The organism is Alkalihalobacterium sp. TH-98 (genome assembly GCF_057473385.1).
Genome location: NZ_JBYCKM010000058.1, coordinates 1 through 57,671 on the forward strand (window position 1 = coordinate 1; position 57,671 = coordinate 57,671).

General features: G+C 36.7%; 53 protein-coding genes, 4 pseudogenes and 1 riboswitch (1 of these 58 running past the window's edge). Of the genes and pseudogenes, 45 read left to right on the forward strand and 12 right to left on the reverse strand.

Annotated elements, in window-relative coordinates; translation table 11 throughout:
- Nucleotides 1-534 precede the first annotated feature (534 nt).
- The 8 genes and pseudogenes from AC2VNP_RS21620 to AC2VNP_RS21655 all read left to right on the forward strand — a co-directional run bounded on the left by AC2VNP_RS21620 (nt 535) and on the right by AC2VNP_RS21655 (nt 10,439).
- Nucleotides 535-1,005 (forward strand): hypothetical protein, encoded by a 471-nt coding sequence (locus AC2VNP_RS21620; protein ID WP_486919428.1) that lies wholly within the window; start codon nt 535-537, stop codon nt 1,003-1,005.
- Between the two features lie 283 nt (nt 1,006-1,288).
- Complete coding sequence (locus tag AC2VNP_RS21625; RefSeq protein WP_486919429.1) at nt 1,289-2,551, forward strand: ATP-binding protein; 1,263 nt, start codon at nt 1,289-1,291, stop codon at nt 2,549-2,551.
- A 457-nt stretch (nt 2,552-3,008) separates the two neighbouring features.
- Complete coding sequence (locus tag AC2VNP_RS21630; protein ID WP_486919564.1) at nt 3,009-3,236, forward strand: hypothetical protein; 228 nt, start codon at nt 3,009-3,011, stop codon at nt 3,234-3,236.
- A 153-nt stretch (nt 3,237-3,389) separates the two neighbouring features.
- Entirely contained in the window at nt 3,390-5,363 is a 1,974-nt protein-coding gene (locus AC2VNP_RS21635) for a putative thiazole-containing bacteriocin maturation protein (RefSeq protein WP_486919430.1), read from the forward strand.
- A complete protein-coding gene (locus AC2VNP_RS21640) occupies nt 5,351-7,291 on the forward strand; it encodes a TOMM precursor leader peptide-binding protein (protein ID WP_486919431.1) in 1,941 nt (646 codons plus the stop codon). Before AC2VNP_RS21635 ends, AC2VNP_RS21640 begins: the two co-directional genes overlap by 13 nt.
- Nucleotides 7,292-7,314: 23 nt before the next feature.
- Nucleotides 7,315-8,898, forward strand: a complete 1,584-nt coding sequence (locus tag AC2VNP_RS21645; RefSeq protein ID WP_486919433.1) for a SagB family peptide dehydrogenase — start codon at nt 7,315-7,317, stop codon at nt 8,896-8,898.
- 184 nt (nt 8,899-9,082) lie between these two features.
- A pseudogene (locus AC2VNP_RS21650) lies at nt 9,083-9,202 on the forward strand (tRNA-dihydrouridine synthase); the annotation flags it as partial.
- A gap of 331 nt (nt 9,203-9,533) precedes the next feature.
- Nucleotides 9,534-10,439, forward strand: a complete 906-nt coding sequence (locus AC2VNP_RS21655) for an oxidoreductase (RefSeq protein WP_486919435.1) — start codon at nt 9,534-9,536, stop codon at nt 10,437-10,439.
- Between the two features lie 137 nt (nt 10,440-10,576).
- Here the strand turns inward: AC2VNP_RS21655 and AC2VNP_RS21660 are convergent, their stop codons facing one another.
- Nucleotides 10,577-12,235, reverse strand: coding sequence for a hypothetical protein (locus tag AC2VNP_RS21660; protein WP_486919436.1), 1,659 nt, complete (start codon nt 12,233-12,235; stop codon nt 10,577-10,579).
- A 583-nt stretch (nt 12,236-12,818) separates the two neighbouring features.
- On the opposite strand from AC2VNP_RS21660, the gene AC2VNP_RS21665 reads away from it, so the two are divergent.
- From AC2VNP_RS21665 to AC2VNP_RS21690, 6 genes and pseudogenes are all read left to right on the forward strand, one after another.
- Nucleotides 12,819-13,274: a hypothetical protein gene (locus AC2VNP_RS21665; RefSeq protein ID WP_486919437.1), complete on the forward strand. Its 456-nt coding sequence runs from the start codon at nt 12,819-12,821 to the stop codon at nt 13,272-13,274.
- A gap of 1,025 nt (nt 13,275-14,299) precedes the next feature.
- On the forward strand, nt 14,300-14,806 hold the full coding sequence (locus tag AC2VNP_RS21670; protein WP_486919438.1) for a GrpB family protein: 507 nt from the start codon (nt 14,300-14,302) through the stop codon (nt 14,804-14,806).
- 273 nt (nt 14,807-15,079) lie between these two features.
- Nucleotides 15,080-15,564: pseudogene (locus AC2VNP_RS21675) on the forward strand (GNAT family N-acetyltransferase).
- A gap of 717 nt (nt 15,565-16,281) precedes the next feature.
- Entirely contained in the window at nt 16,282-16,446 is a 165-nt protein-coding gene (locus tag AC2VNP_RS21680) for a hypothetical protein (RefSeq protein WP_486919440.1), read from the forward strand.
- 34 nt (nt 16,447-16,480) lie between these two features.
- Nucleotides 16,481-17,917, forward strand: coding sequence for an NADP-dependent isocitrate dehydrogenase (locus AC2VNP_RS21685; RefSeq protein ID WP_486919442.1), 1,437 nt, complete (start codon nt 16,481-16,483; stop codon nt 17,915-17,917).
- Between the two features lie 119 nt (nt 17,918-18,036).
- Entirely contained in the window at nt 18,037-18,414 is a 378-nt protein-coding gene (locus tag AC2VNP_RS21690) for a Na-translocating system protein MpsC family protein (RefSeq protein ID WP_486919444.1), read from the forward strand.
- A gap of 231 nt (nt 18,415-18,645) precedes the next feature.
- Here AC2VNP_RS21690 and AC2VNP_RS21695 read toward each other — a convergent pair whose 3' ends face one another.
- Nucleotides 18,646-19,266, reverse strand: a complete 621-nt coding sequence (locus AC2VNP_RS21695) for an NAD(P)-dependent oxidoreductase (protein WP_486919446.1) — start codon at nt 19,264-19,266, stop codon at nt 18,646-18,648.
- A 175-nt stretch (nt 19,267-19,441) separates the two neighbouring features.
- On the opposite strand from AC2VNP_RS21695, the gene AC2VNP_RS21700 reads away from it, so the two are divergent.
- Complete coding sequence (locus AC2VNP_RS21700) at nt 19,442-19,924, forward strand: immunoglobulin-like domain-containing protein (RefSeq protein ID WP_486919448.1); 483 nt, start codon at nt 19,442-19,444, stop codon at nt 19,922-19,924.
- Nucleotides 19,925-20,150: 226 nt separating this feature from the next.
- Here the strand turns inward: AC2VNP_RS21700 and AC2VNP_RS21705 are convergent, their stop codons facing one another.
- The gene (locus AC2VNP_RS21705) at nt 20,151-20,906 is read right to left on the reverse strand and encodes a CPBP family intramembrane glutamic endopeptidase (RefSeq protein ID WP_486919449.1); all 756 of its coding nucleotides are present in this window, start codon (nt 20,904-20,906) and stop codon (nt 20,151-20,153) included.
- A gap of 322 nt (nt 20,907-21,228) precedes the next feature.
- Between AC2VNP_RS21705 and AC2VNP_RS21710 the strand changes: the two genes are divergently transcribed.
- The 3 genes from AC2VNP_RS21710 to AC2VNP_RS21720 all read left to right on the forward strand — a co-directional run bounded on the left by AC2VNP_RS21710 (nt 21,229) and on the right by AC2VNP_RS21720 (nt 24,299).
- Entirely contained in the window at nt 21,229-21,951 is a 723-nt protein-coding gene (locus tag AC2VNP_RS21710; protein ID WP_486919450.1) for a hypothetical protein, read from the forward strand.
- 327 nt (nt 21,952-22,278) lie between these two features.
- The gene (locus tag AC2VNP_RS21715; RefSeq protein WP_486919451.1) at nt 22,279-23,445 is read left to right on the forward strand and encodes a YncE family protein; all 1,167 of its coding nucleotides are present in this window, start codon (nt 22,279-22,281) and stop codon (nt 23,443-23,445) included.
- A 302-nt stretch (nt 23,446-23,747) separates the two neighbouring features.
- Nucleotides 23,748-24,299, forward strand: a complete 552-nt coding sequence (locus tag AC2VNP_RS21720) for a uridine kinase family protein (RefSeq protein WP_486919566.1) — start codon at nt 23,748-23,750, stop codon at nt 24,297-24,299.
- Nucleotides 24,300-24,404: 105 nt separating this feature from the next.
- Here the strand turns inward: AC2VNP_RS21720 and AC2VNP_RS21725 are convergent, their stop codons facing one another.
- On the reverse strand, nt 24,405-24,968 hold the full coding sequence (locus tag AC2VNP_RS21725) for a cysteine hydrolase family protein (protein WP_486919453.1): 564 nt from the start codon (nt 24,966-24,968) through the stop codon (nt 24,405-24,407).
- Between the two features lie 234 nt (nt 24,969-25,202).
- Between AC2VNP_RS21725 and AC2VNP_RS21730 the strand changes: the two genes are divergently transcribed.
- The 7 genes from AC2VNP_RS21730 (at nt 25,203) to AC2VNP_RS21760 (ending at nt 32,251) form a co-directional block, all read left to right on the forward strand.
- Complete coding sequence (locus tag AC2VNP_RS21730) at nt 25,203-26,267, forward strand: HD-GYP domain-containing protein (RefSeq protein WP_486919454.1); 1,065 nt, start codon at nt 25,203-25,205, stop codon at nt 26,265-26,267.
- Between the two features lie 560 nt (nt 26,268-26,827).
- The gene (locus AC2VNP_RS21735; RefSeq protein ID WP_486919567.1) at nt 26,828-27,811 is read left to right on the forward strand and encodes a tRNA dihydrouridine synthase; all 984 of its coding nucleotides are present in this window, start codon (nt 26,828-26,830) and stop codon (nt 27,809-27,811) included.
- A 408-nt stretch (nt 27,812-28,219) separates the two neighbouring features.
- A complete protein-coding gene (locus AC2VNP_RS21740) occupies nt 28,220-28,657 on the forward strand; it encodes a hypothetical protein (RefSeq protein ID WP_486919455.1) in 438 nt (145 codons plus the stop codon).
- 497 nt (nt 28,658-29,154) lie between these two features.
- The gene (locus AC2VNP_RS21745) at nt 29,155-29,367 is read left to right on the forward strand and encodes a hypothetical protein (RefSeq protein WP_486919457.1); all 213 of its coding nucleotides are present in this window, start codon (nt 29,155-29,157) and stop codon (nt 29,365-29,367) included.
- A 200-nt stretch (nt 29,368-29,567) separates the two neighbouring features.
- Nucleotides 29,568-29,921: a hypothetical protein gene (locus AC2VNP_RS21750; RefSeq protein WP_486919458.1), complete on the forward strand. Its 354-nt coding sequence runs from the start codon at nt 29,568-29,570 to the stop codon at nt 29,919-29,921.
- Nucleotides 29,922-30,010: 89 nt separating this feature from the next.
- The gene (locus AC2VNP_RS21755) at nt 30,011-30,550 is read left to right on the forward strand and encodes a hypothetical protein (RefSeq protein WP_486919460.1); all 540 of its coding nucleotides are present in this window, start codon (nt 30,011-30,013) and stop codon (nt 30,548-30,550) included.
- A 216-nt stretch (nt 30,551-30,766) separates the two neighbouring features.
- Nucleotides 30,767-30,911, forward strand: a riboswitch (cyclic di-AMP (ydaO/yuaA leader).
- 86 nt (nt 30,912-30,997) lie between these two features.
- Nucleotides 30,998-32,251, forward strand: coding sequence for a dicarboxylate/amino acid:cation symporter (locus AC2VNP_RS21760; RefSeq protein ID WP_486919462.1), 1,254 nt, complete (start codon nt 30,998-31,000; stop codon nt 32,249-32,251).
- A 130-nt stretch (nt 32,252-32,381) separates the two neighbouring features.
- Here AC2VNP_RS21760 and AC2VNP_RS21765 read toward each other — a convergent pair whose 3' ends face one another.
- On the reverse strand, nt 32,382-32,537 hold the full coding sequence (locus AC2VNP_RS21765) for a hypothetical protein (RefSeq protein WP_486919463.1): 156 nt from the start codon (nt 32,535-32,537) through the stop codon (nt 32,382-32,384).
- Between the two features lie 12 nt (nt 32,538-32,549).
- Nucleotides 32,550-32,786 (reverse strand): hypothetical protein, encoded by a 237-nt coding sequence (locus tag AC2VNP_RS21770; RefSeq protein WP_486919464.1) that lies wholly within the window; start codon nt 32,784-32,786, stop codon nt 32,550-32,552.
- Nucleotides 32,787-33,034: 248 nt separating this feature from the next.
- Here AC2VNP_RS21770 and AC2VNP_RS21775 point away from each other — a divergent pair, with 248 nt between their 5' ends.
- The 10 genes and pseudogenes from AC2VNP_RS21775 (at nt 33,035) to AC2VNP_RS21820 (ending at nt 37,560) form a co-directional block, all read left to right on the forward strand.
- Nucleotides 33,035-33,250, forward strand: a complete 216-nt coding sequence (locus AC2VNP_RS21775) for a hypothetical protein (RefSeq protein WP_486919465.1) — start codon at nt 33,035-33,037, stop codon at nt 33,248-33,250.
- Between the two features lie 175 nt (nt 33,251-33,425).
- On the forward strand, nt 33,426-33,632 hold the full coding sequence (locus AC2VNP_RS21780) for a DUF1659 domain-containing protein (protein WP_486919466.1): 207 nt from the start codon (nt 33,426-33,428) through the stop codon (nt 33,630-33,632).
- Between the two features lie 39 nt (nt 33,633-33,671).
- Complete coding sequence (locus AC2VNP_RS21785; RefSeq protein WP_486919467.1) at nt 33,672-33,887, forward strand: DUF2922 domain-containing protein; 216 nt, start codon at nt 33,672-33,674, stop codon at nt 33,885-33,887.
- Between the two features lie 209 nt (nt 33,888-34,096).
- Nucleotides 34,097-34,276 (forward strand): YvrJ family protein, encoded by a 180-nt coding sequence (locus AC2VNP_RS21790; protein WP_486919469.1) that lies wholly within the window; start codon nt 34,097-34,099, stop codon nt 34,274-34,276.
- 229 nt (nt 34,277-34,505) lie between these two features.
- Nucleotides 34,506-34,655 (forward strand): hypothetical protein, encoded by a 150-nt coding sequence (locus tag AC2VNP_RS21795; RefSeq protein WP_486919470.1) that lies wholly within the window; start codon nt 34,506-34,508, stop codon nt 34,653-34,655.
- Between the two features lie 83 nt (nt 34,656-34,738).
- Nucleotides 34,739-35,006, forward strand: a pseudogene (locus AC2VNP_RS21800) (hypothetical protein); the annotation flags it as partial.
- 153 nt (nt 35,007-35,159) lie between these two features.
- Nucleotides 35,160-35,387 (forward strand): hypothetical protein, encoded by a 228-nt coding sequence (locus tag AC2VNP_RS21805; RefSeq protein WP_486919471.1) that lies wholly within the window; start codon nt 35,160-35,162, stop codon nt 35,385-35,387.
- Nucleotides 35,388-35,581: 194 nt separating this feature from the next.
- Complete coding sequence (locus AC2VNP_RS21810; protein WP_486919473.1) at nt 35,582-36,007, forward strand: MaoC family dehydratase; 426 nt, start codon at nt 35,582-35,584, stop codon at nt 36,005-36,007.
- A 92-nt stretch (nt 36,008-36,099) separates the two neighbouring features.
- On the forward strand, nt 36,100-36,546 hold the full coding sequence (locus tag AC2VNP_RS21815; protein ID WP_486919475.1) for a hypothetical protein: 447 nt from the start codon (nt 36,100-36,102) through the stop codon (nt 36,544-36,546).
- A 225-nt stretch (nt 36,547-36,771) separates the two neighbouring features.
- Nucleotides 36,772-37,560, forward strand: coding sequence for an enoyl-CoA hydratase/isomerase family protein (locus AC2VNP_RS21820; protein WP_486919476.1), 789 nt, complete (start codon nt 36,772-36,774; stop codon nt 37,558-37,560).
- A 282-nt stretch (nt 37,561-37,842) separates the two neighbouring features.
- On the opposite strand, the gene AC2VNP_RS21825 is transcribed toward AC2VNP_RS21820, so the two are convergent.
- Nucleotides 37,843-38,490 carry a vitamin K epoxide reductase family protein gene (locus AC2VNP_RS21825; RefSeq protein WP_486919569.1) on the reverse strand — a complete coding sequence of 216 codons (648 nt, stop codon included), beginning with the start codon at nt 38,488-38,490 and terminating at the stop codon, nt 37,843-37,845.
- Nucleotides 38,491-39,465: 975 nt separating this feature from the next.
- Between AC2VNP_RS21825 and AC2VNP_RS21830 the strand changes: the two genes are divergently transcribed.
- Nucleotides 39,466-40,437, forward strand: a complete 972-nt coding sequence (locus AC2VNP_RS21830; protein WP_486919477.1) for an NAD(P)H-dependent flavin oxidoreductase — start codon at nt 39,466-39,468, stop codon at nt 40,435-40,437.
- Between the two features lie 989 nt (nt 40,438-41,426).
- Entirely contained in the window at nt 41,427-42,626 is a 1,200-nt protein-coding gene (locus tag AC2VNP_RS21835; RefSeq protein ID WP_486919478.1) for an OmpA family protein, read from the forward strand.
- Between the two features lie 208 nt (nt 42,627-42,834).
- On the opposite strand, the gene AC2VNP_RS21840 is transcribed toward AC2VNP_RS21835, so the two are convergent.
- Nucleotides 42,835-43,245 carry a hypothetical protein gene (locus AC2VNP_RS21840; protein WP_486919479.1) on the reverse strand — a complete coding sequence of 137 codons (411 nt, stop codon included), beginning with the start codon at nt 43,243-43,245 and terminating at the stop codon, nt 42,835-42,837.
- Nucleotides 43,246-43,427: 182 nt separating this feature from the next.
- Here AC2VNP_RS21840 and AC2VNP_RS21845 point away from each other — a divergent pair, with 182 nt between their 5' ends.
- The gene (locus AC2VNP_RS21845; protein WP_486919481.1) at nt 43,428-44,078 is read left to right on the forward strand and encodes an SDR family oxidoreductase; all 651 of its coding nucleotides are present in this window, start codon (nt 43,428-43,430) and stop codon (nt 44,076-44,078) included.
- Nucleotides 44,079-44,339: 261 nt separating this feature from the next.
- Here AC2VNP_RS21845 and AC2VNP_RS21850 read toward each other — a convergent pair whose 3' ends face one another.
- Nucleotides 44,340-46,568 (reverse strand): LysM peptidoglycan-binding domain-containing protein, encoded by a 2,229-nt coding sequence (locus AC2VNP_RS21850; protein WP_486919483.1) that lies wholly within the window; start codon nt 46,566-46,568, stop codon nt 44,340-44,342.
- 429 nt (nt 46,569-46,997) lie between these two features.
- Between AC2VNP_RS21850 and AC2VNP_RS21855 the strand changes: the two genes are divergently transcribed.
- Together AC2VNP_RS21855 and AC2VNP_RS21860 are read left to right on the forward strand one after the other, a co-directional pair.
- Nucleotides 46,998-47,498, forward strand: coding sequence for a hypothetical protein (locus tag AC2VNP_RS21855; RefSeq protein WP_486919485.1), 501 nt, complete (start codon nt 46,998-47,000; stop codon nt 47,496-47,498).
- Nucleotides 47,499-48,130: 632 nt separating this feature from the next.
- Nucleotides 48,131-49,033, forward strand: a complete 903-nt coding sequence (locus AC2VNP_RS21860; protein WP_486919571.1) for a macrolide 2'-phosphotransferase — start codon at nt 48,131-48,133, stop codon at nt 49,031-49,033.
- A gap of 648 nt (nt 49,034-49,681) precedes the next feature.
- Here AC2VNP_RS21860 and AC2VNP_RS21865 read toward each other — a convergent pair.
- Nucleotides 49,682-50,362 carry a cell wall hydrolase gene (locus AC2VNP_RS21865; protein ID WP_486919486.1) on the reverse strand — a complete coding sequence of 227 codons (681 nt, stop codon included), beginning with the start codon at nt 50,360-50,362 and terminating at the stop codon, nt 49,682-49,684.
- 309 nt (nt 50,363-50,671) lie between these two features.
- Here AC2VNP_RS21865 and AC2VNP_RS21870 point away from each other — a divergent pair, with 309 nt between their 5' ends.
- On the forward strand, nt 50,672-51,787 hold the full coding sequence (locus tag AC2VNP_RS21870) for a M20 metallopeptidase family protein (RefSeq protein WP_486919487.1): 1,116 nt from the start codon (nt 50,672-50,674) through the stop codon (nt 51,785-51,787).
- Between the two features lie 179 nt (nt 51,788-51,966).
- Here the strand turns inward: AC2VNP_RS21870 and AC2VNP_RS21875 are convergent, their stop codons facing one another.
- Nucleotides 51,967-52,902, reverse strand: a complete 936-nt coding sequence (locus AC2VNP_RS21875; protein WP_486919489.1) for an acetamidase/formamidase family protein — start codon at nt 52,900-52,902, stop codon at nt 51,967-51,969.
- Between the two features lie 253 nt (nt 52,903-53,155).
- On the opposite strand from AC2VNP_RS21875, the gene AC2VNP_RS21880 reads away from it, so the two are divergent.
- Nucleotides 53,156-53,848, forward strand: coding sequence for an HAD family hydrolase (locus AC2VNP_RS21880; protein WP_486919573.1), 693 nt, complete (start codon nt 53,156-53,158; stop codon nt 53,846-53,848).
- A 118-nt stretch (nt 53,849-53,966) separates the two neighbouring features.
- Nucleotides 53,967-54,044 (forward strand): annotated as a pseudogene (locus tag AC2VNP_RS21885) (aspartate racemase); the annotation flags it as partial.
- Nucleotides 54,045-54,250: 206 nt separating this feature from the next.
- On the opposite strand, the gene AC2VNP_RS21890 reads toward AC2VNP_RS21885, so the two are convergent.
- Nucleotides 54,251-54,844: a TetR/AcrR family transcriptional regulator gene (locus tag AC2VNP_RS21890; RefSeq protein WP_486919491.1), complete on the reverse strand. Its 594-nt coding sequence runs from the start codon at nt 54,842-54,844 to the stop codon at nt 54,251-54,253.
- Nucleotides 54,845-55,073: 229 nt separating this feature from the next.
- Here AC2VNP_RS21890 and AC2VNP_RS21895 point away from each other — a divergent pair, with 229 nt between their 5' ends.
- Entirely contained in the window at nt 55,074-56,612 is a 1,539-nt protein-coding gene (locus AC2VNP_RS21895; RefSeq protein WP_486919492.1) for an AMP-binding protein, read from the forward strand.
- Nucleotides 56,613-56,679: 67 nt separating this feature from the next.
- Nucleotides 56,680-57,671 carry the 5' portion of a short-chain fatty acid transporter gene (locus AC2VNP_RS21900; protein WP_486919494.1) on the forward strand. Its footprint extends 391 nt past the window's final position, so only the first 992 of its 1,383 coding nucleotides appear in the window; it begins with the start codon at nt 56,680-56,682; the stop codon falls past the right edge of the window.

Sequence of the window (57,671 nt, forward strand, 5' to 3'; positions counted from 1 at the left end):
ATCTATGCTTTTAAAAAGTGAAGAAGGGTCTACTGTTTCCATATTACGAAAAACTAAAATCCGTTATTTAGGTGTCCACTTTCTTGACATAGGTCCACTCAGTCCGTTCAATCGTGAAATTATCGATTTTATCACAAATAGAGGCCTCTCAGTCCGCTTAGCAAAGGAAAGCTGACTATTTAAGCAAAGGGGACGGTTCTCATGCTTTTGTTGTTTTGCTAAACGAAAGAAGCCCAAGAACTGTCGCTATACATCTAAGGATAATTGACAAAATAAAGAAAAAAATATGTAGAGTACAATGATAAAAAATGGTAAATTTAAATCAAGCACCGATGGGTAGGTGCAAGTAAGGGAAGTAAATTCTAAGCAAGATGAAATGGGTTATTGGTCTTTGTACTCTATAAAGAATACGTGAGTATAAAGATTTTTTAATAACAAGATAGTTCTGTAGGACAGAAGTAAAGATCGTAGTGGCGGGAAGACCCCGTTTAGCCTCATGTTTCAATATTTCTTTTAGTAAAGTTAGGTGAGGAAATGGCATTTATTGTTTTCGGTATTTTGTTAGTTGGATTATTTGTCTTATTACTGGGTGTGGGTGGCAAGCAATTATACAAATTGAATCATGAGGAGCGAGAAGATGTGATTAGGCAAGTATATCATTATGCTGTGGCGTTCATTACTTTAGTAATGGTGATTGGCGGGGGTGTGTTTTCTTTTATGGCGGTGGCAGACTATGTTTCACCAAATGCTTATGTAGAGTCATTTGAAGATTACAAAACGATGAGAGAATACCACCCGAAATTCGAAAATAGTGAAGTTAAGAGAGAAGAACTCAGTGAGGAAGAACTAAGAAGACAATATGATGCGATGGTTCAACAGCAAATTGAAAATAATAAACAACGTGCTTTAAATAGCTTTGTTAAAAGTTTAGGGTGGATTATCATCCCACTTCCTATCTTTGTATTCTTTCAACGAAGAATTAGCCGAGAAAAAGGAATTAAATGATTTAAAAGAAAAACTATGAATATCTAAAATGATGACATGCAAATATTGAGACACACCAATTAGCACAAGGATTGGTGTGTTTTTTTATTGTTGTAATAGAGTGAAGGCGCACCGTCTTATTTAGATGACATGAATACACATTCTCCTACTAGAGCCTAGAATGTTAAAGGGGTTTCCATCAGATGCAATGGTAGTCCTCTTCAAAATCTACTAAAAAATCCCTATTTTATTTAGGAATTATGTGATATGTTTAAGAGAATTACAAGGAAATCAGGTGCTAATCATGGAAAATCTACTTATTAATATACTTTTTGTTTTATTACCTATTTTAATCTTCCAACTCTTTTATATTAATACAGATTTAAAGTACAAAAACATCATACTAGCTACCGTTTTTAGCATCTCAATCATGATATGTATGAATTTCCCAATTGCAAACTATGAAGGCCATTTATTTGATTTAAGGTATATTGCATTTGTATTAGGAGCTCTTTATGGTGGAAAAAAGGTTGCTATTTTCCTTTATTTTGTCATCTTATTTTACCGGTTTTATATAGGTGGCGCAGGTTTTTATATTGCCTTCATCGATAGTACTTTATTATTGATTATTCTATTATTTTTACTAATACCCAAATATCAAACATATTCTCTCAAAACAAAAATTAATGGCACGATGGCTTTGCTTGGACTTAGTGCTATTATTAGCTTAATTTCTTGTCATACATTATTTGGCTTTATCCTTCACGCTCCAATTGTTCTATTATCTTCCTTTATTGTTGCACAAGCTTTAACCATGGGTCTTTCTGTTTATTTTCTTGAATACTTAATTACAATCGACACGCTGAAAAAGCAACTATATCATAATGAAAAATTAAAAAGTCTAAGTGAAATGGCGGCTAGCATCTCTCACGAAGTCCGAAATCCGTTAACAGTCACAAGAGGGTTTATCCAACTACTTAAAAGTCCAGGTATTGATGATGAGAAGAAGAATACTTATTTAGACTTGTCTCTTCAAGAATTAGACCGTGCGGAAACGATCATTTCAGATTACCTTACGTTTGCAAAGCCACATGTCAATGTTGATCTCGAATTATTAAATATTACCGATGAGATGAACTATGTTGCGAATGTGATGCAGCCTTATGCATTAATGCAAAATGTATCGATAAAAAAAGAATTTCTCGTAAAAGATAGCTATATTTTAGGAAACAGAAAACAATTCCATCAATGCTTAATTAATTTATCAAAAAATGCGATTGAAGCCATGCAAAACGGTGGAAAGCTAGAGTTTAAAGTAACCAAAGAAAATAGAAAAATAACTTTACAGCTGACTGATAATGGAGTAGGCATGTCCACTGAACAAATTGCACGTTTAGGCGTTCCTTTTTTCACAAATAAAGAAAAGGGTACTGGTCTAGGAACAATGGTCGCTTTCAGTATTGTGAAAGCAATGAAGGGAGATATAAAGGTAAATAGCAAAATGAACGAAGGAACTACATTTACTATTTCGATCCCAGAGAGTGTAAGTAAGTCAACAACAAACTAATCTTGTTCGTTCTATGAATTTACCTAAAATGAGAGCCGTTAGCGAGATAAAGGAAATAAATGTTATTAAATAGGAACTATGATTATATGAGATATTGCAAAGCAAATACGTGAGACACACCAATTAACACCATAATTGGTGTGTTTTTTATTACTGAAATATAAGGGAGTTTTCTGGATTCATGCACGAATGAAAACGAATCATTATCGAAAATGTATTTCTACATAGCCCAATAGACGGTCCCATCAAAAGATTTAGGCACTGACATCAGTAACAATCACCTAAAAGGCATCATATTTTGTTGAGGAGAGTACACGGAATGTCTGATGGTTTTACATTCAAAACGTATTAATAGTTTGGCTCAACTCTCTCGTCAGGCATCGGATTAACCTGAAAAATAAATACAAAGGAGAAGAAAAAAATGAATAACTTTCAAAACCAATTGCAGAATTTGGGAATGGATCAATACCAAGTTGGTGAGTTAGTTCCTATGGATAGTGAAAATTCACGCCAACTGGGTGCGTTTGGGGGCGGCGGGTTCCATCGTTGTGGCGGTTTTCGTTGCTTCGGTTGTTTCGGTTGCTTCGGCTGCTTTAGTTGTTTTAATTGCTTTAACTGCTTTAACTGTTTTAATTGCTTTAGATGTCATAATTGTTTTAGGTGTCATAACTGTTACGGAGGTTAAACGTTCTTTCATAAATTTAGTACCTAGTGGAAAAAAGTGTCCCTGCATCGTTTATTGCAGGGGCATTACCTTTTTTTAGTTATTCATAAGGGACAAATAAAACTACATAAAATGGTAGTGCCTAATATGGTTTGATGATGAAGGAGGAGCTGAATGACAAAACTTAACGCTTCCACACGTCTGAAGGTAAAAAAAGATACGTTTTATATACCCGATCAAGAAGGTGGTGTGTATTTTAGAAATAACGAAAGCTCATTCCGTCTAAAAGGAAGTACCATTTATCAGTGGATTGAAACACTGATGCCGATGTTTAATGGGGAGCAAACATTGGGAAATTTGACCGAGGGGCTTACCGCACCGTATAAGAAGAGAGTATATGAGATTAGTGAAACGTTGTACGAGAACGGCTTTGTACGAGATATTAGTCAGGATCGGCCACACCAATTAAATCGTATGGTTGTTGAAAAGTACGCTTCACAAATTGAATTTATCGAGAATTTCGTGAACTCTGGTGCTTACCACTTTCAAGAATATCGTCAGGCTAAAATTTTGGCTGTAGGAGCTGGTCCGATTTTAGTTTCATTGGTGGGGGCATTACTCGAATCAGGACTACCTAAATTCCATTTTTTATCCACTCAATCGACACCTACAAACCGAGCCAGGATCGAAGAAATGGTGGACAATGCCCGAAAAGATGATCCGGACGTTGAAGTAAAAGAGGTCCCTTTTCAAAAAGGCGAGTATAGAAGTGCTTGGAAAGAAATAGTGCAACCGTATGATTGTGTATTGTATGTTTCGCAGGATGGAAATGTAAATGAACTAAGAAATCTTAACGTTGTTTGCAAAGAGGAAAGGAAGGTATTTCTACCTGCCCTATGTTTGGAGCAAGTAGGGCTCGCGGGTCCGATGGTTCACCAAGAATCTGAGGGATGCTGGGAGTCTGCCTGGCGTCGCCTTCATCAGTCTGCTGTTCAAGAAGGTCATCAGACTGCCAATTTCTCTTCGACAGCTGGATCGATTTTAGCAAATGTCCTCGTATTTGAATTTTTCAAGAAGGCTGTAGGAATTACAGGTCTAACTCAGAATAACCAAATTTACTTACTTGATCTTGAAACATTGGAAGGCAACTGGTTATCTTACCTCACACACCCGTTGGTTACGTCTAGTCATTTAACGCCCAGGCGGATTGAAGACTTTGATTTAAAAATTAAACAGGAAGTGAACAGAACGACTTCACCTAGTACTCTATTGGAATATTTCAGTCGATTAACTTCCGAAGAGGTAGGAATTTTCCATTCATGGGACGAACGGGATTTGCCACAGCTTCCTTTGGCCCAGTGTTATGTTCAAGCCGTTAACCCGAGGAGTGACGGTCCAGCAACACTTTTATCAGAAGTTATTTGTGTTGGTTTTACACATAAGGAAGCCAAAAGACATGCCGGGCTGACAGGCATTGAAATGTATGTTTCACAATTAATCCATTCACAAGAAAAGCGCTTTAAAAATGAGAAGGATCTGATGGACTCTAGCATTCCAGAAAGTGGTATGGGCATCGGCGCAGGGCAAACAATAGAAGAGGCTGTATGTCGAGGACTGCAAAACTATTTAGATGAAAAGTTGAGGGAAAGAAAGGTTGAACAACCGAATTTGCTTTTTGAACTGGAGCCAGAAACAATAGAAGATCAGCAATGTAGATACTATTTAGATGCGTTGACTTCTTTAAATGGTCCACCGAGTATCGAATTAAGAGAGGATATTCTGGGCTTCCCAGTCATACGGATTAGGTCAAATAATCAATGGTTTACTAGGGTAGGTTTAAATAGAACGTTGGCATTACGCTATGCGTTAGAACAATCACTTTTAAATACTCCAAACGAGGTGAATTCACTGGAAAGGCATGAAAGGGTGCCTACCGATTTTGTTGAAAAAAAGAAATCCAAACTCAAAATTCCTTCTTGTAAAGGAATGACTCCATTAGAGCTCTTACAATCCTCCATTCAGGTCTTAAAACACTCCAGAAAACGTTTAGATATTTATGATCTATCATTCGAACCTTTTTTAAAGCAGGAACTAGCAGGGGTGTTTGGTGTAAAGGTTCGAGAGGAGGAATACAAATGGCAGCCCTAATTCTATTGGATGGAAGTGGTTTACTAGCAGAAACGGTCTATCATCAATTGGCCGAAAACTATCACATAAAACGTCAAAGTATCGTAGAAGACCTTCCGGATAAAACTGAATTAGCACTGGTGCTCCATGATTCCTGGCATCCATCTGTTTATCAAAAAGCAGAAGAAAGATTCAGGGAGGCAGGTATTCCATGGCTTCGAGGTTTCATTTCATTTGGCGAGGGAATTATTGGTCCTTTCGTACGCCCCGATACTTCGGGCTGTTCGAGTTGTGCTGATATGCGACGTATGATAGCGGGACCTGATCGTCAAGAAATGTGGGAGTTTCAAAGGAAAATGCCGGCAGAAGAAGGGGGACTGCAAGACGCTTGGGCAACACGAATCGGACTGTCACAAATGGCAGCTTTGATCAGTAATGAAGTACAGAGCATACTTCAAGGTGAATCCAGTAACTTAGAAGAAAACATGTACATTACCAACCTAAGAACGTTATCGACCTCACGTCACTTTTTCTTGCCAGATCCATCATGCCCGATGTGTAGTTCATTACCCGATGATACATCAGAATTAGCGCAAATCCGGTTGAAATCCAGTCCTAAAATCAATGGTGGCGGTTATCGCACCCGTTCGATCGATGAATTAAAAACAGTACTCGTCAGGGATTATCTTGATTATCGTACGGGGCTGATGAATGGGAAAATGCAAGATATCAAGCTGCCTTTTGCCGATGTGTTAGTGAACATGCCGCTGTTTGGAGGCGATGAGGGGGTAGCAGGGAGATCTAATTCTTATGAAATGAGTGAGCTGACTGCTATCTTAGAAGGGTTAGAACGATATTGCGGAATTGAACCACGAGGCAAAAGAACAGTCGTTCGCGATTGTTATCGTCAGTTAGAAAAGAACGCAATGAACCCGACAAGTGTTGGTGTACATGAAACAAATCAATATGAAAAGCCTAATTTTCCTTTTAAACGATTTACACCTGATGCTCCAATGAATTGGGTCTGGGGTTACTCGTTCTTACAAGAACGTCCGATTTTAGTTCCAGAGTTACTGGCCTACTATAGTTTGGGCTGCGGAGATGGCTTTGTCTATGAAACATCAAACGGATGTGCACTTGGGGGGACTTTAGAAGAAGCCATTTTCCATGCCATTATGGAGGTTGTCGAGCGAGATTCGTTTTTGATCACCTGGTATGCAAAGCTGCCCCTCCCACAGCTTGATCTACGTTCAGCTAACGATATCGAATTACAGTTGATGGTTGACCGTATTACTGAAGTTACCGGTTATGACCTTTATTTTTACAATTCGACGATGGAACATGGGATTCCAAGTGTTTGGGCAGTGGCAAAAAACAGAAAATCCAAGGGAGTACACATTATTTGTGCAGCAGGTGCTAACCCTGATCCCATTAAGGCTGTAAAAAGTTCGATTTACGAGCTTGCAGGAATGATGTTTAGGGATGACGAAAAATTGGAGAAAAACCGACAGACATATGAAAAGATGCTTCAAGACCCGTTTGCGGTACGTACGATGGAGGATCATGGTATGCTGTACGGTTTAAAAGAAGCAGAGGAACGATTCAATTTTTTATTGGATGGTCAACGTCCGTTACGTACATTTGCTGATGAATTTCAGGAGCCGCCGGCCAATACTGATTTAAAAGATGATCTTCAGGAGATCCTTCAGACGTTCCGCCGATTAAACCTTGATGTAATTGTAGTTGACCAAAGCTCGTCTGTAACCAAACGGAACGGATTACACTGTGTAAAAGTATTAATTCCAGGGATGTTGCCAATGACATTCGGCCATCACCTCACCCGTGTGAAAGGGTTGGAGAGGGTCCTCAACGTACCTATGCAACTAGGTTATGAGAAAAAACCGTTAGTGTATGAACAGCTAAATCCATTTCCCCATCCATTCCCATAGTGGAAGAGAAGGAGGACAACGAGTTGGAGCTAGAAACATTTCTACATCAATTGCATTTTGAAACGGATAAAATCTTTCCCCCCGAATGGGAGGTAGATTGGGGAGATGCGCCACTTCCGTATAAATTGTACAGAGGTTTACCATCAATCCCACTTTCTGCAGAAGTACCCTTAACGCTCGAGAAGAAAGAAGAGGATCAAAACCCGAGCCTTGAAGAGCTTGGTCATTTTTTATGGTATGTATATGGCCTTACTCAATACTCTCAATCTCCTGTAATGGACGGAACAGAGAATAAAAGCGCTAGATTTACTCAGTCTTTACGGAGATTTGTTCCTTCTGGAGGAGCGTTGTATCCTAATGAACTATATGTTTATGTAAAATTGGATAGCGTTCCCGAAGGAATTTATCATTATGATGCAGCGCATCATCGACTCGTTTTGTTACGAGAAGGAAATTACGATACCTACTTATCTAGAAGTCTTGAAAACGGTCTTCCTCTTTCGGATTGTTTTTGCATCGCTTTTGTCTCAACTGTTTTTTGGAAAAATTTTTATAAATACAATAATTTTTCCTACAGACTCCAAGGTTTAGATGCTGGTGTGGTCATTGGGCAATCATTAGAAGTGGCTCATCAGATGGGGTTCTATTCACGGGTATGTTATCAATTTCTTGATCGGTCTATTAATCATTTACTTGGGTTATCCGAACAGGAGGAAAGTGTATATGCTGTTATCCCATTCAGTATGAAACCATCCATTACTTGTATGGACAATTCTCAAAAAAGCGAAGTAATGGTTGCTGCATCTGAATTGTGCCAGGAAGTTCCTGTGTTGAATCATGATACCTATAATCGTTCAAAAAACGTTATTGATTATCCCGTGCTGAAAAAACTGAATGAAGTATCGATGTTTGAAACAACGAAGTCATTTTTGAAACTAAAAAATCATAACTGTGAGAAACTGGCGTTAGATAGGGAGATGGTCTTGTTGCCAGATACAAAATCCTTATCGTACGATCTCGCATCTGTTTGCCGGGAGCGGTATTCTCCTGATATTAATTTTAGTTTAGGAGAAGTGAGCCAAACGCAGTTAGCTACTTTGCTAAAAGAGACATTTTCTTTCTCGTACTACAATGACCTGGACGATACAGAGGGAAAGGTTGAGACTCGTCTTTCTTTGTACGGCAGTTTTTATAATGTAGAGGGAATTCGTAATGGTGCCTATTCTTATGATAATGGCACTCATGCCCTTCGGAGAATAACCGAGGGGGATTATCGGGAGTTATTACAATCTGGATTAACGCTTCCCAATGTCAACCTGTATCAAGTTCCACTCTGTATGCATCTGGTTGGAGACAAGGGTCACCTCAAAGAGAGATTAGGGTATAGAGGATACCGTATTCAACAAATGGAAGCGGGCATTCTTGTGCAACGGCTGCTCTTGGTGTCAGGTGCTTTAGGAATGGGAGGCCATCCGTTGTTAGGATTCGATGCAAACCAATGTGATCAACTTTACAGGATCAATCCGAAGGGAAAAACCAGCTTGATCCAAATTCCCATCGGACCATATCGTCCCCGCGCCTGGTTAAAAGGGAGATTACTTAGCTAGGTGAAGGAAGATAACGCACTAGGTTTTATGCAAGAATGGATTTGTATAATCTAGAGGGTTTCATTAGTATTGAACTGAGCAAAATCATTGAAGATTGTAAAATGCCTCCTTTATGCAGTGAACAAACTATGCATTAAAGGAGGTTTGATTTAAACCGAAAATATAATTCTACAATGTTGTGGGGATAAAGAAACTTCGTGACCAGGTAGCGCCAGATACACTATTGATGATCAATGGCGATATTCTTGATCGTCAAACTGGGTTGAAGCCCGCCAAACAATATGGTGTGGATGGGATCATGATAAAAAATCGTGCATGATTGAAACGTGCACGATATAATAACAAATGATAATAATACAATTTTTCGACAGATAACAGACACCAGAATCTAAGATTTAAATCCCAAAGGTAAATTCTTGTGTAATTCTTGTAATAGAGCTAAAGAAAGTTCCATCTGATTATATTCATGAGCCGTGTTTATTTCCACTTACAGTTAGATTGGAATAGTTGATTAAATTTTAGACAGAGAGAAACTCCACAATTCGTTGGGGTATGAACAAAGCCTCCTCTATGGAAGTTTCACTTCATAAAAATCATAGAATATTATTCCTCTTAAACAATAAGGAGTGTCCCATATGTCTAATAAAATAGTAATCATTACAGGTGCAAATAGTGGATTAGGTTTTGAAACAGCGAAATATTTTGCTAGTACAAAAGATACAGTCATTATGGCAGTAAGAACGATAAATAAAGGTGAACAAGCAAAGAAAAAATTGCTTCAAATGTATCCCAATGGTCGAATCGAGGTCATGAAGCTAGATTTAGCAAGCTTATCAAGTATACATGGGTTTGTAGATGAATTTTCAAAAAAATATGAGAGAGTAGATCTATTGATCAATAATGCTGGCGTCATGATTCCTCCATATACAAAAACAGAAGATGGTTTTGAGCTTCAGTTTGGTAGTAATCATTTAGGTCATTTTGCATTAACAGGACTGCTGCTTCCATTACTCGAAAATGGAGAGTATTCTCGTGTGGTAACACTAAGCTCCATAGCACATCGAAGTGGGGTCATCGATTTTGAGAATTTGGACGGTTCTAAAGGTTATAAAGGGATGAAATTCTATAGTCAAAGTAAGCTAGCTAACTTATTGTTTGCCAAGGAGCTAGATGATCGTTTGAAAGAGAATGGGTATAAAACGATTAGTGTCGCAGCACATCCTGGCGTATCATCGACCAATCTCTTTAAAATAGGAAAAGAAACTACACCCTGGTATATCAAACCCCTCATGAAAATAATTGCTCAGTCTGCTGAACAAGGTGCTTTACCTACAATCATGGCAGCAACAGATGAGAAATTAGTGGGCGGAGAATACATCGGTCCGGACGGTCGAGGCAATCGTACCGGGAAACCGACAATCGAAGTACCTAAACCAACCGTCTATAACAAAGAAACGATGAAGAGGTTATGGGATGTATCAGAGGAGCTAACATCAGTTCGTTATGACTTAAATTACAAATATCATAATATTAGCCAGTAACCCCCATCTTTAACGAGTGGGACGAGTAAGTGGGGGATGAATGGCTCTTTTTTTTATTTTTTTCTATCGGTAAAAATATGAAATCTTAGAAAAGCGTTACAAATATACGTTCGTTATATAAGACGAATTACACGTTTCTAATCTTGTATGTCTTTTATATCCCTATAGTTGTTTCTCTTTTTTGTAAATAAGATTGCATGCCCCCAGATAAAGTCAAAAGGAGCTGAAGCAACTTTGGTTTTTTGATTGACATAACTTCTTATGACTACAAAAGCATCTTGATTGTTGTCAACCCCATATGCTGATCCTTGAGGGTTGCCAGTACTATAAGGAATAATAATTTCATTGCCTTCTGTGGTACTTCTTGCCATTTTGGCTACATAATAGAACTTATCATTTTTAAACCATTCAGGAAAATATTCATCGGCAGGATACTGAAATTCATTTGTAAACGCGGTTCCTGCAACGCCATTCCAGAGATCATCTCCGTATAAACCAAGGTTGAGATATGTTGCAAATCCCGTTTGAGTGTTGTTGACACCATATATAATCACAAAATCATCATCGGTAGCTAATTGAAAGGTTTCCGTTTTAACATAGATTGTATCTCTGTTATCAAGCCAAACATTGACATCCTGTAATATCCCCTCATAGGCATCAGGTATAGCGAGATTAAAATCCAAATCCACAATATCATATTCCGGATGTCCGTACTTACTAATAATTTGATTTCTCAGGTAATCCAGTGTCTCTCTTGCTCTTGGGACAATTTGAAATTCAGTCGTACCTGTCTCTCTTATTTTAAGTGATGGTATAGGCCAAGGTTTTGTAGTAGGATAGGGGATTTTGGGGGTAATACGCAACACCGTAAAATACTCATCAAGATTGGAAATGTAATCCCAGCCAATATCCGGATTTTGAAAAATGGCAGCTCTCGTGAGAAACTGAAAGTGATCTTTGCCTCTTTCTAGTCCCATTCTGACTAGGTCCATAGGGATAATATCATCGTTCATGATACCCGTGTTAAAGCCTGATGCAACAAGAGCATTACGCATTTGCTCATTAATTCCTTGGTCTGCAGTGGTAATGATAATTGTGGAACTGGCAAAGGGATTTCCGGGGCTTCCATAAGGTGTACTATTAGTCCAGATAAAGTTGTTACTTATTTGATCCCCCAGGCTGGCACCGATAAAGTGATAAAAACCAATACGTTGATCCCCTGTTGTAACTGTATCACTGTAGTCCTTTTTAGGTTTATTTTCAACAAATCCCAGATAACTTCTAAAACTAAAATAAACTGACGGTGGCGGTGTCTTTCCAATTAAAACAATTGCCTCGTCAGGACGCAGCTTATAGTACACCCCCGTCATTGCATAATCAATATTGGGTGGGTAATTATTTGGGTCGTCAGGATTATAGCCACTTGGTGGTCGCTGCCCAGGTGATGGTTCCTGATTTGGTGCAGGGGGAAGGAGATAGGTTGCATAGGGTGCTCCTACAATATTCCCGAAAGCCGAGTCAACTTTACCTTCACTGGCCAGCTTTAATATATCAATATATCTTAAGTTTCCTTTCTGTACAATAAAACCTCGTTCTTCTAAGTTTGAGATAAAATTACTTATGCCGTCTTGTTCATTAAAGTAAGGGTTATAGATTGGTGTGTTGCCCCAGTGAGGAGATGGGTATGTTTTGTAAGTAGTATTATGCATATTAGGTGGGTGATACATTGTTGGGGGAATGCTGTAAGGATAGTAGCAGGGATTATACATATTATACATTCGGATCATTCCTTTCATATAACTTAACAATATAAATTGGGCTATGGTTAGGAAAGGTAACCTAAACTACTGTATTATAAGGATGTGAAAATGAAAGGGAATTTTGAGATGAAATAGATGCTTGGATTTAACACTAACACTAACACTGATATGTAACTTTAAAATTAGCTGCTAATACTTTCCTGCCATACTCCTTTGAGTCTTAACAATGATTTAATATAATGTTTACCCACCCCATTCGTTTTGTGTTATCCCGCTTTATTTTATTCCTTCAAATATTTGTACTATAACTCTTTTATTTATGATTTCAGCTATTAAAGTAGTATGATGAATGGTGGGTTGCTTCAAAATTTATGTTGATAAAGCGACTTTAGTTGGGACAGCCCTATTTGATATTATTTGAGATCACGTAATCCTATAAATAATAGAGAGAAGGTTAGTTCCAATGATAAAGCAATACAAGCTGTAACCACTCTTTTGTCATAACGAATAAGGAAATGACATTGCATTTTAAACTAAGTAGGATTGATCAGCTTATATATAATTGTTTTGGGTATTCCAGAGAAATGCTCATTTAAACTGCGAACCAAATAGATTTAGGATGATTGTATTAAGAATTTACGTTCCGAGTATAGGCTATGATAAAACAGGAGGTCTCGATCTTCCCTTTATCACTTATAGTTCAGAAAAAGATAAAGGACACCGAACCCATTGTAACTTTGAAAGTAGTAGTCTTTATTCTGCAGCGTTGCAAAATACAAACCAGAAGAACAACAATCAACAGAATAAAATGGATTTTGATGACTTTATTAATTTAAATTATTTCGCTAATAATAATAGAAATAACATAAAGATGGATTTTAGACAGGGTTACGATTTAACTTGGAAGCGATTTGAACCAAGATTTCTTCAACCTGAAGGCAATACGGTCTATACCCTTTCCAACCTAATTGACAGGGACCCCGATAAGTTGTTGTTTATTCGCTGGAAAGCTCCTACATTCCCGGATAAGTATCGTAATTTCGTAATCGTAGGCGATGAAGATATGCAATATTAGAGTATGAGTTTTATAACACCAATTGCATATCGAAGTAAACTTGATAATCAAGACTAATTAGTAGTTAAGTGAAATTTGTTTGTGAATGAATGTACTCTAACTCATTTGAACAGATATAGTAAAGAGTGTTGGCACATCATGCCAACACTCTTTCTCAATACTCATTCCATTTAACCGTTATTGTTCTTAGAAGCGGGCCTGAATTCCTGCGAATAAGCGAGCATTTAAGAGTATACCGAATCTATCTGACCCATTTTTTAAAGTTCCCGTGTAAATTACATTATTACCCGCTCCAGGAACAAAATGATTAGATCCTTCTGGAGGAGCAGTAAAGCGGATTCTCGAGCCTCGAGGTATAGTTGCGGTTTGTTGCATCCCAATTAGCACCAGGCATAAAAGGGTTCGTACTTCCTGGATCAGGAATCAAATCACGTCCCACTACTGAATCAACTAAACCATGAGATGGAATACTAGCTATATTAAAGGTAAAATGTCTTGTATAGGGATCACAATTTCCGTTTTTGGATCAACTCATACGGAAAAGTATAATAGCTGGCGTTGTGGTCCCCTAGGAAAAAATAAGTGTTGCTTGGTTGATAAATCCAATTTTGATGGGGACCCGGAATGGGAACATTAGGAGAGGTATGGTAAGTTTGACTTGGCGATAATGGTGGGCTTGGAACTATATTTGGGTTAAACTGAGTTGGAACATAAGGATAGACTTGGTAGTAGGATTCTGTGATAAAGGTGAGTATGGACCAATATTATAATTAGGTTGGGATGTTCTTAGAAGGAGTAAAGTAATAATGTTGTGGTTGTGTAATAAAATTAGGACCAGCTTGTCTAAAATATAAACTTCTCACGTTAACATTCACACCTTCTTGTTTTCTTTAATAATGTATGCTGCCATTATAAACCTGTGTAAAATGACTATGTATTTTTAATCTTTAGCTAACCGGTACCCCGTTAATTGAATAACAACGAGACTTAAGCTATTCCAATGTGAAAATTAAAGGAGGAATAAGATGTTAGGCTTACCAAAAGGAGAGGTCTTCTTAGTTCCTTGGACAAAAGAGTGGAACAAAGAATTTTTATTAGAGAAAGAAAAAATACAAGGTACACTAGGTGAATACATAATGAATATTCATCACATTGGAAGTACATCAATAAAACTTTTAAGTGCAAAACCAATAATTGACATAGCCATAGAAATCATAGATTTTAACGATGGAGAAAAAACTTCCTCACTATTAGAGAAGTTGGGCTATTCGTATAAAGGAACAAACATTTTGCCTGATAGACATTATTTTAGTAAGGGTGAGCCAAGAACCCATCAAATCCACATGTATCAATGTGGAAATAAATATTTACTTGAACAGATAAAGTTTAGAGATTATCTGAGAGATCACGATGAAGCAAGAATTGAATATGAACGGCTCAAATTTAATATAGCAAAGTCGTATAAAGGTAATAAACATAAATACGCAGAAGAGAAAACTACTTTTATTAAATCAATTTTAGAAAAGGTTTAAAAAGGTATCTTTACTAAGCAAAACGGAAGGGATAGCTTAATAAAGGCTATCGCTGTTCTGCTAACGAGGCAGATTACTATTGTATTGATGATCTGGTTACATATCTAACCAGGTCTTTTATTTGTTTTCAAAAATTTTCTATTCATGTTTAGTAGAATCTTAAAAATTTACTAATTTAGTTAACGGAGCAGTTTAGTGAAGGACCAGTCTAATTCTTTTAAATTTGATTATGGTATAATCTCAAAACAGGTAAATGTTGTAGGGGAAATCTATATGAATTTTTCAATTCGCGAGATGCTTCATGATGATATAAAACAAGTACAAGATGTGGCGAAAAAGACTTGGAATGCTACATATGAAGGAATAATTCCATTAGATGTTCAAAGAAATTTCCTGAATGTGGCTTACAATGATGAAAGAATGAAACAACGATTAGAACGCTCTTTTCTCTTTGTAGCCGAATTCGTGGTAGAGTTATTGGTTTCGCTAACTTTTCACCAGTAAGAGAAAATGGAAAAGTTGAATTAGCTGCCCTTTACCTTTATCCAGAATACCAAGGAAAAGGGATTGGTTCAGCGTTGTTACAACAAGGAATTAAGGATTTAGACGGGATAAAAGAGATTTATATAAATGTAGAAAAGGATAATAAGATAGGCAAGGCATTTTATGATGCAAAAAGTTTTGAAGTTGTTCAAGAGTTCGATGATGATTTCGATGGACATATCTTAAAAACGGTGCGAATGGTATTAAAAGTATAGATATTAAAATAACGGAAGACGTTTCTGTGATAAGTAGGAACGTTTTTCTTTTTTCCATGTGTAAGGAAATTAATGTTAATAGCTTATAAATTAACAATTAGTCATTATAGTGGGGGTCGACCCTTTTTCTCTAATCTTTATATTTTTTCTATTGACAGATTTTTTATCTATGCTTTAAAATAAAATTAATAAATAAATTAAAAATAATCTCTTATATAAAGGGAGTTCTTCAAAAACTTTCGTTAAAGTTAGTTGAAGGAAAACCGACAATTCTCAAAATCAATGGTTATTTCCATTGTTATTGAATTGTCGGTTTTTTTTATAAAAATTTTAATATAGAAGCGCTTAAATGTTGAACCGCGGAAATGTTATCTAAACCAAAAGGCTTGGAATTATAAAAGTATAGATCATCTCCACTTGCTATATGTATTAGGAATTTAATTAAATACTTAGGGAGATCTTTAAACCATTTTCATGAGTTAAAGATAAACCGGCATGTTTATCAAGATTTAGATTCTATGATGGAACATGCCTTTTTTTGTGGAGAAAGGGGATTACTAGATTAAATGCACCCCTTACATGAATAATAAATCAGCCTTATCCACGATGCATGGTAGTAACTGGCTTTAGCGGATCCATTCTATGACTTATTAAATGTTTCTATTATATTACGCAAAATAACTAGTTTTATAGACTTTTGAAGGGAGGTGAAACAGTTTGGATTGTCAGGTTTGTAATGGTCAAGGAGATTTACCTGTTAGTTTGTCCAATGATAAAAATAATCAGTCAAAACAAATAGAAAATTCAATAAGTATAAGTTGTTATGAAACAGGCTATGTTGTATGTTTTCGTTGTGAAGGTAGCGGTCGTATCGAGGAATAGATAAAAAATTAGTATACATATGGAGGGATTATTGATGAATAAAACACCAATAACAGTAGCTTATGGAGATGGAATTGGACCGGAAATTATGCAAGCAACTTTAAATATTTTAGAGGCAGCAGGAGCACAGCTTGATATTGAGGAAATTAAAATTGGTGAGGAAGTATATAAAAGTGGTATTACAACAGGGATGGAGCCTAAGGCTTGGGAATCATTAAGAAGAACGAAGGTATTTCTAAAGGCACCGATTACAACACCTCAGGGTGGGGGTTACAAAAGTTTAAACGTAACGACTCGAAAGGCGTTAGGTTTATACGCAAATGTAAGACCTGCTAGATCTTATCATCCATTTGTAGAAACAAAACACCCTAAAATGGATGTTGTTATTATTCGTGAAAATGAAGAAGATCTTTATGCTGGAATAGAACATAGACAAACTAGTGAAGTTTATCAATGTTTAAAACTTATTTCACGTCCAGGTACTGAAAAAATTATACGTTATGCATTTGAATATGCACGAAGCCAAGGGCGCAAAAAGGTTACATGCTTTGTAAAAGACAATATTATGAAATTAACTGATGGTCTATATACAAAGATTTTTAATGAAGTAGGTGAGGAATATCCGGATATTGAGAAGGAACATTGGATTGTGGATATTGGAGCTGCAAAATTAGCTGATACTCCAGACCTATTTGATGTAATTGTTATGCCAAACTTATATGGTGATATTCTATCCGATGTTGCAGCACAAATTTCTGGTTCAGTTGGGATAGCTGGATCTGCTAATATAGGTGACCAGTGTGCAATGTTTGAAGCTATTCATGGATCAGCACCACGTCGTGCAGGACAAAACTTAGCTAATCCGTCGGGTCTTCTTCAAGGAGCTGTCCTCATGTTACAGCATATCGGTCAAGCTGAGGTTGCAGAAAAAGTTCAAAATGCTTGGCTTAAGACTCTAGAGGATGGAATTCATACTTATGATATTTTTAAAGAAGGAATTAGTAAAGAAAAAGTGGGAACGAAGGAATTCGCAGAAGCTGTTATTGAAAGAATTGGCCAGGAGCCACACACACTAACACCTATTTCCTACAAAGAAGCATTGCCATCTCAGATTAAACCAAAAGAGTTACCACAGGAAAATAAAGAATTAGTTGGGGTAGATATTTTCCTTGAATGGAACCAAGGTGCACCAAATATGTTAGGTGATAAACTTGCACAATATCAGGTAGAAGGACTTAAGCTTCGCGTTATTACAAATAGAGGTGTAAAAGTTTATCCTGAAGGTTTCCCTGAAACATTTTGCACGGATCATTGGCGTTGCCGTTTCTTAGATGAGAATGACGAAACAATTTCTCCAAGTCAAGTAGCTGAACTATATTCAAAGCTAGTAGCTGAGGGCCTGAATTGTATTAAAACTGAAAACTTATACACATTTAATGGTGAGGCTGGATATTCAGCAGTACATGGATAATAATATAATATTTTAAAGGTCTGGGTGATTTTTGCCTGCACCTTTTATATACCTTGTAGGAAAACTTTGCAGATTAGAAAACATATAATTAGAATATTTTCTTTGTTCCGGAGGTGTATATGAATATAACAAAAGAAACTTTTGAGTCAGAGATAAGTAACTCAATAACAGCATGGGAAAAGGATTATCTTGGGTGTGAGTCTGTATCTGTAAAGGTAGATATATTACGAGATATGATTATTGTGACCGTACAAGGTGTTCTAACACCAGCTGAATATACCCTTTGTGAAACAAAAGAGGGAATGTTAACGGTAAAGAAAATTCGTTCGAAATTAATTGAATCAGGTATAGACGACATTAAGGAGATTATATCAACTATTACTGGAGAAAAAGTGAAGAGTTTTCATACTGATATCTGCTCTCGTACAGGCGAACGAGTGATGGTATTTAAATTATTAAATAATATAGAGAAAAACAGTAATATAATAAGGAAATAAAGGGCAATTCACAGTTTCCAGTTTATAGTCCGACGGGGTTTATAGTTAGTATTTTTAATGATGGGTTCTATTTTATTTAGAGCCCTCTTTTTTGTATTTTTTATGTTAACATTACGAATATATATGGAATTTTATGCAAAGTTTGATCTTAACAAACGAAGCAGTTTTAAAAAAAGAGATGTTAATTCCTTACACATCTCTTTACTTATAATTCCTTGTGATTGAATATTTTTAATAGGCAATACCTACACGTGATTTTATATAATCGTTTGATTTGATCTGTCTAAATGTAAATTCTGCTGTATCCGGTACAGATATTTCAACTCCATCCTCTGGCAAAAAATCTCGCTCTATACGATATTTGCCAATCCTTTTTCCATCCGGCAAGTAGGTAGGACAGACAATCGTCCACTCGAGTGATGTTTGTTTAAGCATATCGTAAACTTTATGATGTTCTTGCGCTGCACGGACTGACTTACGCTTTGATTCACTTGACTGATAACGCAGTAAATTTGGGGTGATTCTACTTTGCAGGATACCCGCAGTTCCTATAGTTATTATTCGTTTTATACTTTCATTTTCCATTGTTTCGATAATAAGTGGCATACTTTCTGATAGAGTGGTGGTACCATCAGTATTTAGTGCACTAATAACTATATCAACCCCATGCATTGCACGTACGATATCATCTTTATTTAAAACATTACCTTGAAGAATAGTTAAATCTGGATTATTTATTTGAATCTTCTCTGGAGTGCGAACTAATACAGTAACATGATGTCTGTCATGAAGGGCATAAGTAACTATTTGACTTCCAACTCGTCCAGTTGCACCTAAAATTAGTAAATTCATAAGAATGAGCCTCCTTTTGCACATACTAATATTTTACTATAAAAGTGATTTAAAGAAGTAATTTGAGGATTTTGTATCGACCAGTGCTTCTGTTCTGGTACTAACGGGGAGTTTAACATCTTAATAGAAACTTTATTTGGCAGTATACGTCTAATATTAAAAGGGGGGAGTTTCTATGAAGAAATATGTTTGTTGGCTATTCTGTGTGGTATTGAGTTTGATCCTTTTATCAGGATGTGGAAGTTCTAGTAATAGTCCTAAAGGAACTGAATGGGACCCTACCATATATGAAACTGTTGACAACCTTGATGGAGTTACGATGATTGCAGAGGAAGAAACGGTCTCGTCTACTGGAATGACTGTAATATTTGAGAACAAAGCTGACAAGCAATGTATCTATGGTGAATATTTTTTGTTGGAAAGGAAAGTCGAAGGTAGATGGTATCAAGTCCCTGTGGCCTTAGATGGTGAATACGGGTTTAATGATATTGGCTATGACTTGGATTCTTCAGATGTTAGTAAATGGACAGTTGATTGGGACTGGCTCTATGGAAGTCTAGAACCAGGGCATTACCGTATAGTGAAAGATATCCTCGATTTTAGAAAAGCAGGAGACTATGATAAGTACTATTTGACAGCGGAGTTTACAATTCATTAGCAAAACAATATTAAGATGTAACGAAGAATGTGAAATATTGTAGTTAAAATAAGCGATTTGAATTAATTAATTTAGCTTATTATATGGGATGATCTGGAGTTGTTGTCATGGCAGCTCCTTTTTTTATTCTCTAAAAAGTAATATCGAAGGTAATGAATACCTTCGATAAGTAAATCTTTCACAAGTTAGCATGTGAACATTTTAATGTTTGAAATGAGCCTTTCTATCATCCTAACAAAATAGCGATGAAACCAATGGTCGAAACGGCATTACATAGACAGTGAACGACGATCGCTATGTAAATATTTTTCTTTTTCCAAGCTAAATAGAAAGCAGGATAAAAGGCAATAATTCTAAACAAATTATTAAATGGAAGCCACAAATGGTATAAAGAAAATAATACAGTTACGATCAATGGTGTATAATTTCCGAATCTACTCATTTTTGCCGAAAGATAGCCTCGAAAAAATAACTCTTCGACGATCGGACCAATAAAGACATTTAGGATGAAAATAATTACACAAGTTAACAGCAGAATGTTCCTTGAATAGTATTGTGAATAATCGATATTCACCCAGTCAAAATACGGGGGTAATATGTTGAACAGTTCCTCTGAAATGGGTGCAAATAGCCAAACTTCCATTGGGGCAACAGTGATGCTCATTAAACCAGCGAACCCCCAAAGGAAAAGAGAGTATATGACAATCTTCCACCAACTTAATTTTTCGTAACGGGAGAATGCACTTTTCAATGAATAACTTCCATACTCTTTCTTACTTGCCCGCAAGATCACAAAAAGCTGGATTGGAAAGAGTATGATCAGGGCTATTAGTAGAAACAGTAAAATCGTTGGTATCGTATCGCCAAGTACATGACCAACCAATAGATAAACTAGTGTTAATAGTGAAGTTGGTAGAAAAATAAGCAGAAGTACCTTGCGCATACTTAATTGTTCATAAACGTTCTTATTTCCTGTACCCATCTAATCAATTCTCCTTAATTAAAAGCACGAAATTATCCAATGCTTCATATTCTCTCCCAGTTGGAGGTAGATTCTAGTGTTGATACATCAACCACTTGTTTGTATATATCGAAAAGTTAGCGGTGCATTTTTTAATGTCAAATTTAGGATAAATCAATAGAAGCAGTTAAAGGTAAAAGAAGTGTGACAATGTAGTGAAATAAGGAAATATTATTTTTTTAGTTTAGCTTATGATTAAAATTAACGTGAAAAATAGATAGTAGTTTTGTTTAGCGGTGAAAGGGGATATGAAAGATAAAAGAAATTTTAAGGAGCGAGAGAAATGTCCATCGACATTTTCATTATTGTGGTTTTTTTCATTACCATTCATTTATTAGCAAATAAAATCATTCCTTCTGAACATTTTAAACGTTTGCGATGGTTGTCCTTTTCAGGTGGACTAGCAGTCTCATATGTATTCGTATATGTGTTACCTTCTTTACATCAAGAACAACAAAAACTTAAAGACTATTCTAGTACGCTAGCAATGGAATCGGAATTATATGTTATTGGTCTATTGGGGTTACTGTTGTTTTATTCCCTTGAGAAATCTTTATCCTATGCACAACTCAAAGGTTCTGCAGAAAAAAACACCGTTTTTTGGCTTCAAGTTGGTTTTTACACTTTATACAATATGCTTATTTCGTATACTGTCGTCGCATCGAACGTTGAAGGTATTCAAGCCGCATTTTACGGGGCTGCAATTGGACTACACTATATCGCCGTTGCTAATGATTTATCGCTAGAAAATCCAGATCAATACAATAAAGTTGGAAAATTCGTACTCGCTTTTGGGATCTTAACTGGATGGGGACTTGCCAATTGGCTAACCGTATCATCGGTGGTGCAAGCATTTATTTATGCTTTCATTTCAGGTGCAATGATTTTAAACGTCTTAAAAAACGAGTTACCAAAGGAGCGCAATGCTCACTTTCTATCGTTTTCCTTGGCTATCGTTTCTTACACATCGATTACATTAACACTTAAATACTTTTTTGAGTGGTGATAACTGTATCTCAAAGTATATTATCTTTTATCTATTTTCGCCGGTCCCAATTGTTAAATAACCAATTATATCTATTCATCAAGTATGAATTGAAAAAAGAGAGAAGGATGAAAAACAGCATGCAAAAAAGATAGGGAAGCAGATGTAATTACTGCTATCCTATCTTTTTTCACCGTTGTTACATATAAATATCAAGGAACTATGAAAAAAGTGTAACAATCCATTGAAAGCGAAAAATAAAAACTTTTATGTTGTGATAGTTATCACATGAAGGTTTTTATTCACCCTTTATACTTCCTTATAAAGGTATAGGGAGGAGAGATGAAAATGTTAAGAAGATATGTTGTGTATTTAGTAGTTTTATCATTTGTACTTTTACTTACTGCTTGTGGTGGTGAAAACACTTCTGAAAGTAAAACAATAAACACAGATAACGAAGAAACGAGTAGCAAAGAAGCGGGTGCTGACAAGGTAGAAGGTGAACAAGAAGAAGTCGTTGAAGAAGATTCTGAAGAATTATACATTGTTGCAGTTGCCAATGAAAAAGAGGAAACACTTTCTGTCATTTATTATCCAAAGGAAAGACAAGAAGTGATTGAACTTGATGGACAAGCACATAATCTAGAAGTGAATGTTGAGTCAGAATTAATTTGGGTAACGATTAATCCACCACATAGTCATCATGACCATGATCATGGTCATGATGAAGATGGATCGAGTGATCATCATGGGCATGAGGATGACGGTCATGGGAATAGTAAGGAAAAAGTTGTTGCCTATGATTTAAATACGTTAGAGAAGATGGAAGAGTATGTTGTTGGAAGTCACCCAGCTCACGTGACGATCACTGAGGATGGAAATACAGTTGTTGTAACCAATTCAGGTGATAATACGGTTACAATTATTAATCGAACTACAGATGAAACTGTTAATATTGATGTAGGGGATTATCCACATGGGGTAAGAATTTCACCTGATCAACAATATGCTTACATAGCAAATATGCAGAGTGCGGATGTAAGTATCATAGACTTACAGACCAATGAGGAAGTTAATCGCGTTTTTGTTGGAGAAGGAGCGGTACAAACTGGTTTTTCTCATGATGGAAAATATGCGTTTGTTGGATTACACGTAGACAATGGATTAGCTGTCATTGATACTAGCTCCCAAGAATGGATAAAAACAATCGATGTAGGAATAGGACCAGTACAGATGTACTCCGACTACGATAATCAATATGTTATTGTTGCAAATCAAGGAAGCAAAGAAAATCCATCAGATTCAATTTCTATTATTAGCCTTGATACTTTAGAGGTAGAAAAAGAAGTTCAATTAGGTAAAGGTGCACATGGTATAGTTATTTCAAAAGATAGTCGTTATGCCTTTGTGACAAATATGTTTGAGGATACAGTTTCTGTTGTTGATTTAGAAACTTTAGAAGAAACAAATCGAATTGATGTTGGGCATTACCCTAATGGAATTTCGATTAATTAAGAAGATCATAACAGACTAACCGAAATAGAAAGTTTAATTAAAAAAACGCCTCAAAAGTGAAAATTGAACTTTTGAGGCATTTTTCGTTTTTGAAGGGTCACAATTATCTCTTTTTTGATATTATTATTATTATTATTATTATTATTATTATTATTATTATTAACACTACACATAAACACATAATGGAATTGATAAAGTTTATAGACAACATAAACAATTATTATTACAACTAAAGTGGTGATATTGTGGATTTTAAATCTAAAAATGGTGAGTTTAAAAATTTCGAACAATTGGTTCGTTCAATGGATTTAATTCCTAAAAAACAATCAACCTTGTTAATTGGAATAGACGGTTGTGGCGGTTCAGGAAAAAGTACATTAGCGAATAAATTAAAGGATCATGGTTCTAACATAACTGTTGTTCATATGGATGATTTTTATTTACCAACCTCACAAATTATAAAGTTAAGTCCAGAGAAGAAGCCAATTGGTGCGGACTTTGATTGGAAACGTGTATTAAATCAAGTTCTTGAACCACTTAGTAATAATCAAGAAGGACACTATCAGAGCTATGATTGGGAGAAGGATGATTTAGTAGAATGGCATACAGTTCCCATTGGAGGAATTGTTATAGTGGAAGGTATTTATTCTATTCGAGAAGAATTAGCAGATAAATACGACTTTAAAATATGGGTTGACTGTCCACGAGAAACAAGACTTTTGCGAGGTCTTGATAGAGACGGGGAAGAAGCTCGTGATATGTGGGAAAATAATTGGATGGTCTCAGAAGACATTTATGTTAACGAACAAAAATCATTCAAAAGAGCAGACCTCGTAGTTAATGGTACTAAATAATATATCTTTTTTTGAAGATGATAATATTTAATAGTTTAAACATCACAAAAAAAGGAAGGCTGTTTTCCTAAACAATCTCCCTTTTATATTTATTCAGCTAATCTATTAGTTTGTGGTCACTTCTTGTTGAAGGAAATCCTCAGTTGAAATTACATTGGCATATATTCCGTTAAGTGCACTGATAAAAGCATAATGAACCTGCTCAGCTGGCACGACCTTCCCTTCGTAAGCTAAGTCCGTTGTAGTACATGCATCTTCAATAAGTGTGGATTCAAAACCTAGCTCCATTGCTGCTCTTACTGTGGCATCTACGCACATATGTGTCATCATACCTACAATGACTAGCTTCGTCACTCCATTTTCTACTAAGTGGCTTTCTAGTTCAGTGTTGAAAAAGCTGTTAGGCGCATGTTTGATTATAATATTTTCATTTTCTAATGGTGAGACAGCTTCGTTTATTTCGACTCCTTCTGTATTGGGAAGAAAGAAGCCTAACCCTTCGTCAGCCGCGATATGCTGGACATGAAAAATCTTTTCTTGATTATTTTGTCTAAACCATTTAAGAATTTTACCTGCATTATTAGCTGCTATTGCTGGATTGCTTAACTCCATTCTTCCATTTGGAAAATAGTCGTTTTGAATATCAATAATAATTAAAGCAGTGCTCATCTATTCACCTCATTAAAATATTTAATATAATATAATGATAGTAAATATTTTGATTTTTATGAATCATTTGACAAAACATTTCTACTAAATTTTAATTTCATGGTGGAAGGGTTTGTTATGGAACTTGAATAACATTGATTTTCATGTCCTTTGATTACTATCGAAAAGTTGAATTGTACTTAAGTACTTCATTGAATAAAGATGAATTGTAAGTAAAAAATAAATATATTTTTAATGACAAAAAACGACATATTAAACCTAATCGTTAGAGTATTATATAAATATAGTAATTCAATTGTCGAATACGATCCGAGAAAGAGAGGCTTTTATATTATGTTTGAAGCCGTTGTTAATAAATATGATTTCATACCAGAAAAAGGGAAAGAAAAATCTACAATATATCTAGTAATAGGAGCTCTAAGTTTGCTACTGGGGGTATTTCTGGATTGGTATATATTCCCTGATGCCATTTTAACACTAGCTTATGTACCGTTCATAATAATGGTAGGCGTAATTTTTCGCCGTGTAAGTATTCTTTTTATTTTTTCTGTAATAGCTACAACCCTACTTTTTATTAACTCATTAACTTATGAATGGTCTACTGAACTATTCATAGTCAGGATGTTCGGGTATTTCTTTCTTTCTGTTGTCATTAACATATTAATCAAAGGTATTCAAAAGGAAAGAGAACATATCGTTAACCTAACTTCTACATTAGCTGAAGCAGTTGATGCAAGAGATAAGTATACGTCCTATCACTCAAAAAATGTCGCTATTTATTCTAGGCAAATTGCAATGGCAATGGGGCTGCCTAAAAACCAATGCCAGCATTTTTATATAGGTGGTCTTCTTCATGACATCGGTAAGATTGGTGTGCCAGAAGCAATCTTAAATAAACCCAGTCGATTAACGGAAGAAGAATATGAAATTATAAAAAAGCACCCTGAGATTGGATATAAAATGTTAAAATACATCCCTTTTTTAAAAAATAATAGTATCTTGGACATGGTGTTATATCATCATGAACGGTATGATGGAAAAGGGTATCCGAGAGGCCTAGCAGGAGAAGAAATTCCACTTGTCGCCCGAATAATGGCAGTTGCAGATACTTTTGATGCAATGACCTCTAGAAGGATTTATAGATCGAACATTGAATTAGAACAGACGCTTAATGAACTTCAGAAAAATAAAGGAACACAGTTTGATAGCAACGTGGTTGATACTTTTATTGAACTTATTGAAAAAGGTGAAATCAATATATTAGGGAAGAATAATATTCCAAGAGGAATGTTCAAGTAATATGTTCTAGTTAATTACAAAAGTAAATGAAAAGCACGCATAAAACGGCTTTGATTTAACGATCATGGCCGTTACTTTATAAAACTTATTTTACAAATAGTGTAAAAGTTAGTGGGTAAGGATAGATAATGATACTACTACTATTTTAACGGCTTGTAATACTATAACCAAGTGCATGGTGAGTCAGAAGGGGTTCTTTACTACATGTATGGGTACATTTAGTTTAGTGAAAGGTCCAAAATCTAAGAAAAAGAAGCTAGCCAAAATGGAACTTGAAACTGATAAGCTTAAAAATGAGCTTATCAGACACTATATGTTTACTAATCCAATGAATTTGGTCGTGTATAATGTAATGACCGACAGTCTACACAGGTTAAGTGACGGTTTTGGAATTGAAAATGCCTAATTAAAAATACTCTTGCTAGTTAAAAATTAACATTTTCGATCAGTTTGATAAAAAGTGCTAAAGCATGGTATAAGTGTAAAAGAAGCAAGGACATTTTTATCTTGGGGTAGAGGTTTGGCTTGGTATCCCATAATGAGAGGATTTGAATTGGAAGATGAAAGATAATTTTTGGCGTGATTTACCACGACCTTTTTTTATACTGGCACCAATGGAAGAAGTAACGGATGTTGTTTTTCGACACGTAGTGAGCGAGGCAGCCAGACCTGATGTGTTTTTTACAGAGTTTGCAAACAGTGAGAGTTATTGTCACCCAGAGGGAAACAAAAGTGTACGCGGGCGGTTGACTTTTACAGAGGACGAACAACCAATTGTAGCCCATATATGGGGGGATAAACCTGAATACTTTCGGCAAATGAGTATTGGTATGGCGGAACTTGGGTTTAAGGGTGTGGATATCAATATGGGCTGTCCTGTTCCTAATGTGGCTCGGCATGGGAAGGGAAGTGGCCTTATTCGTCGTCCGGAAGTTGCAGCAGAGTTAATACAAGCAGCGAAAGCCGGGGGATTGCCCGTTAGTGTCAAGACAAGGCTTGGTTTCACAGAAGTAGATGAATGGCGAGAATGGCTAGCACACATATTGAAACAAGATATTGTTAATCTTTCTATTCATCTACGGACAAGAGATGAAATGAGCAAAGTAGATGCTCACTGGGAGCTGATCCCGGAGATCAAGAAACTTCGTGACGAGGTAGCACCGGATACACTTTTAACAATCAATGGCGATATTCTAGATCGTCAGACTGGGTTGAAACTAGCCCGCCAATATGATGTGGATGGGGTGATGATTGGCCGCGGTATTTTCAATAATCCATTTGCCTTTGAAAAAGAGCCAAGAGAACATAGTAGTAAAGAATTACTCGATCTTTTACGATTGCATATGGATCTCCATGATAAATACTCCGGATTAGAGCTACGTCCGTTCAAGGCTCTTCATCGCTTTTTTAAGATATATGTCAAAGGATTTCGAGGGGCAAGTGGATTAAGAAATGAACTAATGAACACGGAGTCAACAGATGAAGTGCGTGAATTGCTCGATAACTTTGAGTCAAAGAATTTCGATGAATTAGGGGAACAGTAAAGCATCTGATTTCAAGGTAAATTGAAGTAGGCGTAAAGCTGGTGTGGGCTAAGTTAGAGCTTATATTAACGCACTTTTTCTTCTTGTCAGCTCTCTAGCTTTTTTAGCCGCTTCACGTGCTCAGCAGTTAATTGGCTGGGATGAAGGCGGTATTATACCGAGCACACCCCGCTATTGGGGGCCTATATTGATACAAGAGATATGAAAATCAACAAAGTCATTTGTGAGACAGAAAATAATACTGCGCATTTAAACAACTGCTACTTGCAGGAACTCCTTGTAATAAAAAGTTATAACGTAATCATAAAGAGAGTGTAGGGGATTTGGTCAACCACTTTAAATAAGCATCTATACTAGTTTACTTTAGAAGGGGAAATTAATATTACTCGCAAAAACGGAATTTATATAATGATACTATTACTATTTTTAACAGCTTGTAATAGCCAGGTGCATGGTGAGCCAGAAGAAGTTCTTTACTATTACACAGGGGAGTTCATTAGTTTGGTTGACCAAAGAAAAGAAACGGTGAACAAAGAGTATGGGATCACTTACACCTTAACTTTGGATCAGTTTAATCCAACAGCTTCTGTTTTTGACCTATACCACTCTACCTTTCCAGAAGGTTACAAAGGGTACGGGTACATTCAGTTAAGCGAAAGGTCTAAACTCTACCTTAAAAGTGATAATCAAAAAACATTAATCTCTCCTGCACAATTAGCATCCTTTTCACAATCAGCGGGTGATTCCAATGTAAATTATCAACAAGTTGGGGTTTGGATCACAGCTCACAATAAGGATAACCACATGATCGAAGCCGTTGAAGTTGAAGTGTTAACGGATAGATAAGGATTAATGGATGACTAGAGCGATTTATGAATTTATAGAGACAATTCGGCAACCCTCTTTTAATAGAGAGATGTAGAATTTAGCGGACTGAGAGGCTCTTATTTTGATGAAAACGGACCTTATTGATGAGTGAGAGGACTGAGAGGCCCTTATTTGCTAAAAATCACGCCGATATCAACGAAATTGGGCTAAATAAGGGCCTCAGAGTCCGTTACGATCATTGAGGCATAGGATTTTCTCCAAACAGCGTCCTCTCAGTCCGCTTAGGTTATAATTCGGCAGCTAGCGCTTAAAGGATGCGAATAGTAGGCGGGGCAGCTGCTCCATAAAGCAAATAGTAGGGAGCTCAATAACAGGAATTGTTGTTGCAGCTCTTTTTTATTTCCATTAACAGTTTGATATAGGTATCATGATAAAGTTATGGTACTATCAAGTTAACAAATTCATATTGCATACTAGGGTGACACCCTAAATTATAGTGTATAGGAGTATTTGTTATGTCATTTGCTAATGGAGATATCGGATTACTAGTAACTTTTTTAGTTATTTTATTCTTTTTAATGTTTGTAATTGCTATTATGGCTAACGTCATCAAGTTTGTAAAAAAACAATCTAGCGAAGAAAAAGACTTAAAAATCGAAGAACTACACAATGAAATTGAAGAATTGAAAAAAGAAATTGAAGAGCTGAAAAAAGGTAGAAATGTGTAAGTATAATGAATATGAGGTGGCAGCCGAGAGCGTTTCTGCAGATGGCAGAAACGCTTTTTCACTCCGAGTCAGGTGAGTATAATTCTTTGAAACCTTTTTATTTTTAAGACGTCTAAACATACAGCTTCTATCCATAGATTACAAGAGATCTAACTGTACATAGAGAAGTCAAATAGAGTAATGAACTGAGGGGAAAAGAAATGGATTTGTATGAAGAAAAAGGTCGAACCCTATTATTAGAAGTTATCGGAGTACTATTGATTTTAGCGATCATTTCTTTTTTGGTCGAACCAGATGCTGTTTCACTTTTTGTACTTTTACTTAACATTGGTTTGTGGGTCTTGATGTATAAAGGATATTTTTGGGCTAAATTGGTTACGGTCATTTGGCTGCTTATAGGTGCAATCTCTGGAATAGTACTACTAATGATCTATCCAACAACTCTTGGTGAAATGGTTTGGCTGATTATACAAGCTGTTATATACATAAGTACAAGTTTCATTTTAATATTTTCAAAGAGGATCTCGGCATATATGCTGTACAAGGAAAATTAATATAATCATCAATATACTATAATTCAATTGTGAATTTAAACGTTTTAAACATTGGAATGAAAAAATATAAAAAATTGGTGGGACGCTAAATGAAATTTAATATTAATTTTCTTGGATTAGTGTTAGTACTGTTATTAACAATTCCAGTTACGGGTTGCTCTAATGATACCAACGAACAAAAATACTTGGATGAAGAGGAAAATTTAGAATTTGAAGTTCAGTATATTCGTACCAATGCATTCGATGACAGAAAGAGCTATCCCACTGTTTCTCTAGTTACTTCAACCGAAGAATTAAGCGCATATTATATCGAGAACAAAGATGCCTACGATTTAGAAAAAAAAGAAGTAGTTTATTCGGATACAACCATTGGTTTTTTGGATGCAGTAGAGAAATATAACGATGAATATTTCAAAGATCATGTTGTCGTGTTTGTGTTATTACAAGAAGGTAGCGGATCTATTCGGCATGATATTACAGACGTCAAACGTAATAAAAGCCTTGTCGATATTAGTGTCAAAAGAACTGTACCCCAATACACAACAGATGATATGGCAGAGTGGCATGTCATGGTTGAGCTAAAAAAAGATTCATATAATGCTTCTGAAATTAAAATAGTATTTGAATAGGAATGCTTGATGTTACTAGACACCGCGTGAATTGGTGGGACGAGAGGATGATACGAACCTGCGTAGGATTAATGATTTCAGGAAGTAACCACCTCATTATTTTTCCACATATAAAAGTAGTAGAACTGCTCCTACACTATTTAAATTTTGACGAATATTGACGAGCTCTTAAACATAATAATATAATGTAATAATATAATAGTATAATAATGAAGAATTAAATAACAGCTTAATCCTGAAAAGGAGCGGGGGAACCATCATATAGTAAAAATACTATTGGGGTGAATCCTTAATAAGGTAGGGAACCTTCTCTGTTCCCGAATCCGACAGCTAACCTCGTAAGCTACTTTAGAGAACTATGCTTTTTAATTGTGACGTAATAAAAGCCATGATGGAGTTCTCTTCTCATGGCTTTTTTTATACTTAAAAACTTAATAGGAGGAACAAATGAAACCAAATAGTAATCTTACAAAAAAGATCATCATTGCACTAATTCTTGGTATTTTCGCTGGATTTGCGCTTAATTTGTTTGCACCAGCGGCATTTGGTGTTGTCGATAAATATGTACTTTATCCATTAGGGCAACTCTTTTTAAATTTAATTAAAATGTTAGTGGTGCCACTTGTATTTATCTCCATCACTTTAGGGGTGGCAGGACTTGGTGACCCGAAAAAGTTAGGGAGAATTGGTGTTAAAACAATTGGGTATTTCCTAGTCACGACTACAGTTGCCATTATGATTGCATTAGGCGTTGCTTCTGTATTGCAGCCGGGCTTAAATGGGAACTTCGATACTGAAAATGCACAGTTTGAGGCAACTGAAGCACCACCTGTTGTGGATACATTGCTAAATATTATCCCAACCAACCCAATTGATTCCATGTCTAGTGGAAATATGCTTCAAATCATTGCATTTGCTGTGTTCATTGGTCTTGCACTTGGTGTATTAGGTCAAAAAACAGAGGGGATCTATCGCCTTGTGGAACAAGGTAATGAAATTATGATGTATCTTGTTAATTTAATTATGAAATTAGCTCCGTATGGCGCCTTTGCTCTTATCGCATCTGCGATCGGAAAACAAGGCTGGGAAGCTTTTGAAGTGATGGGTATGTATTTTATTGCCGTCATGATTGCATTATTTATTCACGCGCTACTCACTTACGGAACAGCGGTGTCAGTGCTTGGAAAAATGAACCCAATTAAATTCTTTAAAGGGTTAGCTCCTGCCATGTCTGTTGCATTCAGTACATCGAGTAGTAGTGCAACTTTGCCTATATCAATGGAAACGGCTCAAAAAAATCTAAACGTACCAAAATCAATTAGTAGCTTCGTTCAACCTCTTGGCGCGACGATTAATATGGATGGAACAGCGATTATGCAAGGTGTAGCGGTTGTCTTTATCGCACAAGTATTTGGTGTGGATCTATCTATCAATGAAATTCTCATTGTTGTTTTAACAGCTGTCCTTGCAAGTATTGGTACTGCAGGTGTTCCTGGGGTTGGATTAATCATGCTGGCTATGGTGCTAAAATCAGTAGGATTACCAGTGGAAGGGATTGCCCTCATCATTGGTGTTGATCGACTTCTAGATATGACGAGAACCGCAGTTAATATTACTGGTGATGCATCATGTGCTGTCATTGTTACAGAAACTGAGAAAAAGCATGATTTAGATAACGGTAATAAAAGTGTTTCTGTTTAATAATGAAGTTTTTTAACGGTAACGGTTTTAGAACAAAAATAAAGAATATATAAACGAAACACACCAATTTTCACATATGTTGGTGTGTTTTTTTATGGGCTTTAATTGTTGACTTGTGTGCTAAAGGTTTTTATTTGCGCATGGATCCCGCTTCCCTAGAAGTCATTGCCCCTTGGCCTTGGCTTACATCTTTTTGGATTTCTTGTTTTACTTTGTGCGGATCAGTTCCAGCAAAATTGGGTGTCATCATAGGATCCGATTTTGAATTCGGTTTTTGATTTAGCATTCAAGTCCCTCCTTATATCAGTTCACCCTTAGGTTTCGTAAAGATTTTTCCATTATTTAACTCGACCCATTCTATTTTTTGAGCCGCTTCTTCATCTTCACCATATTTTTCCGTAAAAGCTTGCTTCGTTTCAAAAACTTCCATTACACCATCATCTAGAAATGTGAGCATTCGATATGTATTTAAACCGAAAAAGTCAGAAACTGCTATTAATTCACCGATATCGATTTTGTTAGAAAAATTATTCATGATTTCCTCTCCTTTTGTTAGAAGGGATGTGTCGTTCCACTTTTAGGATATACAAAATGCTCGTTTACATTCGAGTCATCTTGGAGACAACAACAAAATCCTCACTTTCCTACTCGGATTAAATGTTGGGGATGCCGTGACTATGTTACTAAGTTAACGAAGTGGGGATAGATCCTGCTTCTATTTGCTTAATATAAGCACCCAATGATTAAGCGTTACATATCGTATGTTAAAAAGGAGGGAATCTAATGAATTGGCAACATAAAATTGGGTACTTGTTAGGTCAACCAGTAGGAATTTCGTTTATGGATGGTACAGGAACTTCAGGGGTTCTATGTGATGCATATGGTGGTAGCTTGTACGTTATGGAGTATTTATATCATTCACAATTTGCGATTAAGCATTATGAATACAAAACAATCCAGGATATTCATCCTTTTCCAAGTTGTTATAATCACGGCTAAAAAGAACCTCAAGTAGTATAATTAAATTTGTTTTCCTCACTGGAAAAATCCAGAACCCTCCCTGTTCTCCTTACCCTTCCACCAAAAAAAATCAATCCCAAATAATAAATTTTTTTCAACCTTCACCGTTTTCACCCGCTTATCCATATATACATAGTGAAAGGGGGTGACAAGGATGCTTTCGAATTCACGCTTAGTTATTGTGTTTGAGTCGGGATACAACCAAATTGGTGAGCCGATCTTGAAAACGAAGAGCTTCAATAACATCAAGACCGGTGCGACGAACGAACAGTTAAAAGCTGTTGCCGATGCGTTAATTCCTCTTCAGGGCTGGGCGCCTTACCAAGTGGACCGTGCCAACACATATGCGCTTGATCTTTAATTGGATGTAGGAACTAATGAATAGAGAGGAGGGAATGAGATGACGAAAAAACTGGAATTAGTCTTTGAAAACGAATTAGCAAAAAACGTTACGATTTCTTTGGACAACCCTGTTTATCCAGTGGATCCCGCTGCGATTAGTGCAGCGATGGATGAGATTATCGCACAGAATGCTTTTACATCGTCTGGCGGTAACCTGGTAGCGAAAAAAAGTGCGCGTGTAGTTGATCGCACAGTTGAAACGATTGAATTTTAATTGATGATGGTTTGAAAGGGAGGAGGCATCGCCTCTTCCTTTTTTAAAAGTTTTTAGATGTTTCGCTTATGACCAGCGATTCGTGAGGCTTCGCTAACTCCTTCCCGAGAAGTCAAAATTGGCTGAGCAGCTTTAAGTTTTTCTATCTTATAATGGCGGGCTCAGTCAGTACTTTATCTATACTCTAATAACGAAAGGAGGAACGAACGATGGAAATGTGGCTGCCACTTTTGAGTGAGTTTGGTTTTCCTGTCATGGTGACCCTCTACTTGCTGCATCGCGTCGAAAAAAAGCTTGATGCGGTCAACCAGTCAATTCAACGACTACCCGAAAGCCTAGCACCGCTTCACTACTACCGAAGTCCAGATCAAAAGAAGAATAGTGTGTAAAAAAGTAATGAGTTCAATTTGGAAGAGATCAACAAAAGCAATAGAAAAAGCGTACAAATTCGCTATGATTTTGTACGCTTTTTATTAATACATCAACGTTTTTATTGTTTTTACTGATATATACAAAGTTAGCGTACATAATAAGTAATAAGATTTACTCAGTAAAATAAGGTATATTATATTTGTTGAATAAATTCTCTTTAAAAGACAAGAAAAGTAGGTGAACAAAGTGGGGAAATATCAATTGGATGCCAAAAGTAAGGTAGCTGTGAGAAAGTATCAAGAAAAACAGACGTCTGCTAAATCTGATAAAAAGGAGCAACTTGAAAAATTACGTGCGGAGTATTTGAAAAAGAAGCAAAAACAAACAGATAAATAATTTGAATGAAAACATAGGAAGAAAGACTAAAATCTCCCTATGTTTTTCTTATTCGAAGTTCTTTTTTCATAGGCAATTGATGTAAACCATCTGAAACAAGTGATTTTACAGAAGAGTTAAGCGGTTCAATTATACTAGGCGAGTTAGCTACAAATAATAGTGATAAATTTTCCTGTAATGTGTAGTTTTGATATTGAAGATGACGAGGTTTTAATATTTCAACTCGTTTAATATGCCGATATAGAAGACGAATATTTTGATTTAAAAGGTTCTGTTAAAAAGTAACCTTTGAAATTTACTGATAATAAAGTTGATATTTATAAAAATGAAATAAAAACCAATTTGTATTAGTTTATTTTTAAGCTAACGGAGTGCAATAGTAAAAATACGAGCTGTAATAGATGCGGCTCTTTTTTTATGCTCACATTTTGGAAAATGATGTTAAACTAAAGAGCAGGTTACTTGAATTAAATACGATAAAGTCTTGGGTTAAGGAGGAGAAGAATGAAATATATTTTAATATTTGGTGTAACTTTTATACTAGGCTTAATAATTATAGTTGCAACTGGGAGTGAGATTGGGTTTTATTTAGCTTCGGTTTTCCCGGTTGTACTTTATCTTATTTTAATAAGTTCCGTTATTTGGTTTGCAATCAGTTTAATTAAGCTTCAAAGAGAAAGAAATAATATTCTGGCTGAAATTGCAAATAAGCTTGAAAAAGAAAATAAGTAATATTTATTTTTTCAACTAAAGGTGAGCGATAGCTGAATAAAGGTTATCGCCCTTCTCTTGTTGAAGTATAGAACAGTATAGTGTGGAAAGGTATTTGAAATTATATTGGTGATTTTACTAATTTTTGAACTTAATGAATGTGCGTTGTACTCTAATAAAAACAAAAATAAAAATCTCTAACTAGGGGTGTATTTATGAGGTTTGATGAGTTTACAATTGGACAGGTGTTTAAAACTAACTCTCTCAAATTAACAAAAGAGGATATTATGAGATTTGCTGGAGAATTTGATCCGCTATATATTCATTTGGATGAGGAAAAAGCAATTCAGAGCAGATTTAATGGAATTATTGCTTCTGGAATACATACGCTAGCTATTACAATTAAACTTTGGGTTGAAACAGGTATATATGGTGACGATGTAATCGCAGGGTCTGGGATGAATAATATTAAATTTATAAAACCAGTGTATCCAGGTGATGAATTGTATACTATTGTTAAGGTTATTGATAAGAAAGCAAAAAAAGAAGAGTTCGGAGTTATTACTTTATTATTTTCAACTTACAACCATAAAGAAGAAAAAGTATTTAAAGGTGATTTGTCGGTATTGATTAAGCGATGAATTTATTTAAAGTTGGCGGAATTATCTACAAATAACTCTTATCACGGATTATTTGATAGAGTTATTTTATATATTTAATGGGGGGTATCTAGATGAAGCATCTAACTATGGTTTCATTATTTATACTGATTATGATACTTACTGCATGTTCAAACGAAGAAGTGAATAACTATGAATACACGTTTATAGGAGAAGGGGAGTCTTGGGAAGCTGAATATCTTTATGAGGGAACAGAAGTGTGGGGCGAGGAAGAAGGGGTAATCACATATTCTAATGAAGATAGCTATGTATTCACAATAACTTACAAGGGTTCAAAAGAAGAATTTCAATCTATGGAAAAACTAGCATTTTCTTTTGATGCAAGAGCAGGAAAAGGTAGTAAAGTTATGGAGTTTGAAGAACCGCCTAATGATATTATGTTCACAATAAGTGGTGGCAGCACTGGGGCAAAAGTACAAGAGGATGAGATTATAAAAGTTAATGTGAACTGGGGAGATTTTGAAGAGTCATTTGAATTGAGAAATCAAGAGAAATATTAATACAGTTTCTTATTCAACTACTGTTGTTGAAGTAGTGAAGCAGAATAGTGAAATTTTTAAAAAGGAGGAGTTGATTTGGGAGTTTTAGAGATCTTAGCTTTTTCAATTGCAGCAGGTTAGTAATAAGGTTAATAAAAGTACTTATGTTATACTTAAAATAGTCCGAATAATGAATAAATAACAATGAAGTTCGGAAAAAACCAAATGATTGAGGAGGAATACAAGATGGAACATATCATTATTGAAACGAACGATGGTGTCCGTACACTAACTCTTAACAGACCTGAGCGCCTAAATGCTGTAAATGATACACTTAGTAATGAGATTATCCAGGCCATTACAGAGGCTTCCGCAGATGATGAAGTCCGTGTTATTGTCATTACTGGCAGTGGAAGAGGATTCTGTGCAGGTCTAGACTTGACGGATTATGCCAAGAGAAATCCAGGCGAACAATCTCGTCATCAAAAATTAGATGAGTTGGGTTGGGTTGGTCATCAAGCATTGGGGATTGTTCATTGTGATAAGCCAGTTATTGCTGCAATCAATGGAATTGCGGCTGGTGCAGGACTCGCGCTAGCTTTAGCTTGCGACATTCGCTTCATGTCTGCTGAAGCAAGGGTAACGGCTGGATACATTCGCCGTGGTCTCAGTCCTGATGCGGGAATGAGTTATTTTTTACCGCGGTTGGTCGGACAAGCAAAGGCTGCCGAATTAATTTTAACGGGCAGGGACATCTACCCTGAGGAAGCCGAACGAATTGGATTGGTGAACCAGATATTCCCTGATGAAGAGTTGCAAGAACAGGTGTTGAACTTTGCACGGGAATTAGCGGCAGGGCCGCCGGTAGCGATGACACTTTCTAAAAGATTGCTTGCTGCAAGCCCTGACACTGATCTTACCACGATTCTTAAACAAGAGTATGCATTTATTAAACAATGTTTTGGAACCAAAGATGTTCAGGAAGGCGTCCAAGCCTTTGCTGAGAAAAGAAAGCCCGTATTCCGAGGTGAATAGGGATATTCATAATAAGTTTGTGAAGGTACGTACTTAAATAAAACGGGGAGCGATAGCAGAAAGGTTATCGCTTTTTCCTTGTTTTAAGGGGTTTAGGAGGCGAGTTTATGTATGTCATAGAGCCTGCTTTTTGGCTCAATTAATATGGATGTTTTTATCATTGTTGGTTTCATTTAATACGATAATGAGAAAACGGCTAAAAGTTGAGAAAAAGAAATCCTTGCTTTAAGAATAAGAAAGGCGACCGATTTCGGCCGCCAAGAAAGTATCCGTTTCTAATTATTATGAACCTGGTGCTGGGATGATTGTCGCGAACCAGAAGCTGATCACAGGAAGTAAGGCTATGATAAACAGAAGGAACATCCAAGTTAAGCCTTTACGATCCAATGCAGAACGAGCATCACGAACTAGTTCACGAAGTGGTGGTAATTTACTCATGCGTAGCATCACTAGTTCAAGTACTAAAAGCAGCACTGTAGCGACCGCAGATACGAGACAGAAAGGGCAAATCGCTTCAATGACAAATAATTGTAAATATACAAAGAATGCAGAAGACATCACGCCAATGATTGTTATCGGTGTTAACACTTTAAGCACTAAAGGATGACGTGTTTGAAACCATAATCCAGAAAGTACGAGAGTTGTAAGGTAATAAAATCCTCCCATCAAAGCAAGTGGGATCCCCATTACATATGCCCATTCACTCGTCATAACCGCCCACGGTGTTCCGGTTACATCAAAGCTTGCCGGTAGTGGAAGTACCCAGAAATGAACTCCAGTTAAGAAAATACTCACCGCCCACCCAAGTACGGCAATCGCCGTAAAGACACCAAATAATTTCGGTACAGCCGATCCATAAGAATACGCGGAACCAGTTGTTGTTTCTGAACTTACTTCTCTTTTTAAATTTATCGTTCTTTCATGTACCATCTCTTTCAAAGTAACCCCTCCATTCGAATTATAATACCCTGTAAGGTATATTGAAATTATAATATAGGGTAGGGGGTATGTCAATGGTTTAAAAAAGAAAAGATGTAGCAAGGAAAATAGGGCTTCTAATTAGCGACTAAATCTAAATGTACTAACTGTAGTAAGAGTTGGAGATTATCATGGATCAGCAGTTTCTTTTGTCTTTTTTTGAGAAAAAAGTAGTTTAATTGTAGAAGATAGAGCTTTTCAAAAAGCTGATGCAGGACAAAGTTGAGCTAAAAAGCAAGGATAATGTCCTTCATATAACGAATGAAGGACAAAGTTGAGCTGATATGTAAGGGATAATGTCCTTCATATAACGGATGAAGGACAAAGTTGAGCTGAAATGCAAGGGATAATGTCCTTTCATATAACGGATGAAGGACAAAGTTGAGCTGAAATGCAAGAAAAGTGTCCTTCATAAAGCTCGTGAAGGACAAATCTAAATCCTACTCCTGTCAAAAGTCTTTCATTGAACTTGAGAGGTGTTTACGGAACAGAGAGGCCCTTAATTTCAATGAAACAAGTGAAAATCATCGTATTTTTGCTAGATAAGGGCCTTTCAGTGCCTTAAGATTGTGAAACCATTGATTTTTTCACAGATAAGGGCCTCTCGTTCCTTAGGCTATGAACTGCGCCTACATTGTGATAGTTGTTAAACCCGTTCATCAAACGGTTAATTTATCCTGATAAGACATAGGGAAATTTTTATATAGGAATAATGATAAAGGAGTCAAAATAATTGAGTACAAATCCTAAAATAACAATTGAATTTTCAGAAATTTCCTTGACTATAACCCTATAAATATAGTACTACTAGTATGAGGGTTTATTGAAAACGTTTTCTATTTTCATAAAGGCATCTTGATTCTTTTCTTATTCCCAATGATCTATTTATTTTCACTAAATATCTTTTAGAAATTGGAGGAAGTTAAAATGTCAAACATTCCATCTGTCATGAAATCTTTAAGAATTCCTGTTATTGGATCACCAATGTTTATCATCAGTAATCCAAAGCTTGTGATTGAACAATGTAAGGCGGGAATTGTGGGCTCTATGCCTGCCCTTAATGCTAGACCAGCCTCGCAACTAGATGAATGGTTAGCCGAGATCACGGAGACACTAGCTGATTACAATGCGAAAAATCCAGATCGTCCAGCAGCACCATTTGCCATTAACCAAATTGTACACAAATCAAATGACCGACTTGAGCAGGATATGGAGCTTTGTGCGAAATACAAAGTCCCAATTATAATCACTTCTCTAGGTGCCCGTGAAGATGTGAATGTAGCCGCTCATAGCTATGGTGGAATTGTGTTACATGACGTCATTAATAATAAGTTTGCCCACAAGGCAATTGAAAAGGGAGCCGATGGTTTAATTGCCGTTGCTTCAGGGGCAGGTGGACATGCTGGAAGCAAGAGTCCATTCGCTTTAGTTCAAGAAATTCGTCAGTGGTTTGATGGTCCATTAGCGTTAGCAGGTTCTATTGCTAATGGGAAGTCGATATTAGCGGCTCAAGCGATGGGTGCCGATTTTGCCTATATCGGTACACCATTTATCGCTACTCATGAAGCACGAGCAGCAGAGGAATACAAGCAAGCTATCGTTGAGTCCACGTCTGATGATATTGTGCTTAGCAATTTATTTACAGGAGTTCATGGTAACTATCTTGCTCCATCGATTCGTGCAGCGGGCTTAGATCCTGAAAACCTTCCTGAAAGTGACCCATCCACTATGAATTTTGGAGACGGTTCAGCAAAGGCTTGGAAGGATATTTGGGGGGCAGGTCAAGGAATTGGTGTGATTAACGAAGTGACAAGTGCGGGAGAGTTTGTTGATAAACTTCATCAGGAATATATCGAAGCAAGAAACAACTTAATGAAGACAAGCGAAGTATTTGCTTAATCATTAAATTAATGAAGGTGCTAAGAAGCAAGAGAGAGCTCTCTTGCTTCTTTCGATTCGCCAGACGGATGAAGCATTACGAATATAGTCTTTTGACGTTCAGACAGGGTTGATAAAGTCTTTGTGGACTCCTGAGGCCCTTATTTTCATTAAAACGCCATTTGAGAGGTGTTTGCGGCACTGAGAGGTCGTTATTGACTATGAAACACGTAAAAATCATCGTATTTTTGCTAGATAAGGGCCTTTCAGTACCGTTACGATCATAGAACTATTGATTTGTCACAATTAGGGCTTCTCAGTGCCGCTTAGCTTGATGAATATAAATAATGATGATCATGGCGACAGATTATGTTCATCACACTATTTTAAATTACACGTAATAAGCAAAAAGGAAGATCTTGATCAGCCAATGATTTGGTGTAATCTGTACAGGTTTAAAGAGTTTAGAAATAGAAAATCTTTTTATACTTCATTAAAAAGTAAAGTAAGAACCTAAATTCTGGGGATAAAACCCACACATCGAAAAATGATGATTAAAAAGGTAATTTTACCTAAAAGTGATAGAAGGAAGGATCTTTTTTCTGGAAGTAATGAGTCACAACTTGTATAAAATCGTATTTTGTTAGTATTTTACTATACTTTTGAATTTCTAGAACTTATATCATAATTTCTTCTTTATTTATAAAAATAAGTATTAAAATGTTTATTTTAGGTATTTTCATTCAAGACAATAGAACTATTTTGAAATTATAGATAAACATGCTCATGACTATGAATGTGTTAATATATAAAACGGAAAATAACTTCCAAGATTTGTGAGGTTCTAATGAAGCTTAATTATTCGCTGTGAGGATGATCATAGGTTATATCTATCTTTTTACTTAATAATAATGTCAAAAGTTGTACAGGAGGAAGGAGAAGGAGAATGAAACGAACACCTATCCAGATACATATATTTTTAGCAGGACTTGTTTTACTGCTGATTGTTAGTGGATGCAACTGCGTTTATTGAAGGCGACCATATAGTTGTTGAGGGAAGCAGTAACATTATACGTGGTGCAGTGATTCGTTTATCAGCAGAAACGATTCAACGTACAAATACCCAGGTCCCATTAGATGAACAGGTAACGGTAGATGAGAATGGAAACTTCCGTGCTGAACTTAGGCCAGGAAGGTATGATAGCTTAAGGCTAATTATTATTTTACCAGCCAATCAGCAAGACCATATACAGGAGCATTTTGGTGAATTTAATTCAAAATTAGAAGGGCCGCTCATCTATAATGAAGAATCGTATGATGGCGATATGATTAAGGAAGCAAGAATTGAAGCGGTAGTATTCCTGCAAGATGATGTAAGAGAATACTCGTTTAACGCACCTATACGAGGAGAGAAACCAGAAGATTACGGCGATAAAAAAGTATGGATGGAGGCCGAAGTAACAAATGACCATCGATACCTTTACGTAACTGGTCGTTCAAATCTTATTGAAGGAACAAGACTTTCAGCTGAATATTGGTCTTCAGAAAGGCATCATATGTCACAAAATCAAATCATACGACCTTATGCATTCGTCAATCCAGATGGTAGTTTTGATTTTATGGTTCGATATAACACGTTAAGTAAAGACGGTTTTTTACAGATCTACACTACAGATACAGAAAGGTCAAAACTGACAACACAACTCATAAATGTATACGGAGAGAATTTTGAACACGTAGAAGGTGACTTTGTTGTACAGCGGCCTAATGGTACGAACAGTGTAGAGTTAGTCTTATATCCAGAAACCCCTGTTTTAGAAGTGCCAGAAGATATCTTTTTAACGACAGACAAAGAAGAAACGATGATGACCGTTTCAGATGAGATGTTGTTTGATTTCGATAAAAGTGAATTGAAGTCTGAAGCTAAAGAAGTATTAAATCGTCTTTTAGAAACACTCGCCACGCTAGAAGCTGGGACAGTCATTGAAATTAGAGGGCATACGGATAGTCTAGGAGATCCTGCTTATAATTTAAACTTATCTAAAGAAAGAGCATCGGCAGTTATGAGTTATATTTTAGAAAATGGTCATACAAATCATTTAGAATATAAAGTAGAAGGATATGGTGAAACGAAACCAATCGCTTCAAATGAAGATAAAGACGGTCGATCACAAAACCGTAGAGTGGAATTAGTAATTAATCCTCAATAATAATTGTCTATTAATATTGAGATAGGGGCTCAGGAGTCTTCGCGGACTCCTGAGCCCCTTATTTTGATTAAAACACCATTTGAGTGTTTAGCGAAGTGGGTCGTCGAATTAATGTTAGATTTCCGATGTCATATGGTTCATTCATTAATTAATTCGCTTTCGCTCAAGAAAACCCCCATAGAAAAAGTTTTACAGTATTACGCGGTCTTTATTGACTTTGAAGTTCTTTTGCTAGGATGACCTGAATGGCTGCCACTTCTTCAGGAGATAGACGTTCTTGTAATCGATTCAGAACATCAAGGGTATTTACGTTTCCGCGAAGAGCTTGATCTTTCACTTCATTAATCTCACTCGTAGAGAATTCTCTTAAAATGGTCTTCATTGCATCTTCTTTTGTATCAAAAGGTAAGTTGTTCGCAGTCTCATTTGTATCTATTTCATTGATTAGATTTTGTATGTGCGGGTCGTTAATGAGTTTATTGTATTCTTCCTCATCGTTTAAAATATCATTTGTAATTTGTTCCACTAATACTTCAGAGGCTTTGCTAACAAAAAAATTATACCCCCAATATCCTAAACTACCAATGATAACAAGTGTAATCACAATCCACTTCCACATTACTCATCCCTCCTAGTCAGAGTTCTATGAACTATTTTATCATGCAGGAGAAGTGCCTGTCACCGGGAGAAAGATATGATGTAAGCTGGTTTCTAGACATTGGACTCCGTTTTGATTTACGATTGACCTACAGAATTCATATTAGGTTGGATTCATTATTTTTCTTAGAAGGGGTGGAGAGCATGAAAGTTCTTGTTGTTGGCGCGAATGGCCAGATTGGAAAACATCTTGTAACATTAATGCAAAATAGCGATAGCTTCAAAGCAAAGGCAATGATCCGTAATCAGGAACAAGCGGCGTTTTTTGAAAAGTTGGGTGCGGAAACTGTAGTGGTTGACCTTGAACAGGATATCGAGTCGATTGCAAAAGCTGCTGAGGGAGTGGATGCGATTGTATTTACAGCAGGGTCAGGGGCACATACAGGGAAAGACAAAACGATTATGGTCGATTTGGATGGCGCAGTGAAAACGATTGAGGCCGCTAAAGTTGCTGGGGTGAAGCGTTTTATTATGATTAGTTCATTTGATACGAGACGTGAAGCCATTTTATCCGCACCACCGTCATTTGCACCTTATGTGGCTGCCAAGCATTACGCCGATGAATGGTTAAAGCGTACAGATTTGGACTATACGATCATCCATCCCGGCTTGCTAACGAATAATCAAGGTACAGGAAAAGTAAATGCCGCATCAGAAGTGGATAGAGGCGAAATTCCAAGAGAGGACGTAGCAAGCGTCATTGTTGCAACTTTAGAAAATGACACAACGATTGGGAAGCAATTTCAAATAGTAACTGGAAATACCCCTATAAAGGAAGCTGTTGTTTCTATTTAAACGGTCAACTAAGGTTGTAATCAAGGTAACTTAAGGATAAACCATACTATCTTTAATAACGAGAGCTTTTTGGTTAGTTTATATAAAATAGATATGAAATGTATTCTTGGAATCGATTTTAACAATCGGTTCCTTTTTTTGATTTATAACTGCAAATGGGATAAACCTGCGTAACGATGGGTCTTGCCATAAGTAGAGTGTCGTCGTTTTAAGGAATCAATGAAAAAGGAGCTAATAACTAGCTCCTTTGGTAATGAATGATTATCTAATCGCCCTACCAGCAGCAATCTCGATTTGCCTTTGCATGGAAGCTTGAACTTGGCCGTCACTGTGTCTTTGACTATTTAGGAAATGGATACAAAAATGTCCATTATAGTTGTTATTACGAATGCTTTGATCTCCATGCGGCATGGAGTGCATAGCTGCTGCTAGACGCCTTCCGTCTACCTCTACAATTATAGCTCTCGGTGTCCATGAATAACTGCCACCCCAGATTTCCCGCATGATTTGAGCATCCCTTGAGGTTAGAGGTTCACTGTCTGCATGATTTCCACCCATTGTATGCCTTACTTGAAATTGTCTTCCTGTTTGAAAGTCTGTTATTGTTGCAACTTTTCCAGTTGAGAACACATACCTTGCTTCAGTCCACCAATCTAACACTTCACCATGTCTTGCTGAGACAACTGGCCTAACAGGTACCTGGAATTGAGGTACTTGGATTACTTGTCCAATTCGTAATGTACTCTGTGCTGTCATATTGTTATGTCTAAGTAAATCATTATAAGGCACGCCATATTGTGTACTTATATTCCACATATTATCCCCTGAACGTACCGTATGGTTAATATTCCTTATCGTTACAGGAGCAGTTGATCCATTTTGAACCGCATTTGTTGGTGCTGTCGAACTTGTTCCATTTGGTATGGTTAAAATTTGCCCGATTTGTAGTACATCCGTTCGCAGATTGTTAGCGGTGCGTAAAGCATTTACCGTTGTTCGATAACGATTCGCGATGGACGACAAGTTATCACCTGATACAACTGTATGAGTTGTACCAGTTGCTGCAGGAGACGGGCTTGAAGTTGATGTCGTTGGGATCGTTAACGTTTGCCCAATCCGGAGGACATCGGAAGTTAACTGATTCGCTGTACGCAAGGCATTAACAGTAGTGCCAAACCGTTGGGCAATCACAGACAAGTTATCACCAGCTACGACCATGTAAGTGGAGCGTTGTTGAGTTGGTGCTGTTACTGGTGTAACGGTCGATTGTGAAGGAGCTGTTAGGTTCGTATTGGTATTAGGTATCACTAATCGTTGCCCAATCCGGAGGACATCGGAAGTTAACTGATTCGCTGTCCGCAAGGCATTGACAGTAGTGCCGAACCGTTGGGCAATCACAGACAGGTTATCACCAGCAACGACGGTGTAAGTGGATCCTTGTTGGACCGTTGCCGTAGCTGTTTGAAGTGTAACGGTCGATTGTGAAGGTGGTGTAAGATTCGTATTCCCACCAGGAATCACTAGCCGCTGTCCAACACGAAGGACATCGGAAGTTAACTGATTCGCTGTCCGCAAGTCATTAACAGATGTACCGAATCGTTGAGCGATGACGGACAAGCTATCACCAGCTACGACCGTGTAAACCGAATCAATGGTTTGTATTTTTGGGGAAAAAGTTGATCCGGGACTTGTCGGAATGACTAAAGTTTGTCCTACTCGTATGACATCTGAAGATAATTGATTTGCTGAACGTATGCCATCAACAGATGTGCCGTAACGTTGGGCGATCACCGATAAACTATCCCCAGCAATTACCGTATAGGTGCGAGGCTGTGTTGATGATTGTGGAGTAGGAGGTGGTTGCATACTAGGTTGAGTTGGTTGTGCTAGCTGTGCACCATTTATTACAACTGGAATAATTAACGTTTGTCCAATCCGAATGTTATCATTCGATAAGCTGTTCGCTTCCCGTATAGCAACTATAGATGTATTGTAATCTCTTGCTAGGACCGATAAGTAATCACCGGATCTTACCGTATGAAGAGCTTTTGGAATAATTAACCGCTGATTTGGAAGTAATTGATCTGATTTTAAATGGTTTACGATTCTAATGTTATCTACGGTTGTACCATACATTCTTGATAGCATCCAAAGTGTATCACCAGGGGCGACCTGATAATAAATGGATGTATTTTGAGTAGACTGTGAGGAATCCGTAGACGTTTGACCTGACACATTTTGGGTATTGGTTAACAGTGGAAGAGAGGTTGCGAGCATTCCTCCAACCATTACTTTAACGACTGTTACCTTAATGCCTGGATATTTTGCGTATACGATATTAAGCGCAATCGTTCTTAAATTTTTTTCGGATTGAGGTTTTGTTCCTAGTTCATTAGCAAATTCGGTTAGTTGGTCATCAAGGTGTACAACCAGTGCGAACTCCTCATGTGGTTTATCTAATTTTTGTAATTCGTATCGTTGAATGTTCATAGTTGCACTCCCTTATATGTAAACTAGCAGTTGTTAGGATACCTCACTAATAATCATTTATAAGCACATAGTGAAGTTATTTCATATTAAGTCACTTTCACTAGCCGCAACGTAAAAGAACAATCAAATACATACCAACAATGGCATTAGAAAACGGTACAATTTAGTCATTTTCATCATAACCTTTTAACTTCTAGCGAGTAGTTCGATCCTACTTTTTTACAATATTTATGAAAAAGCTCCTTTTCCTTTTCCACTAATTTATGAGAAGGGGTAGTTTTTCCCTATGTGTCGAGCTCCTTTCATTCATTTGTATTTTGAAAATTTAAAAGAAACAAAAAATTCTAACAGGGTTTTTGTCGATTTTGTAGAAATCATTGATATAAGGATAAAAGGATGTAAAAAAATCGCTAAAGGAAGGTGAAAGGTATGTTCAAAAAGATGTTCCATAATGAACAAGAAATGTGTGAAAGAAGGCTAATAGCCGTTATGAGACGGTTAAAAATTGATGATTCCCATTACAATTTCAATTGGAATCGCAGCAGTTGCTATATTGAATTTCAATATAAGGATTGCACGTACAGGATGGAACACTCTGTTGAAAGCGCAAAAGAAAAAGGGATTGTTATATTGAGAAATGGATTGGATTGTTTAAGTGAGTTGGTCCGATCCCTTGAAGATCTTTGTCAAATCGTTGAAAGAGGAACGCATAGACTCGAGACATGGTTATCTGGCATGAAACAGTCGTCTCCAGAAGAAGAGATGTCTGAATTTTTAGAAGAAGTTCATATTAGATACAAGTCTGTCGGGAAACAAAAACATGCGGATTATATGAATATGAATGATGAGTTAATCCAAGTGGATCCTGAGCCATCTCTAAATAATTTAAATAGAAATCGAATTAACCTACAATCGCAGGACAAATCGTGATGTCCTATTGACATCATCACAATCTAGCATTAGAATTTTGTAAGTAATTTATTTTAAAGTTTAAGGAGGATTATTAAAAAATGTTACCATCTAGAATTCGGTTCCGTGCTTTGAGCAAGTAATTTCATATGTTCAAAGGCTCTGCTTGTGTAGGCAGAGTAGACGGGATCAGTCTATCCTTTTTTAATAATCTTCATTTTGCATAAATATTTGCTTTATGTTGAAAGGCGGATTCGTTCTGCCTTTCTTTTTTATACTTTAGAAAATAAAACTCCCTTATAGGATAGGTAAAGAAAAACTCTAAGGTTTCGCCGGGTCTTGGCGATAGCCGAGTTTTTCTAATGCTGCTGAACGGGAAAAGTATAAAATAAATGAGGTTATTGGCCATTAGTCTGCCCTTCTTCTGTAGAAGAAGGTGGGTTATTTGGCCAAACGACTGTACGTAAGATGCATAAATTAGTTATCTATCCGTTTACTCAAAACCACAGGCAGCTGTCCTGTGGTTTTTTATTTTGGGAAACACTGGTGAAAAGTTATTTGTCTCACGATTGAATGTTCATTGATCGTGGCGCTGATGTTGTGATTCACTTGGAAGAGCAACAATTTAAATTTTAGAAAGTAGGGGTTTAATGATGAATAAAAAAATTAAAGAGATCAAAGAAATGGCATATAGAAATGGAATTTTACTAGAGGAGAGTTCTGTAAAAATCAACGAGTCTGGCTTGGACTTTCAAGTGGTTCATGTTGTCGATCAAGAAGGGGTTCAATGGATTTTGAGGTTACCGAGGAGAGAAGATTCGATGGTGAAAACGGCTGTAGAAAAGAAAGTGTTGGATGTCGTGAGTCGTCATGTTTCGTTTGAAGTACCAGTATGGTCGGTATATACAGAAGACTTCATTGCCTATAAGCAACTATCAGGTAGACCAGCGGGAACCGTGGATCCGGCAATTCAAGATTATATTTGGGAGTTCAATCAAAATCATGTTCCGGAAAGCTATCTCAAATCGCTTGGTGAGGTATTAGCAGAGCTGCATCACGTACCTGAAGAGTTATTGAATATTCCTGGTTTCAAAGTACAGACTTCGGATGAAGCGAGAGTCGAAATGAAAAAACGAATGACCGGAGTAAAAGAAAAGTACGGTGTTAGTGATACGTTATGGGCAAGGTGGGAAGCTTGGGTAGACAATGACAGCATGTGGCCGAAGCATACCGGGCTCATTCATGGTGATGTTCATGCCGGACATACTTTGATCAATGAACGATCCGAAGTGACCGGATTAATTGATTGGACAGAAGTGGCTGTAACAGATGTTTCAAAAGATTTTGTTGGACTTTATATGATCTTCGGTGTACAAGCGTTAGAACAGATTATTGCCGCCTATGAAACAGCAGGTGGAGTCACATGGCCACTCATGAAAGAGCATATCATTGAAATGCAAGCAACTTCTGCCATTGATATTGCCGAGTTTGCGGAATCATCGGGTTTAAAAGAATATGAACAAATGGCAAAAGAAAGTTTAGGTGTAGAAAAGTAGCAACAAATAAATTAAACCAATGAAATAGGCAGCTCATAATATCGGATCTCTATTTCTTCCATATTGAGAGAAGCGCTTTTGAAAAATTTTTAGACTATAAGTCCTAGATTAAGTATTTTAGCAATATTGTAACATTGATGAGTATTTTCATTGTTATAAATCTCATCCAAGCTATTTTAACATGACTATCTCTCGTATTAATATGTATGTTTCATTACTAAACTGGTCAGCTATTGTAGCGATTCTTGCACTTTTCACCAATTTAAAAGAAGAAGTAACCGCCTCCACTTTACCCAGTGGATAGGATGGTTACTTCTTCTTTGTGACGTTTATTAGGTCATCTGCTAGTCTTGCGGCATGTTGTTGCTAAAACTTTACGTTTATTTGAATTCATATTTATAGTAATGGATCGTGTTGTACTTAAGGTGGTGCCACGAGACTCGACAAATTAGTTGAAAGTGGGTTTTTGACTTTTGCAGTTCCTGGGCCCTTATTTTCCTTTAAACGCTGTCTGATTGGTGTTTGAGGGAATGAGAGGCCTTATTTTTTAAAAATAGGCTTTCATGTCATAGTGATTATCCTCATAGCATCACAGGATTATGATAAAGTGAAAGAGACTATGGTCCTGTAAAAATAAAATCAAAGGGTTTAATTTTTAAATACATGTTGTCCAATCACAATGGTTGTTTCTCTTGTATCTAGCCAACGACTAGTCGCAATGTCTGGGTTGTAGAAGAATAATGAACCTTGTGCGATATTTCTCATGTCGGATAAGGCAGCTTGTACTGCTTTGATGGATTCTTGATCAGCGGGTTTGTTCACTTGACCATTCGCTACAGGTTGGAATTGTCTAGGTTGATAAATCACTTCTCTTATTGTATTCGGAAATTGAGAGCTTTCTAAGCGATTTAAAACAACATCGGCGACTGCTACTTTGCCTTCAAAAGGTTCGGTTTGGGCTTCAGCTCGTACAATTCTTGCCAATAAATCAAGTTCAGCTTCCGTGAGTTTTAGTTTGTTAGAGTAGGTTTCTTTTGCTTCTGTATTGCCGTTGCTTGGCCCTTTACTACGACTTACGTTAGTAAAGTTACTGGTTTGAGTTGGTGGGTTGAAGTTGTTTTTACGTTTATCTATATGTATCTGCTCACCGACATAGATCCGATCTAAGTTTTTAACTTGCGGGTTAGCCGCTGCTAATTCTTTTAAGGTTAAGCCATGTTCCTGTGCAATTTTCGTCATTGTGTCACCTTTTTCAACTGTATAAGCAAAAACTGGTGCAGCAAAAAATAGAGCGGCCAGCAATGTTATTAAGAAAATTAGTTTTTTCATAGTTCTCCTCCTAGTAATTATGTTTTTTTGTGAGCTCTTATGTAACTCTACAACTCTATGCTTATGAGAGAATAAAATAAATAGTATTACAATATGATTACATAGAGATTAAAGTGAGATTTAAAGATTTGGGAGAAGCACGGTTTTTATAGAGTTGTAGATAGATAGTGGAGGAGTATTTAATATAAAAAAATAATAGGTATGTCATCGGATTTGAAATTTAGATGAGAAGGATAGACAAGATAAAACTACGGGCAAGATGCATCTTCCCTTCAACAAAAACAATCTTAAAAATAAAGGAAGAGATTCGTGGAAAAGATAAATCTAGCGTTAATTAAAAAGTTACGTCATGAATTACATCAACATCCTGAACTTTCTAATCAAGAAGTTTGGACGAAACAGCATTTAATTGATTTTCTAAAAAAACACACCCAACTAGAAATTGTAGATAAGGGTCAATGGTTTTATGCAATTTATAGGGCAGGTGAAGGTAAAAAGAACATTGCGTTCCGTGCTGATTTTGATGCTCTACCTATCGATGAGACGATTGAAATCCCCCATGCTTCAAAGATCCGAGGTGTTTCTCATAAATGTGGACATGATGGTCATGCTGCTTGTTTGGCTGGTTTTGCTCTTGAGGTCGATCAGAAAGGTGCTGACAAAAACATTTATTTCTTGTTTCAACATGCTGAGGAAACAGGGGATGGTGCAGCTCAGTGTGTCTCGTTTATAAAGGAACATAATATTGATGAAATTTTTGCCTATCATAATATGAGCGGTATGGCATTCAAATCTGTTTATGTAATTGATGGGACTGCTCACTGTGCATCAAAAGGAATGACGATTCGTATGGAAGGAGCTCCAGCACATGCAAGTCAACCAGAAGATGGAATCAATCCGGCTTTTGCAATCGCAAAGATCATTGATTCCATTCCCGAGTTTACAGCGGCAAAGAAGAATAAAGGGATGGTACTTTGCACCGTGGTTCAGGTGGATATTGGGGAAAGAGCGTTTGGCGTATCGGCGAGTAAGGGAGAATTGTTATTAACCATCCGTGCATTTTATGAAGAAGAATTGGTGGGGCTTCAAAAGAGTCTTGAAAAACTTTCTCTTTCTCTAGCAGAACAATACGGACTGAAAACAAGTTTTTCATATAATGACACTTTTCCAGAAACGGTTAATCACAAATCAAGTTCGGACAAGATACGAAAAGTCTGTATAGAAAAAGGATTTCAACTAGTTGAGATGAAAGAAGCATTTCGCGCGTCCGAGGATTTCGGCCATTATTTAAAAGACACAAAGGGTGCCATCTGCTACATCGGAAATGGGGACGACTATCCTCATATCCATACCGTACAATATGATTTCCGGGATGAGATCATCGAAACGGCGGTTGAACTGTTCAAAGGACTCGCTGAATTGTAAATCGTCATTAATAACAAAAGAGATTCAGTGTATAGGTCTAGTTTTATAGTTATATCGTTGAAAATAGAAATTTATAAATGTATATAAAAGAAAATACGTCCACCCAAATCTTATGATGGGGTGGACGTATAATCGTTGCATGATCAGATGTTGCCTAGCACACATTTGTTTCTATTTACTTAACGAATAACTCCATACGGTAAAATTGCATGAACGCCTTTGACCCCATTAACGACTTGTGTTATGCGTAAATCTACAGCAACACTAGCGAGGGCAAGAGCTTCCGCTTTGGTAATACTATGCATCTCCTGTATGAGCAGAACCATTTCGTCTAGGGCTACTGCTGTTGCTTCATTTAAGTCTTCATTAAATCCAAACGTAATCCATCCTGAAGGAGTATTTGCCCTCGGCATCTTGTACTCTAAATCCTCATGTACAATTAAGGTAATATCGACTAAATCCATTGGACATTCGATCGCCGTACCAGAACTCTCACCATCTCCTTGTAAAGCGTGCCCATCCCCAATGGAAAAAAGCGCTCCTTCTACGGCAATCGGTAAAAATAGACTACTGCCTCTGACTAATTCTTTACAGTCAATGTTTCCACCGCAATAACGTGGCGGCGCAGTGGGATGTATGCCAGGTTCAGCAGGGGCTACACCCATTAAGCCCATAAATGGGGAAAGGCCAACATGGAAATCTCGATTGCCAATTTGACAGCTGCCAGTCATTGTCGCACGGTTCAATTTCCAATCCAATTGAATTCTTTCACTATCGACTAAATCTAATTTCTCATTTTGCCAACTCGGATTTCCCCCTGCCCAATTTCGTCCATACCAACCGGGCACAAGATCATTTACCCGCACCTCTAATACCATTCCTGGCTTTGCTCCATCAATCGCGATCGGACCAAAAATGGGATGTCCTGGTTTATTCTCGTTTTCTCTAGACTGAAAAATCTCCCTTTCTTTACCTTCTGATTCCGAATATCCCCATTGAATATCAAGGGTCTTTAACTGAATAGTATCACCAGAATTCACCGTTAAAATAGGCTTATAATCCTTGCTAAAGGATCCGTGCAGGTTCTTAGCATCTAAATCTATTTTATGTATCAATTTTACAAACTCCTTTACGTTATATAGTCCATTTCAGTATAGAGATATGATAGAAGGAAATAAAGGAAACAATCGGTAGTCTAGGAATGGGTGAACAATTAAGTTAAAGGAAAAGGGTGGTCAGCTCAGCTGAAACACCTTCACAAAGAGTGACGGTTTTTCTTGATAAACGATTAGATGGTAAATGATGTTATAATTTTTAATAATAATAGGTATTGTTTTGCTAACAAAGGTAGAAGAGAGTTGGTTAAAAGTGATTAAAGTGGCTATATTTGATTTAGATGGAACCTTATTAAATCGAGATGAGTCAGTCAAAATTTTTATCAGCAGGCAATACGATAGATTAAAGCAACAGGTAGGACATATTCCTAAAGAAAAGTATGTGACAAGATTTATTGAGTTAGACAATAGAGGGTATGTTTGGAAAGACAAAGTATATCAACAAATCGTTCATGAATTTAAAATTGATCGACTAACGTGGGAAGAACTGCTTCAAGACTACATTAACGAGTTTAAGAATAGTTGTGTTCCTTTTGCTAATTTAACTCAGATGTTGGAAGAGTTAAAAAGGAGCAAACTTCTATTAGGGATCATCACAAATGGTTACGGGCGTTTCCAAATGGATAATATAGAGGCTCTAGGCATTAGGGAGTACTTTGACGTAATTTTAGTATCTGAATGGGAAGGTATAAAAAAACCAGACCCAAAAATATTTGAAAGAGCTTTAAAGAAACTCAATGTATCGCCGAATGAAAGCATCTTTATCGGAGACCATCCAGAAAATGACGTATACGCAGCCGAAAATGCTGGGATGAAGGGGATTTGGAAGAAAGATCTACACTTAAATCAAGTTGATACAGATTACATAGTTGAGGACTTAGCCGAAATTCCATTGCTTATAAAAAAAATCAAAGCGGAAACTAACAACAATTGTATTATAGATTAAAAGATTAGTAGCTATGACACTGATAGGGAGCCTTAAATTGCATAGGTGCTTTTTTAGGATCGATTTTTTAGCTACGTGCATGGATATGAACAAAAGCCAGAAAATGCGGGAGGTTATCATGAAAACAATCGGATTAATTGGTGGGATGAGTTGGGAATCTTCATCTGAATATTACAGGATTATTAACGAAGAAGTAAATCGAATGACTTCTTATAGTAAAGGGTACAGAAACAACGAGATCGTGGTAGGTGACAGACCCTTTACTTGTTCTTAAAAAAGCGCTTATGCTCATGTAAGGAGCCGACTTTTATTGTTATATCACGATAGAAAAATCAAGATCCTTATAGATGAGCCGAAGATAAGTGTAAAATCACCATTAAACTAATAGGATCTTGACTAAAATTATTTTTTTACAAAACCATCTAAAGCATAGCGTAAATATGTAGCTGACTCTTGAACAAGGTCCACTTCATCTTTGTATAGTCCCCAATCATAAATTAATCCTCGAATAATTCGTGCCATACATTTCGTCATATATTCCGCAGTGACGTCTGTTCTAAAATCTCCTTCATCAATTCCTTTTTGGAAGTAAGTAGTTAAAACTTTGTATAATGTACGATCAGGATTCGTAAAAAAGCTCGTTCGATTAGGGTTAAGTTCATTTATATAGATAACTCTTAGCATGTCTAAACCAATTTCATCTCGCATGTATGTCATTAAAGCTTTAAAGAATGACAGCAATTGATCGTAGGCTGTAAGAGTTTTGTCATGAGTCGAAAAATATGACTCATAAAACTTATCCATTTCCTTAAATTTTTCTAAGAAAATTTCATGCTTTGATTTAAAGTGCGTATAAAATGCACCTTTTGAGGAAGAGGCAGTTGCTACTATTTCATCAACGGAAACATTGTCAAATCCCTTTTCAGCAAATAAGTGAAGAGCCGTATTTAAAAGTTTCTTTTTTGTTTCTTGTCCTTTTTTATGTTTAATAGTCAATGACATCCACTCATTTCTATAAAATATTCAGAAAATATTGACATTAAGACCGCAGTCTGTTTTAATGTTTTGTAGAGACTACAGTCTGTTTTGGAATAAAGAGACTGCAGTTCGTTACTTTTACTAAAAATTGTATATTAATAATTCCAGTTAGAAAAGGAGGAGTTACACTTTTTTATTTTTTTGTATTAATGAAAGCGCTTTAATTTTAATAGAGGGGGGAATTTTGGTGGATATTATCGGTAATAAAACACTAAACTCTTTACTTGAACAACAAATTCAACAAAATCCAAACAAAACTTTTCTAAAAGTAGAATCGGATGATCGTACCATTGAAACGGCTACCTATAAACAATTTGCCGAAAAAGTCCGGAAGATGATGACAGTACTAGACGAGATGGGTATTAAAAAGGGAGATAAAGTAGTACTTCACTTGCCGAACTCAATGAATTTTATGATTTCATGGTTTGCTATTTCTGGAATGGGAGCGGTTATGGTACCGACAAATATTCTATCAGCTAAAGCGGAGATGGATTTTCTTGTCACTCATTCTAAAGCAAAAATGGTAGTTACTGAAGAAGAATACATAGAGAAGTTTACAGACCTAAATATGGAGATATTACTTTCTAGGTATAAAGGAACAACACATCAAGATAAACATTTAGATCATCTGATCAACCTTGCTTCACCTTATAGTAGACCACTAGAAATTAATAGTGACGATATAGCCGCCATTTTATATACATCAGGTACAACTTCTAATCCAAAAGGTGTAATGATCACCCATGCTAACTATGTATATGCGGGTGAATACATGTCACGAATGCTAAAGATGACTGAACAGGATTGTGGTTTAGTTGTACTTCCAATGTTCCATGGGAATGGCCAATACTATTTAACGATGCCATTATTAACTGTTGGTGGAACGGTTGCAATAACAGAAAAGTTTAGTGCTTCTCGATATTTTGAGCAAGCTGCTTTATTTGAGGCTACGATCGGTTCATTGTTTGCAGCTCCTATTAAAATGATCCTGCGCCGGGGAAGTGGGAATACATGCGATCATCAGCTTAAGAAAATAATCTTTGCACAGTCTGTTACTGAAGAACAGCTCGCTGAATTTGAACAGACATATCATGTGGAATTATCACAAATTTACGGGATGACTGAAACGATTGGAACGCCACTTATGAATCCGATAGACGGGATTTGTAAAAACATGAGTATTGGTCAACCTGGCCTTGGGTATGAGGTGAGGCTTGTCAATGAACATGGAAATGATGTGGCTACAGGTGACGTAGGTCAGATTATTGTTAAAGGTGAACCAGGCCGGACGTTAATGCTTGGTTATTATGACGATGAAGAAGCGACTAAGAAGGCTTTACAGGATGGTTGGCTTTATACAGGAGATAATGCTCGAGTAGGTGAGGATGGATACTTATACTTCGTCGATCGTTTGAAAGATATGGTTAAGCGCGCGGGAGAAAATATTGCGACGAGTGAAATTGAGACCGTCTTAAATCAACACCCACAAATTGCTGATAGCGCAGTGGTTGGAGTAGATGATGAAATTCGCGATGTCGCCCTTAAAGCGTTTGTCATTCTAAAAGAAGGAGCTCATTTATCGGAAAAAGAGGTCATTTCACATTGCCAAGGATTACTAGCTAAATTTAAAGTCCCAGAGTATATCGAATTCATAGATGAGTTCCCTCGTACCTCCGTTGGGAAAATCCAAAAAGCTAAACTTCGTGATCTAAACAAAAAGGTGTAAAAGCTAATAAGGGTGCTAATCACGCACCCTTCACTTAATCTACTATTCTACGAAAGAGGTGTATTTTATGAAACCTGAACAAATGCCACAACAAAATCTACCTCGTAAAGGTCCAGGGGATAATTTGTTAGCGAAAGTTGCCATGTTCTTTTCTAAAATTTCAGAGAGGTGGCTACCAGATGCGTTTGTATTTGCTGTTCTATTAACAGTAATTACATTCTTAGGTGGAATTTTTATTACTAGTAGTAGTCCCTTTGAGATGATGACTTATTGGGGAGATGGAATGTGGTCGTTATTAACATTTACTGCGCAAATCATTACAACGTTTATTATGAGTTATGCGCTTGCACTCACGAAACCAGTTGCTCGTGGTCTTGAAAAAGTTGCGAGTCTTTGTAAAACACCAAATACAGCGATCATCGTTGTTACGTTTTCTGCGTTAGCTGCATCACTTATTAGTTGGGCATTTGGACTTGTTGTCGCTGGAATTATGGCAAAGCTAGTCGCAAAAAAAGTCCATGATGTAGATTACCGAGTACTCGTTGCTGCAGGTTACTCTGGTTTTGTGATATGGGAAGGCGGATTATCATCTTCGCCAGCGCTTTTCGTAGCAACAGAAGGTCATAACTTTCAAGAAATGGTAGGTCTCATTCCTACATCAACAACATTATTTTCTGCGATCAATATTGTAATCGTTTGTATTGTATTTTTTACATTACCTTTTATTATGAAAATGATCCATCCAAAGAAGAAAGAGGATCGTTTTATTATTGATCAAAAGTTACTCCAAGAAGAAGCAGAAGAAGTGAAAGAAGAAAAGAGAAATGCCATTAATGATAAGTTGGATCGCAGTCGAAGTATCGTTATGATCGGTGGAATTTTAGGGTTAGCTTACCTTATCAATCACTTCTATACCAATGGTTTTTCCTTAGATCTAAATACTGTAAACTTAATTTTCTTAACATTCGTACTTCTTCTTTACGGAAATGTTAAAGAACTAGGAACTGGTTTAAAAAGGGCATCAGGAAGTGTTGGACAATTTGCTCTTCAATATCCTTT

Excerpts from the sequence above, each read along its gene's own strand:
- AC2VNP_RS21620 (WP_486919428.1), top strand. The coding sequence starts at position 535 with ATGGCATTTATTGTTTTCGGTATTTTGTTAGTTGGATTATTTGTCTTA.
- AC2VNP_RS21625 (WP_486919429.1), top strand. The coding sequence starts at position 1,289 with ATGGAAAATCTACTTATTAATATACTTTTTGTTTTATTACCTATTTTA.
- AC2VNP_RS21630 (WP_486919564.1), top strand. The coding sequence starts at position 3,009 with ATGGATCAATACCAAGTTGGTGAGTTAGTTCCTATGGATAGTGAAAAT.
- AC2VNP_RS21635 (WP_486919430.1), top strand. The coding sequence starts at position 3,390 with ATGACAAAACTTAACGCTTCCACACGTCTGAAGGTAAAAAAAGATACG.
- AC2VNP_RS21640 (WP_486919431.1), top strand. The coding sequence starts at position 5,351 with ATGGCAGCCCTAATTCTATTGGATGGAAGTGGTTTACTAGCAGAAACG.
- AC2VNP_RS21655 (WP_486919435.1), top strand. The coding sequence starts at position 9,534 with ATGTCTAATAAAATAGTAATCATTACAGGTGCAAATAGTGGATTAGGT.
- AC2VNP_RS21660 (WP_486919436.1), bottom strand. The coding sequence starts at position 12,235 with ATGAAAGGAATGATCCGAATGTATAATATGTATAATCCCTGCTACTAT.
- AC2VNP_RS21665 (WP_486919437.1), top strand. The coding sequence starts at position 12,819 with ATGATTGTATTAAGAATTTACGTTCCGAGTATAGGCTATGATAAAACA.
- AC2VNP_RS21670 (WP_486919438.1), top strand. The coding sequence starts at position 14,300 with ATGTTAGGCTTACCAAAAGGAGAGGTCTTCTTAGTTCCTTGGACAAAA.
- AC2VNP_RS21685 (WP_486919442.1), top strand. The coding sequence starts at position 16,481 with ATGAATAAAACACCAATAACAGTAGCTTATGGAGATGGAATTGGACCG.
- AC2VNP_RS21690 (WP_486919444.1), top strand. The coding sequence starts at position 18,037 with ATGAATATAACAAAAGAAACTTTTGAGTCAGAGATAAGTAACTCAATA.
- AC2VNP_RS21695 (WP_486919446.1), bottom strand. The coding sequence starts at position 19,266 with ATGAATTTACTAATTTTAGGTGCAACTGGACGAGTTGGAAGTCAAATA.
- AC2VNP_RS21700 (WP_486919448.1), top strand. The coding sequence starts at position 19,442 with ATGAAGAAATATGTTTGTTGGCTATTCTGTGTGGTATTGAGTTTGATC.
- AC2VNP_RS21705 (WP_486919449.1), bottom strand. The coding sequence starts at position 20,906 with ATGGGTACAGGAAATAAGAACGTTTATGAACAATTAAGTATGCGCAAG.
- AC2VNP_RS21710 (WP_486919450.1), top strand. The coding sequence starts at position 21,229 with ATGTCCATCGACATTTTCATTATTGTGGTTTTTTTCATTACCATTCAT.
- AC2VNP_RS21715 (WP_486919451.1), top strand. The coding sequence starts at position 22,279 with ATGTTAAGAAGATATGTTGTGTATTTAGTAGTTTTATCATTTGTACTT.
- AC2VNP_RS21720 (WP_486919566.1), top strand. The coding sequence starts at position 23,748 with ATGGATTTAATTCCTAAAAAACAATCAACCTTGTTAATTGGAATAGAC.
- AC2VNP_RS21725 (WP_486919453.1), bottom strand. The coding sequence starts at position 24,968 with ATGAGCACTGCTTTAATTATTATTGATATTCAAAACGACTATTTTCCA.
- AC2VNP_RS21730 (WP_486919454.1), top strand. The coding sequence starts at position 25,203 with ATGACAAAAAACGACATATTAAACCTAATCGTTAGAGTATTATATAAA.
- AC2VNP_RS21735 (WP_486919567.1), top strand. The coding sequence starts at position 26,828 with ATGAAAGATAATTTTTGGCGTGATTTACCACGACCTTTTTTTATACTG.
- AC2VNP_RS21740 (WP_486919455.1), top strand. The coding sequence starts at position 28,220 with ATGATACTATTACTATTTTTAACAGCTTGTAATAGCCAGGTGCATGGT.
- AC2VNP_RS21745 (WP_486919457.1), top strand. The coding sequence starts at position 29,155 with ATGTCATTTGCTAATGGAGATATCGGATTACTAGTAACTTTTTTAGTT.
- AC2VNP_RS21750 (WP_486919458.1), top strand. The coding sequence starts at position 29,568 with ATGGATTTGTATGAAGAAAAAGGTCGAACCCTATTATTAGAAGTTATC.
- AC2VNP_RS21755 (WP_486919460.1), top strand. The coding sequence starts at position 30,011 with ATGAAATTTAATATTAATTTTCTTGGATTAGTGTTAGTACTGTTATTA.
- AC2VNP_RS21760 (WP_486919462.1), top strand. The coding sequence starts at position 30,998 with ATGAAACCAAATAGTAATCTTACAAAAAAGATCATCATTGCACTAATT.
- AC2VNP_RS21765 (WP_486919463.1), bottom strand. The coding sequence starts at position 32,537 with ATGCTAAATCAAAAACCGAATTCAAAATCGGATCCTATGATGACACCC.
- AC2VNP_RS21770 (WP_486919464.1), bottom strand. The coding sequence starts at position 32,786 with ATGAATAATTTTTCTAACAAAATCGATATCGGTGAATTAATAGCAGTT.
- AC2VNP_RS21775 (WP_486919465.1), top strand. The coding sequence starts at position 33,035 with ATGAATTGGCAACATAAAATTGGGTACTTGTTAGGTCAACCAGTAGGA.
- AC2VNP_RS21780 (WP_486919466.1), top strand. The coding sequence starts at position 33,426 with ATGCTTTCGAATTCACGCTTAGTTATTGTGTTTGAGTCGGGATACAAC.
- AC2VNP_RS21785 (WP_486919467.1), top strand. The coding sequence starts at position 33,672 with ATGACGAAAAAACTGGAATTAGTCTTTGAAAACGAATTAGCAAAAAAC.
- AC2VNP_RS21790 (WP_486919469.1), top strand. The coding sequence starts at position 34,097 with ATGGAAATGTGGCTGCCACTTTTGAGTGAGTTTGGTTTTCCTGTCATG.
- AC2VNP_RS21805 (WP_486919471.1), top strand. The coding sequence starts at position 35,160 with ATGAAATATATTTTAATATTTGGTGTAACTTTTATACTAGGCTTAATA.
- AC2VNP_RS21810 (WP_486919473.1), top strand. The coding sequence starts at position 35,582 with ATGAGGTTTGATGAGTTTACAATTGGACAGGTGTTTAAAACTAACTCT.
- AC2VNP_RS21815 (WP_486919475.1), top strand. The coding sequence starts at position 36,100 with ATGAAGCATCTAACTATGGTTTCATTATTTATACTGATTATGATACTT.
- AC2VNP_RS21820 (WP_486919476.1), top strand. The coding sequence starts at position 36,772 with ATGGAACATATCATTATTGAAACGAACGATGGTGTCCGTACACTAACT.
- AC2VNP_RS21825 (WP_486919569.1), bottom strand. The coding sequence starts at position 38,490 with ATGGTACATGAAAGAACGATAAATTTAAAAAGAGAAGTAAGTTCAGAA.
- AC2VNP_RS21830 (WP_486919477.1), top strand. The coding sequence starts at position 39,466 with ATGTCAAACATTCCATCTGTCATGAAATCTTTAAGAATTCCTGTTATT.
- AC2VNP_RS21840 (WP_486919479.1), bottom strand. The coding sequence starts at position 43,245 with ATGTGGAAGTGGATTGTGATTACACTTGTTATCATTGGTAGTTTAGGA.
- AC2VNP_RS21845 (WP_486919481.1), top strand. The coding sequence starts at position 43,428 with ATGAAAGTTCTTGTTGTTGGCGCGAATGGCCAGATTGGAAAACATCTT.
- AC2VNP_RS21850 (WP_486919483.1), bottom strand. The coding sequence starts at position 46,568 with ATGAACATTCAACGATACGAATTACAAAAATTAGATAAACCACATGAG.
- AC2VNP_RS21855 (WP_486919485.1), top strand. The coding sequence starts at position 46,998 with ATGTTCAAAAAGATGTTCCATAATGAACAAGAAATGTGTGAAAGAAGG.
- AC2VNP_RS21860 (WP_486919571.1), top strand. The coding sequence starts at position 48,131 with ATGAATAAAAAAATTAAAGAGATCAAAGAAATGGCATATAGAAATGGA.
- AC2VNP_RS21865 (WP_486919486.1), bottom strand. The coding sequence starts at position 50,362 with ATGAAAAAACTAATTTTCTTAATAACATTGCTGGCCGCTCTATTTTTT.